Origin of the sequence: Caldovatus aquaticus (assembly GCF_019458025.1) — a bacterium.
Lineage (GTDB): Bacteria > Pseudomonadota > Alphaproteobacteria > Acetobacterales > Acetobacteraceae > Caldovatus > Caldovatus aquaticus.
Window position 1 is genome coordinate 1 of record NZ_JAHZUY010000017.1, and the last position, 53181, is coordinate 53181.

47 protein-coding genes and 1 pseudogene are annotated in these 53181 nt (G+C 75.3%); 31 read left to right on the forward strand and 17 right to left on the reverse strand.

The window, feature by feature from the left end:
• Window positions 1-110 (forward strand): annotated as a pseudogene (locus K1J50_RS08580) (IS5/IS1182 family transposase); the annotation flags it as partial.
• Between the two features lie 232 nt (window positions 111-342).
• Here K1J50_RS08580 and K1J50_RS08585 read toward each other — a convergent pair.
• Window positions 343-1473: a site-2 protease family protein gene (locus K1J50_RS08585; protein ID WP_220117300.1), complete on the reverse strand. Its 1131-nt coding sequence runs from the start codon at window positions 1471-1473 to the stop codon at window positions 343-345.
• Between the two features lie 170 nt (window positions 1474-1643).
• Between K1J50_RS08585 and cydD the strand changes: the two genes are divergently transcribed.
• The 6 genes from cydD to K1J50_RS08615 all read left to right on the forward strand — a co-directional run bounded on the left by cydD (window position 1644) and on the right by K1J50_RS08615 (window position 9686).
• Window positions 1644-3395 carry a thiol reductant ABC exporter subunit CydD gene (cydD, locus tag K1J50_RS08590; protein WP_220117301.1) on the forward strand — a complete coding sequence of 584 codons (1752 nt, stop codon included), beginning with the start codon at window positions 1644-1646 and terminating at the stop codon, window positions 3393-3395.
• 5 nt (window positions 3396-3400) lie between these two features.
• A complete protein-coding gene (cydC, locus tag K1J50_RS08595; protein WP_255575099.1) occupies window positions 3401-5092 on the forward strand; it encodes a thiol reductant ABC exporter subunit CydC in 1692 nt (563 codons plus the stop codon).
• A gap of 229 nt (window positions 5093-5321) precedes the next feature.
• Window positions 5322-6296 carry a radical SAM protein gene (locus K1J50_RS08600; protein WP_369413559.1) on the forward strand — a complete coding sequence of 325 codons (975 nt, stop codon included), beginning with the start codon at window positions 5322-5324 and terminating at the stop codon, window positions 6294-6296.
• 79 nt (window positions 6297-6375) lie between these two features.
• Window positions 6376-7362 carry a lysozyme inhibitor LprI family protein gene (locus tag K1J50_RS08605; RefSeq protein WP_220117302.1) on the forward strand — a complete coding sequence of 329 codons (987 nt, stop codon included), beginning with the start codon at window positions 6376-6378 and terminating at the stop codon, window positions 7360-7362.
• A 114-nt stretch (window positions 7363-7476) separates the two neighbouring features.
• Entirely contained in the window at window positions 7477-9372 is a 1896-nt protein-coding gene (gene recQ / locus K1J50_RS08610) for a DNA helicase RecQ (RefSeq protein ID WP_220117303.1), read from the forward strand.
• Between the two features lie 104 nt (window positions 9373-9476).
• Complete coding sequence (locus K1J50_RS08615) at window positions 9477-9686, forward strand: hypothetical protein (protein WP_220117304.1); 210 nt, start codon at window positions 9477-9479, stop codon at window positions 9684-9686.
• Between the two features lie 590 nt (window positions 9687-10276).
• Here the strand turns inward: K1J50_RS08615 and K1J50_RS08620 are convergent.
• From K1J50_RS08620 to K1J50_RS08630, 3 genes are all read right to left on the reverse strand, one after another.
• Window positions 10277-10459 carry a DUF1499 domain-containing protein gene (locus tag K1J50_RS08620; RefSeq protein WP_220117305.1) on the reverse strand — a complete coding sequence of 61 codons (183 nt, stop codon included), beginning with the start codon at window positions 10457-10459 and terminating at the stop codon, window positions 10277-10279.
• Window positions 10460-10738: 279 nt separating this feature from the next.
• Entirely contained in the window at window positions 10739-10975 is a 237-nt protein-coding gene (locus K1J50_RS08625) for a DUF3253 domain-containing protein (RefSeq protein WP_220117306.1), read from the reverse strand.
• A gap of 6 nt (window positions 10976-10981) precedes the next feature.
• On the reverse strand, window positions 10982-12205 hold the full coding sequence (locus tag K1J50_RS08630; RefSeq protein ID WP_220117307.1) for a methyltransferase domain-containing protein: 1224 nt from the start codon (window positions 12203-12205) through the stop codon (window positions 10982-10984).
• Window positions 12206-12350: 145 nt separating this feature from the next.
• On the opposite strand from K1J50_RS08630, the gene K1J50_RS08635 reads away from it, so the two are divergent.
• The 3 genes from K1J50_RS08635 (at window position 12351) to K1J50_RS08645 (ending at window position 14766) form a co-directional block, all read left to right on the forward strand.
• Complete coding sequence (locus K1J50_RS08635; protein ID WP_220117308.1) at window positions 12351-13568, forward strand: OpgC family protein; 1218 nt, start codon at window positions 12351-12353, stop codon at window positions 13566-13568.
• Between the two features lie 5 nt (window positions 13569-13573).
• Window positions 13574-14356 carry a GDSL-type esterase/lipase family protein gene (locus K1J50_RS08640; RefSeq protein ID WP_220117309.1) on the forward strand — a complete coding sequence of 261 codons (783 nt, stop codon included), beginning with the start codon at window positions 13574-13576 and terminating at the stop codon, window positions 14354-14356.
• A 164-nt stretch (window positions 14357-14520) separates the two neighbouring features.
• Window positions 14521-14766, forward strand: a complete 246-nt coding sequence (locus K1J50_RS08645) for a hypothetical protein (protein ID WP_220117310.1) — start codon at window positions 14521-14523, stop codon at window positions 14764-14766.
• A 19-nt stretch (window positions 14767-14785) separates the two neighbouring features.
• Here the strand turns inward: K1J50_RS08645 and K1J50_RS08650 are convergent, their stop codons facing one another.
• The 3 genes from K1J50_RS08650 to K1J50_RS08660 form a co-directional block, all read right to left on the reverse strand.
• Complete coding sequence (locus tag K1J50_RS08650; protein ID WP_220117311.1) at window positions 14786-16456, reverse strand: formate--tetrahydrofolate ligase; 1671 nt, start codon at window positions 16454-16456, stop codon at window positions 14786-14788.
• A gap of 88 nt (window positions 16457-16544) precedes the next feature.
• Window positions 16545-16814 (reverse strand): hypothetical protein, encoded by a 270-nt coding sequence (locus K1J50_RS08655; RefSeq protein ID WP_220117312.1) that lies wholly within the window; start codon window positions 16812-16814, stop codon window positions 16545-16547.
• Between the two features lie 831 nt (window positions 16815-17645).
• Entirely contained in the window at window positions 17646-19001 is a 1356-nt protein-coding gene (locus tag K1J50_RS08660) for a tetratricopeptide repeat protein (RefSeq protein WP_220117313.1), read from the reverse strand.
• Between the two features lie 252 nt (window positions 19002-19253).
• Between K1J50_RS08660 and K1J50_RS08665 the strand changes: the two genes are divergently transcribed.
• A complete protein-coding gene (locus K1J50_RS08665) occupies window positions 19254-19619 on the forward strand; it encodes a hypothetical protein (protein ID WP_220117314.1) in 366 nt (121 codons plus the stop codon).
• A gap of 37 nt (window positions 19620-19656) precedes the next feature.
• On the opposite strand, the gene dut is transcribed toward K1J50_RS08665, so the two are convergent.
• From dut to K1J50_RS08680, 3 genes are read right to left on the reverse strand one after another with little or no spacing between them, the layout of a single operon-like run.
• Window positions 19657-20112, reverse strand: a complete 456-nt coding sequence (gene dut, locus K1J50_RS08670) for a dUTP diphosphatase (RefSeq protein ID WP_220117345.1) — start codon at window positions 20110-20112, stop codon at window positions 19657-19659.
• A gap of 5 nt (window positions 20113-20117) precedes the next feature.
• Entirely contained in the window at window positions 20118-21317 is a 1200-nt protein-coding gene (coaBC, locus tag K1J50_RS08675) for a bifunctional phosphopantothenoylcysteine decarboxylase/phosphopantothenate--cysteine ligase CoaBC (RefSeq protein ID WP_220117315.1), read from the reverse strand.
• A 54-nt stretch (window positions 21318-21371) separates the two neighbouring features.
• Window positions 21372-22127 carry a class I SAM-dependent methyltransferase gene (locus tag K1J50_RS08680; protein WP_255575100.1) on the reverse strand — a complete coding sequence of 252 codons (756 nt, stop codon included), beginning with the start codon at window positions 22125-22127 and terminating at the stop codon, window positions 21372-21374.
• Between the two features lie 40 nt (window positions 22128-22167).
• On the opposite strand from K1J50_RS08680, the gene mutM reads away from it, so the two are divergent.
• The 14 genes from mutM (at window position 22168) to fahA (ending at window position 39319) form a co-directional block, all read left to right on the forward strand.
• Window positions 22168-23016, forward strand: a complete 849-nt coding sequence (gene mutM, locus K1J50_RS08685) for a bifunctional DNA-formamidopyrimidine glycosylase/DNA-(apurinic or apyrimidinic site) lyase (RefSeq protein WP_220117316.1) — start codon at window positions 22168-22170, stop codon at window positions 23014-23016.
• A gap of 58 nt (window positions 23017-23074) precedes the next feature.
• Entirely contained in the window at window positions 23075-23854 is a 780-nt protein-coding gene (locus tag K1J50_RS08690) for an enoyl-CoA hydratase (protein ID WP_220117317.1), read from the forward strand.
• 149 nt (window positions 23855-24003) lie between these two features.
• The gene (rpsT, locus tag K1J50_RS08695) at window positions 24004-24294 is read left to right on the forward strand and encodes a 30S ribosomal protein S20 (protein ID WP_220117318.1); all 291 of its coding nucleotides are present in this window, start codon (window positions 24004-24006) and stop codon (window positions 24292-24294) included.
• A 391-nt stretch (window positions 24295-24685) separates the two neighbouring features.
• Window positions 24686-26161: a chromosomal replication initiator protein DnaA gene (dnaA, locus tag K1J50_RS08700; RefSeq protein ID WP_255575102.1), complete on the forward strand. Its 1476-nt coding sequence runs from the start codon at window positions 24686-24688 to the stop codon at window positions 26159-26161.
• Window positions 26162-26398: 237 nt separating this feature from the next.
• On the forward strand, window positions 26399-27529 hold the full coding sequence (dnaN, locus tag K1J50_RS08705) for a DNA polymerase III subunit beta (RefSeq protein WP_220117320.1): 1131 nt from the start codon (window positions 26399-26401) through the stop codon (window positions 27527-27529).
• Window positions 27530-27645: 116 nt separating this feature from the next.
• Window positions 27646-28830, forward strand: coding sequence for a DNA replication/repair protein RecF (gene recF / locus K1J50_RS08710; protein WP_220117321.1), 1185 nt, complete (start codon window positions 27646-27648; stop codon window positions 28828-28830).
• A gap of 55 nt (window positions 28831-28885) precedes the next feature.
• Window positions 28886-31342, forward strand: a complete 2457-nt coding sequence (gyrB, locus tag K1J50_RS08715; protein ID WP_220117322.1) for a DNA topoisomerase (ATP-hydrolyzing) subunit B — start codon at window positions 28886-28888, stop codon at window positions 31340-31342.
• Window positions 31343-31442: 100 nt separating this feature from the next.
• Window positions 31443-31898 (forward strand): MaoC family dehydratase, encoded by a 456-nt coding sequence (locus K1J50_RS08720; protein WP_220117323.1) that lies wholly within the window; start codon window positions 31443-31445, stop codon window positions 31896-31898.
• 32 nt (window positions 31899-31930) lie between these two features.
• Entirely contained in the window at window positions 31931-33619 is a 1689-nt protein-coding gene (locus K1J50_RS08725) for a thiamine pyrophosphate-binding protein (RefSeq protein ID WP_220117324.1), read from the forward strand.
• A gap of 142 nt (window positions 33620-33761) precedes the next feature.
• Complete coding sequence (locus K1J50_RS08730) at window positions 33762-35432, forward strand: FAD-dependent oxidoreductase (RefSeq protein WP_220117325.1); 1671 nt, start codon at window positions 33762-33764, stop codon at window positions 35430-35432.
• 10 nt (window positions 35433-35442) lie between these two features.
• Entirely contained in the window at window positions 35443-35646 is a 204-nt protein-coding gene (locus K1J50_RS08735; protein ID WP_220117326.1) for a DUF2783 domain-containing protein, read from the forward strand.
• A 20-nt stretch (window positions 35647-35666) separates the two neighbouring features.
• Entirely contained in the window at window positions 35667-36644 is a 978-nt protein-coding gene (locus K1J50_RS08740) for an MBL fold metallo-hydrolase (protein WP_220117327.1), read from the forward strand.
• Window positions 36645-36657: 13 nt separating this feature from the next.
• Window positions 36658-37998 carry a homogentisate 1,2-dioxygenase gene (gene hmgA, locus K1J50_RS08745; RefSeq protein WP_220117328.1) on the forward strand — a complete coding sequence of 447 codons (1341 nt, stop codon included), beginning with the start codon at window positions 36658-36660 and terminating at the stop codon, window positions 37996-37998.
• Window positions 37999-38008: 10 nt separating this feature from the next.
• The gene (gene fahA, locus K1J50_RS08750) at window positions 38009-39319 is read left to right on the forward strand and encodes a fumarylacetoacetase (RefSeq protein ID WP_220117329.1); all 1311 of its coding nucleotides are present in this window, start codon (window positions 38009-38011) and stop codon (window positions 39317-39319) included.
• Between the two features lie 84 nt (window positions 39320-39403).
• Here fahA and K1J50_RS08755 read toward each other — a convergent pair whose 3' ends face one another.
• The 5 genes from K1J50_RS08755 to K1J50_RS08775 all read right to left on the reverse strand — a co-directional run bounded on the left by K1J50_RS08755 (window position 39404) and on the right by K1J50_RS08775 (window position 44560).
• Complete coding sequence (locus K1J50_RS08755; RefSeq protein ID WP_220117330.1) at window positions 39404-40456, reverse strand: ABC transporter ATP-binding protein; 1053 nt, start codon at window positions 40454-40456, stop codon at window positions 39404-39406.
• The gene (locus tag K1J50_RS08760) at window positions 40449-41432 is read right to left on the reverse strand and encodes an ABC transporter ATP-binding protein (RefSeq protein ID WP_220117331.1); all 984 of its coding nucleotides are present in this window, start codon (window positions 41430-41432) and stop codon (window positions 40449-40451) included. The genes K1J50_RS08755 and K1J50_RS08760 overlap by 8 nt, the downstream gene beginning before the upstream one ends.
• A complete protein-coding gene (locus K1J50_RS08765; protein ID WP_220117332.1) occupies window positions 41432-42364 on the reverse strand; it encodes an ABC transporter permease in 933 nt (310 codons plus the stop codon). Before K1J50_RS08765 ends, K1J50_RS08760 begins: the two co-directional genes overlap by 1 nt.
• Window position 42365: 1 nt before the next feature.
• On the reverse strand, window positions 42366-43358 hold the full coding sequence (locus tag K1J50_RS08770) for an ABC transporter permease (RefSeq protein WP_220117333.1): 993 nt from the start codon (window positions 43356-43358) through the stop codon (window positions 42366-42368).
• Window positions 43359-43462: 104 nt separating this feature from the next.
• The gene (locus K1J50_RS08775; protein WP_220117334.1) at window positions 43463-44560 is read right to left on the reverse strand and encodes an AI-2E family transporter; all 1098 of its coding nucleotides are present in this window, start codon (window positions 44558-44560) and stop codon (window positions 43463-43465) included.
• A 223-nt stretch (window positions 44561-44783) separates the two neighbouring features.
• Here K1J50_RS08775 and otnI point away from each other — a divergent pair, with 223 nt between their 5' ends.
• From otnI to K1J50_RS08790, 3 genes are all read left to right on the forward strand, one after another.
• Window positions 44784-45569: a 2-oxo-tetronate isomerase gene (otnI, locus tag K1J50_RS08780; RefSeq protein WP_220117335.1), complete on the forward strand. Its 786-nt coding sequence runs from the start codon at window positions 44784-44786 to the stop codon at window positions 45567-45569.
• Window positions 45570-45596: 27 nt separating this feature from the next.
• On the forward strand, window positions 45597-46487 hold the full coding sequence (locus tag K1J50_RS08785; RefSeq protein WP_220117336.1) for a 2-hydroxy-3-oxopropionate reductase: 891 nt from the start codon (window positions 45597-45599) through the stop codon (window positions 46485-46487).
• A 210-nt stretch (window positions 46488-46697) separates the two neighbouring features.
• Window positions 46698-47585, forward strand: a complete 888-nt coding sequence (locus tag K1J50_RS08790) for a helix-turn-helix domain-containing protein (protein WP_220117337.1) — start codon at window positions 46698-46700, stop codon at window positions 47583-47585.
• A gap of 139 nt (window positions 47586-47724) precedes the next feature.
• On the opposite strand, the gene K1J50_RS08795 is transcribed toward K1J50_RS08790, so the two are convergent.
• Window positions 47725-48756 carry a histone deacetylase family protein gene (locus K1J50_RS08795; RefSeq protein ID WP_220117338.1) on the reverse strand — a complete coding sequence of 344 codons (1032 nt, stop codon included), beginning with the start codon at window positions 48754-48756 and terminating at the stop codon, window positions 47725-47727.
• Between the two features lie 125 nt (window positions 48757-48881).
• Between K1J50_RS08795 and K1J50_RS08800 the strand changes: the two genes are divergently transcribed.
• The 3 genes from K1J50_RS08800 to K1J50_RS08810 are packed head-to-tail and all read left to right on the forward strand — an operon-like array spanning window position 48882 to window position 52917.
• Window positions 48882-50177 (forward strand): ArgE/DapE family deacylase, encoded by a 1296-nt coding sequence (locus tag K1J50_RS08800; protein ID WP_220117339.1) that lies wholly within the window; start codon window positions 48882-48884, stop codon window positions 50175-50177.
• Complete coding sequence (locus K1J50_RS08805; RefSeq protein ID WP_220117340.1) at window positions 50174-51415, forward strand: Zn-dependent hydrolase; 1242 nt, start codon at window positions 50174-50176, stop codon at window positions 51413-51415. Before K1J50_RS08800 ends, K1J50_RS08805 begins: the two co-directional genes overlap by 4 nt.
• An 8-nt stretch (window positions 51416-51423) precedes the next feature.
• Complete coding sequence (locus tag K1J50_RS08810; protein WP_220117341.1) at window positions 51424-52917, forward strand: M81 family metallopeptidase; 1494 nt, start codon at window positions 51424-51426, stop codon at window positions 52915-52917.
• Window positions 52918-52953: 36 nt separating this feature from the next.
• Here K1J50_RS08810 and K1J50_RS08815 read toward each other — a convergent pair.
• Window positions 52954-53181 (reverse strand): hypothetical protein (locus tag K1J50_RS08815; RefSeq protein ID WP_220117342.1); only part of this gene is annotated, 228 nt, incomplete at its 5' end.

The window sequence follows — 53181 nt, forward strand, 5'->3', positions numbered from 1 at the left end:
GCAACCGCCGCCTCGCCAAGGATTTCGAGGCCACCATCGCCTCCGCCAACGCCTTCCTCTACGCCGCCTCCGTCATCGTCCTGCTGCGTCGCGTCGCTCGTTCCGTATGAGATTCGAGACAGACTCTAAGGATCGTTTGTGCGCCCGCGCCGCGACGGCTTTGCGCCCGCTCTCCGTCCGTCAGGTCCGACAGGTAGCGCCTCGTCTTTCGGCCATCCGGCCTCGGGTCTCTCGGATCCACATCTCGAGCTTCAATCAGCCGCGCCGCTCCAAGCCATTCTCAAACGGTCACTCGGCCGGTCACTCGGCGAAGGACCGGGACAAGCCGCATCGGCGCTGTCGTCACCCTCCCCCGCTCCCCCCCGGCGCCCACGGATTCGGCCGCAGCCCCCGCCGCTGCGGCCGGGCCGCCTGCACCAGCAGCATCTCGCCGATCGTCTCGGGGGTCACGTAGCCCACCAGCCGCCCCGCCCCGTCCACCACACCCACCGCCGGCGCGCCCGCGCCCTCGGAGAGCAGCCGCAGCGCCTCGGCCAGCGGCTGGCGGTAGTGCACCACCGGGATTTCGCCGTGCATCACCTCCAGCACCGGCGTGTCGGGCCCCTCCGTGCGCAGCGCCCGCACCATGGCCTCGCGGGTGAGCACGCCGCGCAGCCGGCCCGCCCCGTCCACCACGGGGAATTCGTGCTGCGTCGTCCGGATCAGGCACTCGGCCGCATCCGCCACGGTGGCACTGGGCGGAAGCGACTCGAAGCGCGTCACCATCGCGTCCGCCACGATCACCCCGCGCGAGACGTCGCGCAGCTGCGCCGCATGCGCCTCCCCGGCCGCGCCGAACCAGACGAAGAGGGCGATGAAGACCAGGATCGGGTTGCCGAACAGGCCGAGAATGCCGAGGCCGACGGCAAGTGCCTGGCCGACCGAGGCGGCGATCTGCGTCGCCCGCCCGTAGCCCATGCGATAGGCGAGCAGCGCCCGCAGCACCCGCCCGCCGTCCATCGGGAAGGCCGGGATCAGGTTGAAGGCCGCCAGGAAGGCGTTCACCAGGGCGAGGCGCGCCAGCAGGTCCACGCCCGGCCGCTGCACCTCGACGCTCCCCTCCGGCACGAAGCCGCCCAGAACGAGCCAGAGCGCCAGCGCGATCGCCAGGCTCACCGCCGGGCCGGCGAGGGCCACCACCAGCTCCTGCCCCGGCTGCTCCGGAATTCGCTCGAGCCGCGCCACGCCGCCGATCGGCAGCAGGATGATCTCGGGCGTCTGCACCCCGTAGCGGCGGGCGGCGAAGATGTGGCCGAACTCGTGCAGCGCCACGCAGACGAACAGCAGCGCCATGAACACCACCCCCTCGAGGGCGGCGCCCCACCCCCCTTCGGCGTAATGGGCGGCGCCGATCCAGAGCAGGAAGAGGAGGAAGGTGAGGTGCAGGCGAATCACCGTGCCCTTCACCGTGCCGATGGGGATGGACCAGCTCATGGAACCCTATTTCGGCATGCGGGCGCCGGGCGCAATGACCCCGCCGCCCGGGCACCGCGCCGGGGAAGGCCGGCGCACCGCGGGCGAACGGCGCCCTCCTTCTCCCGGCTCCGGCGAGTGTCGCCGCCCCGCGTGACGCGGCACGGCGCGGCCCCTAGAAGAAGGGCCGCATGGCCCCACCGGACGCCGCCGCCGACCACACCGCCGACACCGCGGCCCGCCGCCTGCTCGCCCGTGCGGCCCGTGCCAGCCGCGGGCGGCTGGCGCTGCCGGTCGCGCTCGGCCTCGCCGCGACGCTCGCGGCCATCGCCCAGGCCTGGCTGATCGCCCGCCTGCTCGCCGCGCTGCTCGGCCTCGGCCCTGCCGGCTGGGCGGAACTGGCCGGCGCCGCCGCCCTCGCCCTGCTCTCCCTCGGCCTCGGCCTTGCGCAGGAGCGGGCGCAGCAGGCGGCCGGCGAGGCCGCCAAGGCCCGGCTGCGGGCGGATGCCTTCGCCCGGCTCCTCGCCGCCGGGCCGCTCGACCCGCGCCCGGTCGGCGAGCGCACCGCCCTCGTCGTGGACCGCATCGAGGCGCTGGAGGGGTATTTCGCGCGCTGGCTGCCCGCCGCCCTCCTCGCCCTGCTCGCCCCCGCCCTGGTCGCCGGCGCCGCCGCGCTGGCCGAGCCGGCGAGCGGCCTCACGCTGCTCGGCGCCGGGCTGCTGGTGCCCCTCGTGCAGGCGGCGAGCGGCATCGGCGCGGCCCAGGCGGCGCGCCGGCAGTTCGATGCGCTGCAACGCCTCTCGGGGCGCTTCCTCGACCGCATGCGCGGCCTGCCGACCCTGGTGCTGTTCAACCGCCAGGAGGCGGAGGCCGCATCCCTCGGCGCGGCGGCGCACGAGCTGCGCCGGCGCACGATGCGGGTGCTGCGGGTGGCCTTCCTCTCCTCCGCGGGGATGGAGCTGATCGCCGCCGGCGCGCTGGCCCTGCTCGCCCTGCGCCACGGCGCGGCGCTCGCCGCCGCCGCTTCGGCAGCCACCGCCGGCCCGGCCGACGCGGACCAGGCGGCGGCGACCGCACGGGCGCTGTTCGTGCTGCTGCTGGTGCCCGCCTTCTTCGCGCCGCTGCGCGGCTTCGCCGCCGCCTATCACGAGCGGCTCGCGGCCCGCGGCGCCGCCGCCGCCCTGGCGCCGCTGCTCGACGAGGCGGGGCCGGCGGCCGGGCCGCAGGGCCTGCTGCTCGCCGAGGTGCCGCCGAAGGTGACCGTCACCTTCCAGGATGTGCGCCTCACCTACGACCCGGCCCGCCCGCCCGCGCTCGACGGGCTCAGCTTCCGCGTCCTGCCCGGGGAGACGCTGGTGCTGACCGGCCCCTCGGGCGCCGGCAAGACCTCGGTGCTGCGCCTGCTGATGGGCTTCGTGCGGCCGGATGAGGGCCGCATCGCGATCAACGGCCGCGACATCACGCTGCTGCACCCGGCGGAGCTGCGCCGGCTCTCCGCCTATGTCGGCCAGCGCGCGCACCTGTTCCGCGCCACCCTGCGCGAGAACATCCGCCTCGCCCGCCCCGGCGCGACCGATGCCGCGGTCGAGGCCGCCGCCCGCGCCGCCGGCGTCCTGCAGTTCGCCGCCGCCCTGCCGCAGGGGCTCGACACCCTGGTCGGCGAGGGCGGCTTCGGCCTCTCCGGCGGCCAGGCGCAGCGCGTGGCGGTGGCGCGCGCCTTCCTGCGCGACGCGCCGCTGGTGCTGCTCGACGAGCCGACGGCGCATCTCGATCCGGGGACCGAGGCGGAGCTGTGGGAGAGCCTGCGCCGGCTCTGCGTCGGCCGCACCGCGATCATCGCGAGCCACGCGCGCGCGGCGCGCACGGGCGCGCTGCCCGGGGCGCGGGTGCTGGAGATCGCGGGCGGGCGCGCCCTCGGCGCGGCGCGGATCGCCGGGACCTGACCGCGATGCGGCGCGACCTCACGCGCGTGCTCGCCGAGCTGTGGCGCGGCCATGCGCTCCGGCTCGGCGCCGGCGCCGCGGCGGCGGCGGCCGTAGCGCTGCTCGGCCTGGCGCTGCTCGCCCTGGCGGGGCTCGGCGTGGCCGGCACGGCGCGTGCGGGCGGCGCTGCCGCGCCGGCCGGCCTGGCGGCGGCGGGCCTCGTCTCCGGCCTCGCCGCCCTGGCGCTGCTGCGGCCGCTGGTGCTGCTGCGGCCGCTGGCCCGCTACGCGGAGCGGCTGGTGTCGCATGCGGCGACCTTCCGTGCCCTCGCCGACACGCGGCTCTGGTTCTTCCGCCGCCTGGCGGAGCGGCTGCCGGCCGGGCTCGGCCTGCGCCGCGCCGGGGACCTGCTCGGCCGCCTGGTCGCCGATGTCGAGGCGCTGGACGGGCTCTACCTGCGCGCGCTGGTGCCGGGGGCGGCGGCGCTCGCGGCGGTGCTGGCGATCGGGCTCCTGCTCGGCGCCGTCGCGCCGGGGCTCGCGGCCTGGGTCGCCCTGCCGCTGGCGTTCGCGCTGCTCGCGCCGCTCGCGCTCGCGCCCGGCGCGGCCAGGGCAGCGGAGGCCGCCGCGGCGGCGCAGGGCGGGCTGCGCGCCGCGGTGGTGGACCCGCTGACCGGGCTCGAGGACACGCTCGCCGCCAATGCCGAGGAGCGCGCCGCCCGGCGGGTGGCGGAGGCCGGCGCCGAGCTCGCCGCCGCCCAGCGCCGGCTGGCCGCGCGCGGCGCCTGGGGCGGTGCGCTGGGCGGGCTGCTGACGCAGGCGGCGATGCTCGGCGCGCTCGCCTGGGGCCTCGCGGCGGGGCCGGCGGGTGTCGCGCCGGCCCTGCTCGGCCTGTTCCTCGCCGTCGCGGCGGCCGAAACGCTCGGCCTGATGCCACGGGCGGGCGCGGCGCTCGCCGCCGCCGCCGCCGCCGCACGCCGCCTCTTCCAGGCGGCCGACCAGCCGCCGCCGGTGGCCGAGCCCGCGGCCCCGCCCGCCCTCCTGCCGCGCGGCCACGCGATCCGCATCCGCGGCCTGCGCTTCGCCTGGACGCCGGACCGGCCGCCGGTCTTCGACGGGCTCGACCTCGACGTGCCGGAGGGCGCGCGGGTGGCGATCCTCGGCCCGTCGGGCAGCGGCAAGTCCACCCTCGCCGCGCTGCTGCTCAAGCTCGCCGCGCCCCAGGCGGGCAGCATCGCCCTCGGCGGCGCGGCTCTCGACACCCTGCCCGCGGCCCTGGTGCGCAGCCGCATCGCCTGCCTCACCCAGGACGCGCGGCTGTTCGACGACACCATCGCGGCCAATCTGCGCCTCGCCGCGCCGGAGGCCGACGATGCGGCGCTGTGGCGGGCGCTCGAGGCGGCGCGCATCGCCGAGCTGGTCCGCGCGCTGCCCAAGGGGCTGGCGACGCGGTGCGGCGAGGCGGGGGCGCGCTTCTCCGGCGGCCAGGCGCGCCGCCTGGCGCTGGCGCGCGCGCTCCTCTCGCCCGCGCCGGTGCTGATCCTCGACGAGCCCGCGGCGGGGCTCGACGCGGCCACCGAGCGCGACTTCCTCGCCACGCTCGATTCCGCGACGGCGGGGCGCAGCGTGATCCTGATCGTCCACCGCCTGATCGGGGTCGAGCGTCCGACGCGCATCCTGCGCCTGATCGGCGGGCGGGCGATCCCGGCCACCGGATAGCCGCGCCCGCCCCGCGGCGGCGCCGTTCCGCGGCCGGGCGGAGAGGCGGCGGGCGCCCGCGGGGAGCCGGGCGCCGCCCTGCGGACGCGGCCCGTGCCCGGCCCGGAGAATCGTGACAGCATCCCGTCGCTCTCCCCTCCGGCGGCGGCGCCGGCGCCGATGGTGCCCGCGCGGCGGCGCCGCCGGAGCCACAGGCAGGGAGCGCGGCCCCGAGGCAAGGAGCACAGGCGTGGCGTCCCCCGCAGCGATTCCCCCGCATCGCCCGCTCGATCCCGCGAAGTTCCGCGACCCTCGCCTGACGGCGCGGGGGGAGCCGCGCGCCGTCGTGGCGCCGCTCGCGCTGCGCACGCTCTGGTTCAACACCGGCACCCTCTGCAACATCACCTGCCGCGGCTGCTACATCGAGAGCAGCCCGCGCAACGACACGCTCAGCTACCTCACCCTCGCCGAGGTCGAAGCCTTCCTCGACGAGGCGCAGGCGCTGCCCGGGACGCCGCTGCGCGAGGTCGGCTTCACCGGCGGCGAGCCCTTCCTCAACCGCGACCTGCCGGCGATGCTGCGCGCCGTCCTCGCGCGCCCCGGCGGGCTGCGCGCGCTGGTGCTGACCAACGCCATGCGGCCGATGCGCCGGCGCGAGCGCGAGCTCAGGGCGCTGCGCGACGAGTTCGGCGCCGCGCGCCTGGTGCTGCGCGTCAGCCTCGACCACTACGACGCCGCCCTGCACGACCTCGAGCGCGGCGCGGGCAGCTTCGCCCGCGCGCTCGACGGCCTGCTCTGGCTGGCGCGCGAGGGCTTCACCGTGCACGTCGCCGGCCGCGCCGGCTTCGGCGGAGAAGGCGAGGCCGCGCTGCGCGCGGGCTACGCGCGGCTGTTCGCGGCGCATGGCATTCCGCTCGATGCCGCCGACCCGGTGGCGCTGACGCTGTTCCCCGAGATGGACGCGACCGCCGACGTGCCGGAGATCACCACCGCCTGCTGGGGCCTCCTCGGCAGGCGGCCGGACAGCGCGATGTGCGCGACCGCGCGCATGGTGGTCAAGCGCAAGGGCGCGCCGCGGCCCGTTGTGGTGGCCTGCACGCTGCTGCCCCACGATCCGCAGTTCGAACTCGGCGCCACGCTCGCCGCCGCGCTGCGTCCGGTGTCGCTGAACCATCCGCATTGCGCGCGCTTCTGCGTGCTCGGCGGCGCCGCCTGCTCGCGCTGAGGGCGCCGCGCCGGCCCGCCCGCCGGCCGGCGAGCCCCGGCGATTGACGGGCCTTCACCGCCGGCGTGCAATCGGGGGCATGGCGAAGCTCCTCGGCGTGCTCCTGGCGGGCGGCGCGCTGGCCGTCGCGGGCGCGGCGGCGCCCGCACGGGCCGCCTCCTTCGACTGCGCCCGCGCGCGCAGCCCGGCCGAGCGGCTGGTCTGCGCCGATCCCGCGCTCTCGTCGCTCGACGAGCGGCTCGCCGCGGCCTATCGCGCGGCGCTGGCCGCGGTGCCGTGGCAGCGGCGGCTGCGCGGCGACCAGGCCGCCTGGCTGCGCGCGACGCGCGACCGCGCCGCCGGCGACCCGGCGACGCTGGCCGCGGCCTACCGCGCGCGGATCGCCGCGCTGGAGGCGGAGACGAGACGCGCGGCCGATCCCGCGCTGACGGCGCTTTCCGAGTCGCAGATCGCCGGGTCCTGCGTGCCGCTGCCGCCAGCCGCCGAGGAGGAGGCCGCGCCCCCACCCTGCGCGGTGCGCGAATCCGGGCCGCTCGGGACGCTGGACGGACGCCGGCTCCATTATGCGATCTACGGCTACCCGGACCCCGACTCGCCGGACCGCGAGACGCTGGCGAAGGTCGCGACGGTGGTCTTCGCCGAGACCGCGCCGGGACGCTTCGCCGCGCGCTACGCGGACGGGCCCGACGACGTGCGCTGCGGCGCGCCGCGGCTGCTGCGCGCGCAGCGGGGGCCGCTGCTGCACATCCCCTGCTCCCGCGACGGCACCGGCATGTTCAACGCCGAATCGGTCCTCGCCCCGGGCGAGGGCGGCCGGTGGCGGCTGCTCGACACCGGGTCCTGGACCCGCGACCTCGGCCGGCGCCTGCCGCGCGGCTACGGCGCGTGGAAGGGCATCTACCCGGACTACGAGGCGCTCGCCGCCGTGACGCCGCTGTGGCGCGACGGCGACGCCAACTGCTGCCCGACCGGGGGCCGGGCGGAGATCCGCCTCGGCTGGGAGGGCGACCGGCTGGTGCTGCGCGACCTGCGGCTCCGCCTCGGCGCGCAGGAGGTGCCGCGCTGACCGGCGGCGCGCAGCGCGCGCGGCGCTGCCGGCCCTGCCGGGCTGCGAAACGACCGCAAGGCGCCGCGCCCGCCGCACCCTGACACGGCGCCCGCGGCGTGGCAGAGAGCCGCCATGCCCGACGCCATCGGCGCCCTTCCTCCCGACCCGGCCGAGGTGCTGCGCCGCGTCTTCGGCCACACCGGCTTCCGCGGCCAGCAGGAGGCGGTGATCCGCCACGTCGCCTCCGGCGGCTCGGGCCTCGTGCTGATGCCGACCGGCGGCGGCAAGAGCCTCTGCTACCAGGTGCCGGCGCTGTGCCGGCCCGGCCTCGGCGTCGTCGTCTCGCCGCTGATCGCGCTGATGGAGGACCAGGTCGCGGCGCTGCGCCAGCAGGGCGTGGCGGCGGGCGCGCTGCATTCCGAGCTGCCGGAGGAGGAGCGCCGCGCCGTCCGCCGCGCGCTGCGCCAGGGCGAGCTCAAGCTGCTCTACGTCTCGCCGGAGCGGCTGACGCTGAACGGCACGCTCGACGACCTCGCGCGGCAGGAGATCGCCCTCTTCGCGGTGGACGAGGCGCATTGCGTCAGCCAGTGGGGCCACCACTTCCGGCCGGAATACCGCGACCTCGGCGTCCTCGCGGAGCGCTTTCCGCGCGTGCCGCGCCTCGCCCTGACCGCGACCGCCGATCCGCGCACGGTGGAGGACATCCGCCGCCAGCTCGGCCTCGCGGACGATCCGGTGTTCCGCGCCTCCTTCGACCGGCCGAACATCCGCATCGCGGCGCAGGCGAAGGAGCAGGAGCGCGCGCAGCTCCGCGCCTTCATCGCCGCCGCCTCGGACGGATCGGGCGCGGGCATCGTCTATTGCGGCACCCGCGCCAGGACCGAACAGACGGCCGCATGGCTGCGGGCGGAGGGGTACGACGCCCTCGCCTTCCACGCCGGCCTCTCGCCGGAGGCGAAGCGCGAGGCGCACCGCCGCTTCGCGCGCGGCGACGCGGTGGTAATGGCCGCGACCATCGCCTTCGGCATGGGCATCGACCGGCCCGACGTGCGCTGGGTCGCCCACACCGACCTGCCGCGCAGCCCGGAGAGCTGGTATCAGGAGATCGGCCGCGCCGGCCGCGACGGCCTGCCGGCGCACGCCCTGCTGCTCTACGGCGCGCAGGACATCGTCCGCGCCCGGCACTGGATCGAGCGGAGCGCCGCCCCGCCCGAGCAGAAGCGGATCGAGCGCGCGCGGCTCGAGGCCATGGTGGCGATCGCCGAGGCCGCGGCGTGCCGGCGGAAACTGCTGCTGCGCTGCTTCGGCGAGGACCAGCCGGCGGAGAATTGCGGCAATTGCGACGTCTGCCTCGCCCCGCCGCGGGTCTTCGACGGCACGGTGGCGGCGCAGAAGCTGCTCTCCGCCGTGCTGCGGACGGGGCGCCGCTTCGGCCTCGGCCACATCGTGGACGTGCTGCGCGGGCGCCTGACCGACAAGGTGGCGCAGCTCGGCCACGACACGCTGCCCACCTTCGGCGTCGGCAAGGACCTCTCCGACGCCGCCTGGCGCGGCGTGGCCCGCCAGCTCGTCGCCCGCGGTGCCCTCGACCTCGACGAGCACGGGGGCCTGGTGCCGACCGAGGCGGCGCGCCCGATCCTGCGCGGGGAGGCGACGGTGACGCTGCGCGAGGACGTGCTCGCGCCGCGGGCGCCGGCGCGCCTGGCGCGGCCCGTGCGGGAGGCGCCGGACGCGGCCGCGCTCCTGACGCCCGGCGCGGGCGCCCCGCTCTATGCCGCGCTGCGCGCGTGGCGGCGCAGCGAGGCGCAGGCTCAGGGCGTGCCCGCCTACGTGGTAGCGCTCGACCGGACGCTGGCCGAGATCGCCGCGCGCCGGCCGCGCACCCTGGACGAGCTGGCCGAGGTGCCCGGCATCGGGCGCAGCCGGGTGGAACGCTACGGCAAGGCGATCCTCGCGATCCTGGAAGGGGCCGATCCTCCGGAGGAGGCGGGCCGCCGGGTGCCGGACGCGCCGCCGCTGCCGCGATAAGCCGCGGCGCCCAGGCCAAACGCCGCGGCGCCACCGGCGCCGGGCGCTTCCACCGCCACCCGCGCGGGCGCCGGCCGGGGGGCGGCGATGGCGGAGAGGGCCCGGTGCGCGCGTTCGACGACGCGCGGCGCGCCGCGGCCCCTGCCGCCGCAATCGCGGCGCACGCGCCCGGCGCCCCGCCGTTCGGGACGCTGCGCGCCTGGCGCCGCGCCGTCGCCGCGGGGCCCGGCGTCGGTCCGGCCAAGGCCGGGCACCACGGCACGGCGCCGCTCGCCCTGCTCGCCGCCTGCGCGGGGCGGGCGGTCTCCGGGTAGAGCGGATCGCGGACGGCGGGAAACAGCCGGGAGCGTGAATCCGCTCGACCGGCAACGGGCGGGAGGCGCTGCCGCGCGCACCGCCGGGCGGAAACGGCTCCAGTGGCGCCGTGCCTGTCCGGCCGCGCGCCTGGGCGCGGGCGATCCGACGCGGCGCGCTGCCGCTCCGGCTCGCCGCTTGCGATTCGCGCGTGCCGCCGGTGGCGAAGCCGCCGGCCGGAGCGATCGCGTCCTGGCCTTTCCGCCGCCCGATCCGATCCCGGACGCGGTCCCGCTGCCCGGACTGCTCGACGAGGCGATCCTGCTGCCCCTGCCGGTGCTGCCGACGCTGCGGCTGGTCCCGCCGGCCCTGCGCGAGGAGCTGCGCGCGGGCGGCGGAGCAGCCGGTGAGCCGCGCCGGCGCGGCCGCGGCGGTGGTGCTGCGGGGCGCGGCAGCCGTCTGGGCGTGTGGTGGCTGTCCGAGCGGGCGCGCGGCGGCCGGTCAGGACGACATTCGCCCCCGGGCACGCGCGCAAGGGCGGCGGCGACACCGGGCGGCGGCCTGGCGAGAGGCCCACGACCGGGCGGTGCCGCGGGACGGGCGCGCGCCCTCAGCGCGGGGCGAGAGCGGCGTCGAGCGCGGCGAGCCAGGCCTCGCCGCGGCGCCGGTTCACGCCGAGGTCGGAACGGCCGAACAGGCTGCGCGAGTAGAGCCACACCGCGCTCCGGCCGTCCGCCAGCGCATCCGCCTGGGCGTTGACGAGATCGGGGAAGTTCAGCAGCGGCGTGCGCACCAGCCTGGCGCAGCTCCGGCCATTCCGCGCGCCGCCAGGTGCGCGGGAAGTCGGCGGCGAGGCCGCGCAGCGCGCGCCACACGCGCTCCGCCGGCAGGTCGAGCGGCGGCAGCGCCCGGTGCTTCGGCCCAGGATGCGGCGCGGGCGCGGCGAGGAAGGCGTTGGGCGTCGCCGGCAGGACGAGGCGCGGGAAGTCGATCGGCGCCGGCGGCGGCAGCCCGCCGCCCGGCCCGCGCGCGAGGAGCGCCCCGATCCCCGGCCGGCGGCTCCCGCTTCCGCTCATGCGCCGGCGATCCGCAGGCGGATCACGCCGCGCGCCTCGGCGGGGCTCGCCACGAGCCTGCCCTGGCGCAGGACTGCGGTGCGGCCCGTCTCGGCCAGCCGCAGCGCGGCGCCGTGCAGCGCGCGGGCGCGGGCAACGTCGTCGGGGGCGAGCGCGCGGCCGCGCCCGGCGGCCGCGGCCCGGCGCAGGATGTCCACCGCGATCGCCGCCGCGTCGGTGCGCCGCCACGCCATCCGCGTTCAGCCTCCGCCGCCAAGGCGCAGCACGAACAGCACGCCCGCTACCGGCGCGCCGCGCTCCCTGCGCAGGATCGCCGCCTCGCGCGCCAGTTCGGAGAAGCCGGCCGCGCGCGCCAGGGCCGCCACATGCACCGGATCGTGGCGGTAGCGCATGCCCTCGCCCAGCGTGTAGGGCGCGCCGGCCGGGCCCGCCTCGACCGAGAACGCCGCGACGCCGCCAGGCACGAGGGCGGCGCCGATCGCCGCCAGCGCCGGCGCCAGGTCGCCGAGATAGTTCAGCACGTCGGCCGCGGCGACGAGATCGAAGGCACGCGGATGCCGCGGCAGCCAGTCCAGCAGATCGGCCTCGTGCAGCGCCGCGTAGAGGCCGCGCCTCCGCGCTTCCGCCAGCATCCGGGGCGACAGGTCGAGCCCCTCCAGCCGCGCCGCGAAGGGCGCCAGCGCCGCGCCGGAGAGCCCGGTGCCGCAGCCGAGGTCGAGCACGCGCAGCCCCCCCTCCGCCGCCACCCCGGCGCGGCGCAGCAGCGCTGCCAGCGCCTCCGGCGTGCGGTAGCCGAGGCGGCCGGTCAGCTCCGCCTCGAAGCGCGGCGCGTACTGGTCGAACAGGTCGCGCACATAGGAGGACGGCGCGCGCTCGGGCGGCGCGCAGCGTCCCAGCGCGGCGAGCAGGAAGCGCGCCTGCGCGGCGAGGGCGGCGTCGCCCCGCGCCCGCACCAGGGCCGCTTCCGCGGCCGCCGCCGCGCCCGCGCCGTCGCCCGCCTCGCGCCGGGCATGGGCCAGCGCCAGCATCGGCTCGGCGGCGTCGGGCTGCAGCGCCGCGGCGCGCTCGAGCGGGGCGAGCGCGGCGCGCGGATCGCCCATCGCGCACAGCGCCTGGCCGAGATTGCGCAGGACGACGGGATCGTCCGGCCGCGCGGCGAGGGCCGCGCGCAGCGTCCCGACCGCCTCCTCGAGCCGCCCGGCCTCGGCGAGGGCCGCGCCGTGATTGGCGAGAAAGGCGCCGACGCCGGGGCGGAGCGCCACCGCGCGCGCGCCCCATTCCAGCGCCGCCGCCAGGTCGCCGCGCTGGCGCGCCGCGACGCCGAGCAGGTTGGCCGCGTTGGCGTCGTCCGGCCGGACCTGCAGGACCTTGCGATACAGCGTCTCGGCCGCGGCGATCTCGCCGCGCGCGTGCCGCGCCACGCCCTCGCGCAGCCAGCGGTCGGCATCCTCCGCTTGCGCCATGCCCCGGGTTCCGCAACTCATGGCCGTGGCGGCCGGCCTTGACCGGCACGGCCTGCCTGCCCTCATCCCTCGGCGCGGGGCGGCGGGCAAGGGCGCAGGCGCTCCCTCCGTCGCACTCGCCGCCGCGGCATCTCGGAAGGTGGGCATGTTCGCGCTGATTCGCCAGGACCGCGACCTCCGGGTGGACTTCTTCCGCGGCCTCTCGCTGTGGATCATCTTCGTCAACCACATCCCGGGCAACTGGCTCGGCCTGGTCACGCCGCGCAACTACATGCTGGCGGACGCGACCGAGACCTTCGTGCTGCTCGCGGGCTACGCGGCGGGGCTCGCCTACGGGATCGTGATGGACCGCCAGGGCTGGCTCTTCGCCGCCTCGCGGGTGATGGGGCGGGTGTTCACGCTCTACGTCGCGCACATCTTCCTGCTGGTCGTCTTCACGGCGCAGGTCGGCTACTCGGCGGAGCGGCTGGACGCCCAGGCCTATCTCGACGAGCTGCAGCTCGACCCCTTCGCGCGCGAGCCCTACCGCGCGCTGCTCGAGGCGCTGCTGCTGCGCTACCAGCCCTCCTTCCTGAACATCCTGCCGCTCTACATCGTGCTGCTGGCGATGTTCGCGGTGGCGATGCCGCTGCTGCGGCGGCCCTGGCTGCTGCTCGGCGCCTCGGCCGCGCTCTACGTCGCGACGCGGACCTTCGACTGGGACCTGCCTTCCTGGAGCGGCGAGGGCTGGTTCTTCAACCCGCTCGGATGGCAGTTCCTGTTCTTCATCGGCTGCGCGCTCGGCTACCGGCCGCCCGGGGGCGCCCCGTTCACGGTGCCCTACCGGCGCTGGCTGGTCGCGCTCTCGCTCGCCCTGCTCGCGCTCGGCGTGGTGGCGACGCAGCTCCTCTATTTCCGCTGGGACATCGCGGAACAGCGCCTCCCGGCGGTGCTGGCGCGCTTCCTCGCCGGGATAGACAAGGCCGCGATGCACCCGATGCGGCTCGCCACGATGCTGGCGCTCGCCTACCTCGCGGCGCACTTCATCCCGCGCACGGCGGCCTGGCTGCGCGGCTGGGCCGCGGCGCCCTTCGTGCTGATGGGCCAGCAGGCGCTGCCGGTGTTCTGCGCCGGCATCGCCCTCTCCTTCCTCGGCCGGGTGGCGCTCGAGATCTCCGACCAGTGGCCGATGCAGCTCCTGGTCAACCTGGCCGGGCCGGCGGCCCTGACGCTGATCGCCGCGCTGACCGCCTGGTATGGCACGGAGAAGCGCGCGGCGCGGCGCGGGGCGGCGCCGGCCGCGGCCGCCGCCGGCGCGCCGGCCGGCGCCGCCCCGGTCGTTGCAAATCCCTTGCCCGCCGCTTCCGGCAGAGATAGCGGGTAGGGACCATGCGCCGCCCCCCCACCGTCCTGGCCGCGGTCGGCTGCGCCCTGCTCGCCCTGGCGCAGCCGGCCGGCCCCGGCCGCGCCGCGGCGGCGCCCTCGCCGCAGAACGAGCCGGCCTGCGGCGCGCCGGCCGATCTGCTGCGCGCCGGCCAGCCGCTGGGCGGGGTGGCCTCCGCCATCGCGACGGGCCGGCTGCGGATTCTGGCCGTGGGCTCCGCTTCGGTGCTCGGCCCCGGCGCGAGCGACACCGCCGCATCCTGGCCGCGGCGCCTGGAAGCGCTGCTGCGCGAGCGCCTGCCGCATGTCGAGGTGGTGGTCGAGGTGCGCGGCGGCCGCGGCCTCACGGCGACCGATCAGTGGGCCCTGATCGCCGAGGCGCTGCGGCACGGGCCGCGGCCCGACCTCGTCATCTGGCAGGCCGGGGCGACCGAGGCGGCGCGAGGCTTGCCGGTGGACAGCCTCACCGAGGGGCTCCTGCCCGGGCTGGACAGGCTGCGCACCCTGGGCGTGGACACGGTGGTGATGGACCTGCAATTCAGCCGGTTCCTCCGCGCCCACGCAGACGTGAACGCCTATCGCGAGGCGCTGGCGATGGCCGCGGCCGGCGCCGAGGCCGCCCTGTTCCCGCGCTACGAGCTGATGCGGGCCTGGGCCGAGGCGGAACGGGTGGACGTCGAGCGCGCGCCGCGCGACCGGCGCGTCGCCATGGTGGACGCGCTGAACGACTGCATCGCCCGGGCGCTCGCCGAATTCCTGCTCGACGGGGTGCGCGAGGCGCGCCGCTGAAGGGGGACGCACGCCCCGGCCGTACCGGTGCCGGAGGCCCCGGCGGCCGGCCGCCGGCGCGCCGCCGCCGCGGACTGCGGAGTCCGCGCCACGCCCGCGCGCCATTGCCGGCATCCCGTCGCCGGCCGCGGAACCGTCCCGGGCCTCGTGCCTTTACCGCCACGATGGACACGACCCTTTCCCGGCCGAGGCCGCAACCGGACGACGGGCGCGACGCGCCGGCCCGGTCCGCGCCGGCCGCGCCCGCGCCGCGCCAGGCCACGCCGCGATCCGGCACGCCGGCGGCCGCCTTCGACCGCTGGTTGCGGCGCGAACTGGCGCGCCTCTACGGCGCGGCACTGCACGAGCCGGTGCCGGACAGCCTGTTGCGCATGATCACCGAGGCATTGCCGCCCCGCCGCAAGCGCTGACGCGGTGCGCCCCGCCGGCTCAGAACAGCCCGACGATCCGCCCTGCCGCGTCGAGGCCGATCCGCTCGGCCGCCGGATGCTTCGGCAGGCCGGGCATGGTCATGATGTCCCCGCAGATCGCGACGACGAATCCGGCCCCGGCGCTGAGCCGCACCTCGCGCACCGGCAGCACGTGGCCCTCCGGCGCGCCGAGCAGGCCGGGATCGGCGGAGAAGCTGAACTGCGTCTTGGCGACGCAGACCGGCAGGCGGCCGAAGCCCTGCTCCTCCCACCGCGCGAGGCGGGCGGCGACCGGCGGCGGGATCTGCACCTCCGCGGCGCGGTAGATCTCGCGCGCGATGGTGCGGAGCTTCCCGGCGAGCGGCATCGCCTCCGGATAGAGGGGGGTGAAGCGGGCGGTGCGCGCGGCGATCGCGGCCTGCACCGCGCGCGCGAGGTCGCGCGCCCCCGCCGCGCCGTCCGCCCAGTGGGTGCAGAGGACGGCCTCGACGCCGAGGCGCGCCATCGCCGCGCGCACCGCCGCGATCTCGGCCTCGGTGTCGGAGGTGAAGCGGTTGAGCGCGACGATCACCGGCAGGCCGAACTTGCCCATGTTCTCGACGTGACGCGCGAGGTTCGCCATGCCGCGCGCGAGCGCGCCGAGGTCCTCGCGCGCGAGCTCGGCCTTCGCCGCGCCGCCGTGCAGCTTCAGCGCCCGCACAGTGGCGACGATGACGCAGGCGGCGGGCGCGAGGCCGGCGGCGCGGCACTTGATGTGGAGGAACTTCTCGGCGCCGAGGTCGGCGCCGAACCCGGCCTCGGTCACCACCACCTCGGCAAGGCGCAGGCCGAGCCGCGTGGCGATCACGCTGTTGCAGCCGTGCGCGATGTTGGCGAAGGGCCCGCCGTGCACCAGCGCCGGCGATCCCTCCAGCGTCTGCACCAGGTTGGGCGCGAGGGCGTCGCGCAGCAGCGCCGCCATCGCGCCGTCCGCCTTGAGGTCGCGCGCGGTCACCGCGCTGCCGTCGCGGCGCTCGCCGACGATGATGCGGCCGAGCCGCGCCTGCAGGTCGGCGAGGTCGCGGGCGAGGCAGAGGATCGCCATCACCTCCGAGGCGGCGGTGATGTCGAAGCCGTCCTCGCGCGGCACGCCGTGGGCGGCGCCGCCGAGGCCGACGACCGTGTTCCGCAGGCTGCGGTCGTTCATGTCCATCGCCCGGCGCCAGCCGACGCGGCGCGGATCGAGGCCGAGGCCGTTGCCCCAGTGGAGATGGTTGTCCACCATCGCCGCGAGCAGGTTGTTGGCGCTGGTGACGGCGTGGAAGTCGCCGGTGAAGTGGAGGTTGATCTCCTCCATCGGCGCGACCTGGGCGCGACCGCCGCCCGTGGCGCCGCCCTTGGTGCCGAAGCAGGGGCCGAGCGACGGCGCGCGCAGGCAGATCATCGCGCGCGTGCCGAGCGCGTTCAGCGCGTCGCCGAGGCCGATGGTGGTGGTGGTCTTGCCCTCGCCCGCGGCGGTCGGGTTGATGCCGGTGACAAGCACCAGCGCACCTTCGGGCCGCGCCTCGGCGGCGCGGACGAAATCGAGGTCGATCTTCGCCTTGTACCGGCCGTAGGGGATCAGCGCGGCATCGGGGATGCCGGCGCGCGCGGCGATCTCCGCGATGGGGCGCAGCGGCGTGGCGCGCGCGATTTCGAGGTCCGTCGCCATGCGGCATCTCCCTGTCTCACCCGGCGCGGCCGGCACCACACCGCGCTTATCGCCGCCGGCGCCGCAGGACAAGGCGCAGCGCGGCCCGTCAGTGCCGGGTGGCCGGCGGACCGGCAAGCGCCTCGACAGCGGCGTGCAGCCCGTCGATGAAGAACGCGATCCAGGCGCGCACCGTATCGGGCGTCACGCCTTCCCGCATGGTCGCGAAGTGCGAGAGGAGGAGCAGATCCTCGCCGATCCGCTCGACGCGAATCCAGCGCGTCGCCGCCGTGATGGCGGCCAGCGCGCCATCCACCGGCCCTCGGGTGATGCTGAAGCCGACATTCAGTACCAGGTCGTGATGGAAGCCGGGCTCCACGTCGGGGTTCGGCGCCTCGAGATCGGCGCGGAAGCCCAGTCCGCCCCCCTAGCGACACATGCCAGATCGGCGATCCGTCATCCGGACGCTCGGCAGCCAGACCCATGCTCCGCAACAGGATGCCGAGGCGCTCGGGCGTCAGGCCGCACCAGACCTCCGCCGGAAGGAGGCGCGTTGCCGCGCAGGTCTCGAGCTCGAGCGCAAGGCTCCCGTTGTGGCCGAAGGCCTCGGCGAGCGTCCCGAGCATCTCGCGGGCCGGGGCGACGCAGGACTCCCTGTCCGGGACCTGGATCTCGCGGCGCCAGTTGACACGGCCGCGCGGCGGCAGCGCGAAGCCCCGGCGGCGCAGCACCGCGGCACGACGCCGAGCGCCGACCCCGAGATCGGCGGTCGGGCCGAAGCGATCGGAAGCGGCCTCAAGGATCACCGGCGAACAGGGCTCCGACCAGACCTGAACGAACGGCGCCCGGTCCGGACCGGGCAAGCACGGCATGAGAACCAGAAAACGGTAGTCACCGACGGCCCAGCGGCGGTTCTGCTCCTCCGGCAGCCACAAGCATGTCTCGGCCAAGGCCCTGGCGAGACGGCGCTGCGGGCCGGCTGCCAAGGGCGAAGTTCCAGCCCTCGCGAGAATCCTGCGGCCGGCGCCGGGACGCGGAAACGGGGCGTGCATGGCCTACATTGTTCAATGCCTGATCGCGACGGCAAGGGCGGCGGGCGGCGCCGGCGCGGCTGGGACACGGCCACGTCGCGGGACCCGCGGCCCGGTCGGCGAGCGCGTCCGGTCCCGCCGCGGCGCGGCCTCGGCACACGCCCGAGGCGCGCCAGCGCTCAGTGGGCGACGTTCCGCGCCGCCTCGGCGTAGCCGACGCGACGCTCCGGCGGCACGGGATGGCGGCCCGCCACGCGCTCGAGCAGCATCCGCGCATCGGCGGGCGAGCCGGCCTTCACCGCGGCGTCCAGGAAGAGCTGCTCCAGCACGTCCTGCTGCGCGTGGCTGCCGCCCATGCGGTGCATGATGCCAAGCACCGGGCGCATCGCCGCGAGCGCGCCGGCGTGGTCGCCGCGCCGGTGCGCGAGCACCGCCTCGCAGACCGGGATCGCCGCCTCGCGCACCACCGCCGCCACGGTGCCGTCGCGGGTCGCCGCGAATTCGCGCATCGCCTCCAGCATCCGCGCCGCCGCCTGGAAGCGCCCGGTGGCCGCGAGCGCCATCATCCAGTGCGGCAGGGTGAAGGCGGAGAGGCAGTCGCCGATCCGCGCCTCCGCCTTGTCGGCGAGCTCCACCCAGCGATCGCCGACAGGCACGCCGCGCAATTCCAGCCGGAACAGCATCGAGGCGGCGTTCTGCACGTCGATGTAGAGGTCGGGCTGCATCTGCGTGACCGGCGAGGCGAGGTCGCGGAACCGGCGGTCGTAGAGGTCGAGCACCGCATCCCACTCGCGCCGCTCCAGGTGATACAGGGCGCGGTGCCACCAGAGGTGATGCTTGAGGTTGTTGGCCCCCTCCCAGTGCGGCTCGAGCCGCTCGATCCAGGCGATGCCCTCGCCGCGCCGGCCCTGCATCTCGAAGGTGTGCGCCACCGCGTGCGCCGCCCAGAGGTCGCCGCGGTCGAGCTCGATCGCGGCGCGGCCGGCGGCCTCGGCGATCAGGTAGTTGCCGCATTCCTCGTTGGCGAAGGAGCGGCAGGCGAGGACCGCGCCATAGCCCGGCAGCGTCGCCGACCAGCGCGGCAGCACGCGCTCCGCCGCGGCCAGCATCCGCTCCGGCGCGCCGAGCCAGAAGGCGTTGAAGTGGTGCAGGCGGAAGGCGAGGATGTCGTGCGGGTGCTCGGCCAGGATCTCCTCCCAGGTCGCGAGCGCGCGGTCGAGCGCGCCGGCGACCCAGTGGCCGAGCGCCGTGGCGTGCATGCGCTCGCGCGGGGTGGCGCGCTCGGTGGCGGCGAGCGCGCGCGCCTGCGCCGCCCGTGCCCGGTCGAGCTGGGCGCTGTTGTAGGCGAGCATGGCGAAGCTGCCGGCCAGAACCTGCGCCATGCCGCATTCCGGATCGGCGGCGAGCAACGCCTTGAGATGGGTCGAGGCGTCCAGGCGGTAGCGCAGATAAGCGGCGACGGTGGCGTCGAAGGCGGCGACGGCCTCCGCCGAGGCGGCGGTGAGCACCAGACCCTGGGCGTCGCGCAGCGTCATCCCGGTTCCCTCCCCGGCGGCGGACCGCCGGACGGCCGGCCGCAGCGCCGCCATCATGCCGCCGGATGGCGGCCGACGGGAAGGCGCCCCGCGCCGCCGCGTCCCCCGCCGCCCGGCCGCAACGCACGATACCCGCGGCGCAACCCGCGAAACCCGATTCCGGGCGCCGCGGCATCATCCGGAAACGCGCCCCCCTTACCTCTTTCCGCGTCGGCCGGACAGGCCGCGACCTGAAGAGGAAGGACAGCGACCATGACCACCCTCCGCAACGCCGCGCTGGCGTCCCTGCTGGCGCTCGGCACGACCCTCGGCGCCGCGCACGCCCAGGGCATCAGCGAGGCGGACCTCGGCACCTACGTTCCCCGCAGCGCCGGCAACGTCGTCGGCGGCGGCAGCGCGGCGCTGGTCGGCGGCGGCGACAACGCCGTGCTGCAGCACAGCGGCCAGGGGCCCGTGCAGTCCGGACGCCGCGCCCGCGCCTTCGGCAACGGCGGCGGCGTCGAGATCGAGTATCTCGATCCCGCGCCGTCCGGCCAGGGCCGCCCGGCCGCGCTGACGGGCGGCGGCGACGACAACTCCGTCGTGTACTTCGACGTGATCCGCCCCGGCCGCGGCTGAGGCCGCACGGCGGGCAGGGCGGCGCGGCCGGCGCCGCTCAGCCCGTCCCGGTGCTGCCGAAGCCGCCCGCGCCGCGCGCCGTCTCCGGCAGCGCCGCCACCTCGCGCCAGGCGGCGCGCGTCACGGGCGCGAGCACGGCCTGGGCGATGCGCATGCCGCGTTCGATCGTGAAGGGCTCGGCGCCGGCGTTCAGCACGATCACCTGCACCTCGCCGCGATAGTCCTCGTCCACCGTGCCCGGGCTGTTGGGCAGCACGATGCCGTGGCGCAGCGCGAGGCCGGAACGCGGGCGGATCTGCAGCTCGTGGCCGGGCGGCAGCGCGACGCAGAGGCCGGTCGGGATCAGCGCCCGCCCGCCCGGCGGGACGGTGACCGGCTCCGTCACCGCGGCGAGCAGGTCCATCCCCGCCGCGCCGGGCGTCGCGTAGGCGGGCAGCGGCAGGCCCTCGGCGTGCGGCAGGCGGAGGACGGCGATCTCGGCCGAGGGCGCCATGCCGCTCATGCCAGCGCCGCGGCGATGCGCTCGGCGAGGCGCCGCGCCACCTCCTCCTTCGGCAGGCGGGGCCAGTGCTCCACGCCCTGCGCCGTCACCAGGTGCACCGCGTTCTCCCTCCCGCCCATCACGTCGCCGGAGACGTCGTTGGCGACGATCCAGTCGCAGCCCTTCCTGGCGCGCTTGGCAATGGCGTTCGCCACCACCTCCTCGGTCTCCGCCGCGAAGCCGACGACGAGGCGCGGCCGCCGCGGGTGCGCCGAGAGCGTCGCCAGGATGTCCGGGTTGAGCGCGAGGGCGAGCGGCGGCGGCGCCTGCCCCGGCACCTTCTTGAGCTTCTGTCCCGCGGCCGCAGCCACGCGCCAGTCCGCCACCGCCGCGGCGCAGACCGCGACGTCGGCGGGCAGCGCCGCCTCGCAGGCGGCGAGCATCTCGCGCGCGCTCTCGACCCGCCGCACCGCGACACCGGGCGGGTCGGGCAGCGCGACCGGGCCGGAGACGAGCGTGACACGCGCGCCGAGTGCGGCGAGCGCGGCGGCGATCGCGTGCCCCTGCCGGCCGGAGGAGCGGTTGGCGATGTAGCGCACCGGGTCGATCGCCTCGTGCGTCGGGCCGGAGGTGACGATGGCGTGCCGCCCGGCGAGCGGCCCGGCGCCGGGCGCGAGCAGCGCCTCGACGGCGGCGAGGATCTCGGCCGGCTCGGCGAGGCGGCCGGGGCCGCTCTCCGGCTCGGCCATCGGTCCCTCGTTGGGGCCGACGCAATGCACGCCGCGCCCGCGCAGGGTGGCGAGGTTCGCCTGCGTCGCCGGGTGGGTCCACATGCTCGGGTTCATCGCCGGGGCGATCAGGACCGGCCGGTCGGTCGCGAGCAGCACCGTGCTGGCGAGGTCGTCGGCGAGGCCGAGCGCCATCTTCGCCATCAGGTCGGCGGAGGCCGGCGCCACCACGACGAGGTCGGGCTGGCGGGCGAGGCGGATGTGGCCGACCTCCGCCTCCTCGGCGAGCGACCAGAGGTCCTGGTGCACCGCCTCGCCGGTGATCGCCTGCAGGGCGTGCGGGGTGACGAAGCGGGCGCCGGCCGCGGTCAGCAGGCCGGTGACCGCGGCGCCCGCCTTGCGCAGCAGGCGGGCGAGCTCGAGCGCCTTGTAGGCGGCGACGCTGCCCGAGACGATCAGCAGCACGCGCTTGCCGGAAAGCGGGGTCATGGCGCGGCCGAGCCTAGCGCAGCCGGCCGGCCGCGGCCACACGGGCGGCCGCCGTCACAGCCGCCAGCCGGTGTGGATCGCGACGATACCGCCCGAGAGGTTGCGCCAGGCCACCCGCTCGAGCCCCGCCCGCCGCATCATCGCGGCGAGCGTCTCCTGGTCGGGGAAGGTGCGGATGCTCTCGGCGAGGTATTCGTACGCGCCGCGGTCCCCGGCCACGCGCGCGCCGAGCGCCGGCAGCACGCGGAACGACCAGAGATCGTAGAGCGGCACCAGGGGCGCGACCTCGAGGCGCGAGAACTCCAGGCAGTGGAAGCGCCCGCCCGGGCGCAGCACGCGCCGCGCCTCGGCGAGCACGGCGTCCTTGTCGGTGCAGTTGCGCAGGCCGAAGGCGATCGAGACCTTCTCCACCGAGCGGTCGGGCAGCGGCAGGCGCTCGGCGTCGGCGCAGAGGAAGGAGAGGCCGGCGGCGAGGCCGCGATCGAGCGCCCGGTTCTGCGCCACGGCGAGCATCGCCGGGTTGACGTCGGAGAGGATGACGCGCCCGGCGCCGCCCTCGAGCGCGGCAAAGGCGATGTCGCCGGTGCCGCCGGCGAGGTCGAGCAGCGTCTCCCGCGGGCTCGCCCCGATCGCGGCGACGAAGGCGCGCTTCCACAGCCGGTGCAGGCCGAGCGACATCAGGTCGTTCATCAGGTCGTAGCGCGGCGCCACGCTTTCGAACACCTGGCGCACCAGGCCGGCCTTGGCGGCGCGCGGCACCTCGCGGAAGCCGAAATCGGTGCTATCGGAGGGGTCGCGATCGGCGATCATGCGCCGGACCATAGCGCCGCCGGGTGGAAGGGGAAGCCTCATGCCGGAACTGCCGGAGGTCGAGACGGTGATGCGCGGGCTCGCCGCGGTGCTGACCGGGCGCCGCATCGTCCGCGTCGAGGTGCGCCGCGAAGGCATGCGCTTTCCCTTCCCGCCCGGGCTCAAGGAGCGGCTCGAGGGCCGGCGCGTGCTCGGCTTCCGCCGGCGCGGCAAGTACCTGCTGATGCGCCTCGAGGGCGGGGAGAGCCTGCTGATCCACCTCGGCATGTCGGGGCGGATGGTGGTGCGGCCGCGCGGCGCGGCGCCGGCGCCGCAGCCCGCGCCGCACGAGCACCTGACGCTCGAGACCGAGGACGGCCAGCGCGTCGGCTTCGTGGACCCGCGTCGCTTCGGCTGCGTGGACCTGGTGCCGACCGCGGAGGAGGACCGCCACCGGCTGCTGCGCGACCTCGGGCCGGAGCCGCTCGATCCCTCCTTCACGCCCGAGGTCCTGGCCGCCGCCCTCGCCGGGAAGCGCACCTCGATCAAGGCGGCGCTGATGGACCAGCGGGTGGTCGCGGGGATCGGCAACATCTACGCCTGCGAGGTGCTGTTCCGCGCCGGCCTCTCGCCCCGCCGCGCCGCCTGCACGGTGCAGGGCGAGCGCGCCGCCCGGCTGGTCGCGGCGATCAAGGAGGTGCTCGGCGAGGCGATCGCCGCCGGCGGCTCCTCGCTGCGCGACTACGTGCGGGCGGACGGCGAGCTCGGCCTGTTCCAGCATCGCTTCAAGGTGTACGACCGCGAGGGCCAGCTCTGCGAGCGCTGCCCCGGCCCGCCCGCCTGCCACGGCATCCGCCGCGTCGTCCAGGGCGGCCGGTCCACCTTCTACTGCCCGCGCACCCAGCGTTGAGCCGCCCGCCCCTCCTGCGCTAGACGGGCGGCGCCCGCAACCGGAGGAGCGACGCGCCATGGCCGAATACGGCATGATCCTGGTCGAGACCAAGGGCCCGGTCGGCGTGATCCGCCTGAACCGCCCGCAGGCGCTGAACGCGCTCTGCGACCAGCTGATGGACGAGCTCGGCCAGGCGCTGCTCGCCTTCGACGCCGACGACGCGATCGCCGCCATCGTGCTGACCGGCAACGAGAAGGCCTTCGCCGCCGGGGCCGACATCAAGGAGATGCGCGACCGCACCTTTCCGGCCGTCTATCGCGACGACTGGATCGGCCAGAAGTGGGAGACGGTGCTCAGGGTGCGGAAGCCCGTGATCGCCGCGGTCGCCGGCTACGCCCTGGGCGGCGGCTGCGAGCTGGCGATGATGTGCGACATCATCCTCGCGGCCGAGAACGCGAAGTTCGGCCAGCCGGAGATCAATCTCGGCGTCATCCCCGGCGCGGGGGGCACGCAGCGCCTGACCCGCGCGGTCGGCAAGGCCAAGGCGATGGAGATGATCCTCACCGGCCGCATGATGGACGCCGCCGAGGCGGAGCGGTCGAACCTGGTCGCGCGCGTGGTCCCGACCGACCAGCTCCTCCCCGAGGCGCTGAAGCTCGGCGAGAAGATCGCCGCCCTCTCCGCCCCCTCGGTCGCGATGGCGAAGGAGGCGGTGAACGTCGCCTACGAGACGACGCTGCGCGAGGGCGTGCGCTTCGAGCGGCGGCTGTTCCTCTCGCTGTTCGCGACCGAGGACCAAAAGGAGGGGATGGCGGCCTTCATCGAGAAGCGCAAGCCGGCCTTCCGCAACGCCTGACGCCCCCTCCTCCGCGCGGGCGGCTGCCGCGCGCCTTGACGGGGCGGGGGGCGGCGTCTAGAATGCGCGCCTTCGCCGCGGACGGGGCCGCCTCCGGCCCCGCCGCGGGCCCATTCCTCGAACGACGACCGGTCCGAAACCACCCAGCCATGGCGAACACGGCTTCCGCGCGCAAGCGCATCCGGCAGACGGAGAAGCGCACCGCCCGCAACAAGGCGCGCCGCTCGCGCGTGCGCACCTTCCTCCGCAAGGTCGAGCAGGCGATCGCCGGCGGCGACAAGACGGCGGCGCAGGCGGCGTTCCGCGCCGCGCAGCCGGAGCTGCACCGCGCCGCGACCAAGGGCGTGCTCCACCGCAACACGGTCGCGCGCAAGCTGTCCCGTCTCGCGGCGCGCATCAAGGCGATCGGCGAGGGCGGCGAGGCCGGCGCGCCGGCCTGACACCGTCCGCGGCGGCGGGACGGGCGCGATCCGGCGCCCGTCGGCGCGTCGCCCTTCGTCGCGCGCGGATACCGGGAACCAGAGCCATCAGGAAGCAGGGCACCGCCCGGCGGCCCTGAGGGCGGGGTTCTTCGCCTCGCCCGGACCTGATGCATTCCGATCGCAGTTTGACGTTGGCGGGCCTTTCCTCCCGCGATATCGTCCGCCACCGCTCAGCGCGTATCCGTACCGATCATTGCGCCTTGGTGTCTCGGGCTAGGCGCGGGCGCGCGATCGGGACGGACCGTGGCGCAGGCGGAATCACGTCGGTCGAGGGTGGCCTGGACGTCGCATGGAGAAGCAATCTGGCACGACCTCACCCGCCAGCCTCGCGGCGTCTGCCGCCGCCGTGATGCCAGCCGAACGCCATTTGACGGAGGCCTGGGCCCGCATCCGCGGTCGCCTGCGTGAAGAGGTCGGCGAGGTCGAGTATCGTGCCTGGCTGCGCCAGATGACGCTCGCCGGCGTCGAGGGCGACGAGGCGGTGGTGCTGCTGCCGACCCGCTTCCTGCGCGACTGGGTGCGCAGCCACTACGGCGATCGGCTGCGCGCGCTGTGGCAACAGGAATTCCCCGGCGTGCGGCGCGTGGAGATCCGTGTCGCGCGCAGCGGGGCCGAGACCGGCGTGGCCGCCGCCAAGGCGCCCGCAGGGCCGGCGGCCGCCGCGCCCCGGCCGGCGCAGGGCAGCGCCGACGGGACCGCCACCGCCGCCCGCGGCGGAACCGCCGGCGGCCTGGCCGAGGCGCTCGCGGCCGGGCCTGGCGACGCCGCGCGCCACGCGGCCGACGCGCGCACCATGGAGTGGGCGGCACCGCTCGACCCGCGCTTCACCTTCGACAGCTTCATCGTCGGCAGGCCGAACGAGTTCGCCCACGCCTGCGCGCGGCGCGTGGCCGAGCGGCCGGCGAGCCCGGGCTTCAACCCGCTCTTCCTCTACGGCGGCGTCGGCCTCGGCAAGACGCACCTGATGCACGCCATCGCCTGGGCGATCCGCGAGATGCACCCGGCGAAGAGCGTCGCCTACATGAGCGCCGAGAAGTTCATGTACCGCTTCATCGCCGCGCTGCGCAGCCAGAACACCATGGAGTTCAAGGAATCGCTCCGCTCCGTGGACGTGCTGATGATCGACGACCTGCAGTTCCTCATCGGCAAGGACAACACGCAGGAGGAGTTCTTCCACACCTTCAACGCGCTGGTGGACGCCGGCAAGCAGATCGTCGTCAGCGCCGACAAGTCGCCCTCCGACCTCTCGGGCCTCGAGGACCGGCTGCGCACGCGCCTCGGCTGCGGCATGGTGGCCGACATCCACGCCACCACCTACGAGCTGCGCCTCTCGATCCTGCAGGCCAAGGCCGCGGCGGCGGGCGTGCCGGTGCCGGCCAAGGTGATGGAGTTCCTCGCCCACAAGATCACCTCGAACGTGCGCGAGCTGGAGGGCGCGCTGAACCGGCTGATCGCGCACGCCAACCTGTTCGGCCGCCCGATCACGCTGGAGGGCGCGCAGGAGGTGCTGCACGACATCCTGCGCGCGCACGACCGGCGCGTGACCATCGAGGAGATCCAGCGCCGCGTCGCCGAGCACTACAACATCCGGCTGACCGACATGAGCAGCGCGCGGCGCGCGCGCAACGTCGCCCGCCCGCGCCAGGTGGCGATGTACCTCGCCAAGCAGCTCACCTCGCGCAGCCTGCCCGAGATCGGCCGTCGCTTCGGCAACCGCGACCACACCACGGTGATGCACGCGGTGAGCCGCGTGGCCGAGCTGATGCAGCAGGACGCCGCCTTCGCCGAGGACGTCGAGCTGCTGCGGCGGATGCTGGAGACCTGACGGCGCCGGCCGCGCCCGGCCCGTCCGCGGCGCCCCGGCCCGGCCCGCCGCCCGCGAATCGCGCCGCGCGGGCGGCTTCTCGCCTCCTGCGGCCGCTGCTAGAGTGCGATCCCCGCCGCGCCGGCCGGGACGGGCGCTCCCGCTGGGACGCGCCGAGGCCAGCGCGATGGGAGCGGGGAAGCGAGTGGGGCCCGGGGCGGAATCCCGGGCCGGCGGCGTCGGGAAGATTCGGGTGCCATGAAGTTCACGGTGGACCGGGCGGTGCTGCTCAAGGCCCTGGCGCACGTCCAGAGCGTAGTCGAGCGCCGCAACACCATCCCCATCCTGGCGAACGTCCTGCTCGAGGCGACCAAGGACGGCACGCTGCGCCTCACCGCGACCGACATGGAGATCGCCATCGTCGAGGAGGTCGTCGGCGCCGCCGTCGCCCAGCCCGGCAAGACCACCGCGCCGGCCGCGACCCTCTACGAGATCGTCCGCAAGCTGCCCGAGGCCGCGAAGGTCGAGCTGCAGCACCCTGGCGGCGACGCCCCGCTCGCGCTCCGTGCCGGCCGGTTCGCCACCTCGCTGGTGGTCCTCCCGGTCGAGGACTTCCCCTCCATGACCGAGGGCAAGCTGCCGACCGTCTTCTCGCTCAAGGCCGGCACGCTGCGCGCGCTGATCGACCGCACGCGCTTCGCCATCAGCACCGAGGAGACGCGCTACTACCTCAACGGCATCTACCTGCACGCGGGCGAATCGGACGGCACGCCGGTGCTGCGCGCCGTCGCCACCGACGGCCACCGCCTCGCCCGCGTCGAGGAGCCGCTGCCGGACGGTGCCAAGGGCATGCCGGGCGTGATCGTGCCGCGCAAGACGGTCGCCGAGCTGCGCAAGCTCGCGGACGAGGCGCAGGACGAGATCGAGATCCGCCTCTCCGACACCAAGATCCAGTTCCGCTTCGGCGCCGTCGCCCTGACCTCGAAGCTGATAGACGGCACCTTCCCCGAGTACGAGCGCGTGATCCCGCGCGGCAACGACAAGGTGCTGCGGGTGGACAAGAAGGCGTTCGAGGATGCGGTGAACCGCGTCGCGGCGATCAGCACCGAACGCTCGCGCCCGGTGAAGCTCTCGCTCGACCGCAACCACCTGCTGCTCTCGGCGGCGAGCCCGGACCAGGGCCAGGCGCAGGAGGAGCTCGACGGCGAGGTGGTGCGCTACGAGAACGGCCCGCTCGAGATCGGCTTCCAGGCGCGCTACCTCACCGACATCACCGGCCTGATCGAGGGCGAGGTCGAGTTCCGCTTCGCCGACGGCTCCGCCCCGACCCTGGTGCAGGACGTGGCGAAGACCGACGCGCTCTACGTGCTGATGCCGATGCGGGTGTGAGCGGCCGGCCGCTTCCCCCAGGCCTCGCCTCCCGCCCTCGGCGCCGCGCCGGCCGGCTCGATCGGCCGCCGTCCCGGCGCATTCCCGTCCGCCGGCGCGGCTGCTAAGCAGCGGCGGTGCCGCCCAACGCCCCGCCCGGACTGCGCCTCACCCGGCTGACGCTGCGCGACTTCCGCAGCTACCCGGCGCTGGAGACGGGCTTCCGCGGCCGCATCGTCGTCGTCACCGGCGAGAACGGCGCGGGCAAGACGAACCTGCTGGAGGCGATCTCGCTGCTCGGCCCCGGCCGCGGCCTGCGCGGGGCGCGCATGGGCGAGCTCGGCCGGCGCGCGCCCGCGGGGCCGCTCCCCTGGGCCGCCGCCGGGCGCTTCGAGAACGCCTACGGCCGCTTCGACATCGGCACCGGCACGACGCCGGCGGCGGAGGGCTGCGGCAGCGCCGAGCGGCGCGCCTGGCGGCTCGACAACATCCCCCTCCGCTCCGCGGGGGAGCTCGCCGAGCGCGTCGCCGCGGTATGGCTCACGCCGCAGATGGACCGTCTGTTCCAGGAGGGCGCCTCGGGCCGCCGCCGCTTCCTCGACCGCCTGGTCTGGGCGCTGGAACCCGCCCACGCGCGGGAGGTCGCCGCCTACGAGAACGCGATGGCCCAGCGCAACCGCCTGCTCGCCGAGGACAGCCGCGACACGGCCTGGCTCGCCGCGCTGGAGGACGCGATGGCGCGCCACGGCGTCGCCGTCGCCGCGGCGCGGCGCGGCCTCGCGGCGCGCCTCAACGCCGTGCTCGCCGCGGGCGTGACCGGCGCCTTCCCCGCCGCCCGGCTCGACCTGCTCTGCCCCCTGTGCGAGGCGCTGGGCCGCGACCCGGCGCTCGCGGTGGAGGAGCGGCTGCGCACCGCGCTCGCCGCCAACCGGGCGCGCGACGCGGCGGCGGGGGCGGCGGCGGCGGGCGCGCACCGCGCCGACATGGCGCTCTGGCACCTGCCCAAGCGCCTGCCGGCGGAGCTGTGCTCGACCGGCGAGCAGAAGGCGCTGCTCGTCGCGGTGGTGCTGGCCCACGCCGCGCTGATCGCCGAGGCGCGCGGCTTCGCCCCCCTGCTCCTGCTCGACGAGGTGGCGGCGCATCTCGACGCGCCGCGGCGCCAGGCGCTGTTCGCCGCCCTCGCCGCCCTGCCCGCCCAGGCCTTCCTGACCGGCACCGACCCGGCCCTCTTCGCCCCCCTCTCCGGCCTCGCCGAGGGGTTCCGCGCGCGGCCCGGGATTCTCGTTCCGGATGAGGAATTTCCGCTGCCGGAATGCGCGTGAATCCCTATATTTGCCGTGCCAATTCGCCCGCATCGCAGAGGAGTTCGCCGCCGGCATGAGCGACGCCGCGCGCGCCCCCCTCCCGCCTCCCTCCGAGGCGGCGGGGGAGGACTACACCAGCGCCTCCATCACCGTCCTGCGCGGCCTCGAGGCCGTGCGCAAGCGCCCCGGCATGTACATCGGCGACACCGATGACGGCTCGGGCCTCCACCACATGGCCTTCGAGATCATCGACAACGCGGTGGACGAGGCGCAGGCCGGGTTCGCCACGCGCTGCGAGGTGGTGCTGAACGGCGACGGCTCCGTCACCGTGCGCGACGACGGCCGCGGCATCCCGGTGGACATCCATCCGGAGGAAGGCGTCTCCGCGGCCGAGGTGGTGCTGACGCGCCTGCACGCGGGGGGCAAGTTCAACCAGAACAGCTACAAGGTCTCGGGCGGCCTGCACGGCGTCGGCGCGGCGGTGGTCAACGCGCTCTCCGAGTGGATGGAGGTGCGCATCTGGCGCCAGGGGCACGAGCACCTGATCCGCTTCGCGCACGGCGAGACGGTGCAGCCGCTCACGGTGATCGGCCCCTCCGACCACCCGACCGGGACCGAGGTGACCTTCAAGCCCTCGCCGCTCACCTTCTCGCGCACCGAGTTCGACTTCGCGGTGCTCGAGCGGAGGCTGCGCGAGCTCGCCTTCCTCAACTCCGGCCTCCGCATCACGCTCCGCGACGAGCGCCACGCGCCGCCGCAGGAGGTCGAGTTCCGCTACGACGGCGGCCTGGTCGCCTTCGTCGAGTGGCTGGACAAGGGCAAGACCCCGCTCTTCCCGCGGCCGATCTCCGTCGTCTCGAAGGAGCAGGACGGCATCCGCGTCGAGCTGGCGATGCGCTGGAACGACAGCTACCACGAGACGATGCTGTGCTTCACCAACAACATCCCGCAGCGCGACGGCGGCACGCACCTCGCGGGCTTCCGCCAGGCGCTGACGCGGGTGGTGGCGAGGTACGCGGAAGGGATCGCGAAGAGGGACAAGGTCGCGCTCACCGGCGAGGACATGCGCGAGGGGCTGACCGCGGTGCTCTCGGTCAAGGTCCCCGACCCGAAGTTCAGCAGCCAGACCAAGGACAAGCTGGTCTCGTCCGAGGTGCAGCCGGCAGTCCAGGCCGCCGTCGCCGATGCGCTCGCGCACTGGTTCGAGACGCACCCGAAGGAGGCGAAGGACGTCGTCGGCAAGATCCTCGACGCCGCCGCGGCGCGCGAGGCGGCGCGCAAGGCGCGCGAGCTCACCCGCCGCAAGGGCGTGCTCGACGTCTCCACCCTGCCCGGCAAGCTCGCCGACTGCCAGGAGCGCGACCCGGCGAAGAGCGAGCTCTTCATCGTCGAGGGCGACAGCGCGGGCGGAAGCGCCAAGCAGGGGCGCAACCGCGCCTTCCAGGCGATCCTCCCGCTCAAGGGCAAGATCCTCAACGTCGAGCGCGCGCGCTTCGACAAGATGCTGTCCTCGGCGGAGATCGGCACGCTGATCACCGCGCTCGGCACCGGCATCGGGCGCGACGAGGCGGAGAAGGGCGGCTTCGACATCAACAAGTTGCGCTACCACCGCATCATCATCATGACCGACGCGGACGTGGACGGCAGCCACATCCGCACCCTGCTGCTGACCTTCTTCTTCCGCCAGATGCCGCAGATCATCGAGCGTGGCCATCTCTACATCGCCCAGCCGCCGCTCTACCGGGCGAAGCGCGGCAACGACGAGCGCTACCTGAAGGACGACCGCGCGCTCGAGGATTTCCTGCTCGAGAAGGCGCTCGCCGCCGCGCGCCTGCGCCTCGCCGACGGCACCGAGCTCGCGGGCGACGACCTGCGCGCCGAGGTCGAGGCGCTGCGCCAGGCCGCCGCGCGCATCCGCCGCCTCGCCGCGGTGGTGCCGGCGGAGATCGTCGAGCAGGCGGCGGTCGCCGGCGCGCTCACCCTCGATCCGGCGCGCGCGACCGCCGCCGCGGCGGCGCTGGTCGAGCGGCTGAACGCGCTCGCCCCCGAGGGCGAACGCCACTGGCACGCGCTCGCCGACGCCGAGGGCCTCCGGCTCTGGCGCACCCTGCGCGGCGTCACCGAGCGCCACGCGCTGGACGCCGCCGCGCTGAAGAGCGCCGAGGCGCGCTGGCTCGACGAGCGGCGCGGGCGCCTCGCGCGCGCGTTCGGCGGCGGCGCCGCCTCGGCGGCGCTGACGCTGGACGGCGCGGAGCATGCGGTGCCCGGCCCGCTGACGGGCTTCGAGCGCATCCTCCAGCACGGCCGCAAGGGCGTCACCATCTCGCGCTTCAAGGGCCTCGGCGAGATGAACCCGGAGCAGCTCTGGAAGACCACCCTCGATCCCGCCTCCCGCGTCCTGCTCAAGGTGCGGATCGAGGACGTGGAGGACGCCGAGCAGATCTTCTCCACCCTGATGGGCGACCTCGTGGACCCGCGGCGCGACTTCATCGTGCGCAACGCGCTGAAGGTGGCGAACCTCGACGTCTGAGCGCGCGCCGCGCCCTCTCGACGGCGCGCGCCGGCCGCCGCAGACTCGCGCCGCGGCGCGGCGCCCGCCGGCGCGCCGCAGGGGACCGGAGGGGGAGCGCATGCTCGAGGTGGAGAGGCCGGCCGACATGGCCGCCCATGTCGGCCGGAAGCTCGGCGTCAGCGACTGGTTCACGGTGGACCAGAAGACCATCGACCTGTTCGCCGAGGCGACCGGCGACCATCAGTGGATCCATGTGGACGTGGAACGGGCACGGCGCGAGCTGCCGGGCGGCAGGACCATCGCGCACGGCTACCTCACCCTCTCGCTGCTGCCGCGCCTCGCGCCGACCATCTACCGGATCAGGAACCGCTCGCGCGGGATCAACTACGGCTCGAACAAGGTGCGCTTCACCGCGCCGGTCCCGGCCGGCTCGCGCATCCGCCTCCACCTGACGCTGAAGGCGTGCGAGCCGATCCCGGGCGGCCAGCGCCTGACCTTCGAGAACGTCATGGAGATCGAGGGCAGCGACCGTCCGGTGCTGGTCGCCGAGACGCTGTCCCAGGTGTACGACTGACCCCGCCATCGCGGAACGCAGGAGCGGAGGGGATGGACCAGCAGCCCGCCACGACCATGACCGGCGCGGAGTTCCTCGCGCGCAGCATCGCCGCCTCCGGCCAGACGCACGTGTTCTTCGTGGACGCGGTGCTGCGCCGTACGCTGCTGCTGCTGAACGATCTCGGCGTGCAGACGGTGCTCGCCCACACCGAGAAGGCGGCGGCCTACATGGCCGACGGCTACGCCCGCCTCTCCGGCCGCCCGGGCATCGTCGCGGCGCAGTCGGTGGGCGCGGCGAACCTCGCGGCCGGGCTGCAGGACGCCTGGCTCGCCCGCGCCCCGATCCTGGCGCTGACGGGCCGGAAGGTGCCGGCGCACCAGCACCGCAACGCCTACCAGGAGATCGCGCACGCGCCGCTGTTCGCGCCGGTCACCACCTTCTCCGCCGACGTCGCCGACGCCGCCGACCTGCCGCGCGTGCTGCGCCAGGCCTGGGCGGCCTCGGTCGCGGTGCCGCCGCGCCCGGTGCATCTCGACCTGTTCGGCCTGCAGGCGGAGGTGGTCGAGACCGGGACCGTCACCGCCCGCCCGCTCGATCTCTCCGCCCTGCGCGCGCCCGCCTATCGCGCCGGACCCGACCCGGCGGCGGTGAGCGCCGCCGCCGCCACGCTCCGCGCCACGCCGCGCGTCGCGATCGTCGCCGGCGACGGCGCCGCGCTGTCGCGCTGCGGGCCCGAGCTGCTCGCCCTGGCCGAGGCGCTGGCGGCGCCGCTCGCCACCTCGCTCGGCGCGCGCGGCCTCGTGCCGACGCGCCATCCCCTCCACATCGGCGTCGTCGGCAGCTATTCCGCGCCGCCGGCCAACCACATCCTCGACGGGGCGGAGCTGGTCCTGTTCGTCGGCGCCGACACCGGCGACATGCTCACCAACTACTGGCGGGTGCCGCGGCCCGGCACGCGCGTGATCCAGATCGACGCCGACCCGCTGGAGTTCGAACGCAGCTACGCCACCGAGCTCGCGCTGATCGGCGATCCGCGCGCCGTGCTGCGCGCGCTCGCGGCGGAGATCGGCCGCCCGGCGCGCGACCGCTCCTACCTCGCCGAGGCCGAGGCGCGGCTTGCCGCCTGGCGCGCGGCGATCGCCCCGCGTCTCGCCAGCGATGCCGCGCCGATCGATCCCGCGCGCCTCTGCGCCGAGATCACCGCGGCGCTGCCGGAGGACGGGATCCTGGTCGCCGACACCGGCTATTCCGGCATCTGGACCGGCACGCTGGTGGAGCTGAACGGCGCGGGCCAGACCTATCTGCGCGCCGCCGGCTCGCTCGGCTGGTCCTTCCCCGCCGCGCTCGGCGCCAAATGCGCCGCCCCGCACCGCAAGGTCGTGTGCTGGAGCGGCGACGGCGCCTTCTACTACCATCTCGCCGAGCTGGAGACGGCCCGCCGCCGCGGCATCGCCGTGACGGTGGTGATCAACAACAATTCCGGCTTCGGCCAGGGCTGGCCCAACCTGCGCCGCCTCGCCGGCAACCGCCCGGGGGCGGCGGAGACGCTGCTGCGCTTCGGCCCCACCGACTTCACCGCGGTCGCGCGCAGCTTCGGCCTGCGCGGCATCCGGGTCGAGCGGCCGGAGCAGATCGCGCCGGCGCTGCGCGAGGCGATCGCCGCCGACGAGACCGTGGTGGTGGATGTCGTCACCGACATCGAGGCCCGCGCGCCCGAGGCCTGGGCGCCGCCCGCGTAACCGCCGCCGGGGGCGCCCGGCGCTGCCGCCTGGGCCCGCGTCGGCCGGCCGCCCGCTCCCGCCGGCGAAGACCGCTGACGCGCCGGACGGCGGGGTGCTAAACCCGCTGCCGCGCCGGACGGACGGCGCCACGGGGTGCGCGATGGCCGATCCCGACTACCAGGCCCTGGTCTTTCCCTATGTGCGCTCGCCGGACCAGGACGCGCCGGCGCCGGTGCGCCATCCGGCGGTGGTGGTCGGCGCGGGGCCGGTCGGCCTCGCCGCCGCCGTGGACCTGGCGCGGCACGGCGTCCCCGTGCTGCTGCTCGACGAGGACGAGCGGCTCTCCGCCGGCTCGCGCGCCATCTGCTTCGCCAAGCGCACGCTCGAGATCTTCGACCGGCTCGGCTGCGGCGACCGCATGGTGGCGAAGGGGGTGGGGTGGAAGACCGGCAAGGTCTTCTTCCGCGATGCCCCGGTCTATGCCTTCGACCTGCTGCCGGAGACCGGCCACGAGCGCCCCGCCTTCATCAACCTGCAGCAGTACTACGTCGAGGGCTACCTGCTCGACCGCGCGCGCGAGCTGGCGAATCTCGAGATCCGCTGGCGGAACCGCGTCATCGGCATCGCCCCGGACGCAGACGGCGTGACGCTGACGGTGACGACGGCCGAGGGCGACTACCGCCTGCGCGCCGACTGGGTGATCGCCGCCGACGGCGCGCGCAGCACGCTGCGCGCGCTGCTGGGGCTGGAGAGCAGGGGCCGCGTCTTCCGCGACCGCTTCCTGATCGCCGACGTGCGGATGTCCGCCCCCTTCCCGGCCGAGCGCTGGTTCTGGTTCGACCCGCCCTTCCACCCCGGCCAGTCGGTGCTGCTGCACCGCCAGCCGGACGACGTCTGGCGGGTGGACTTCCAGCTCGGCTGGGACGCCGACCCCGTCGAGGAGCGCAAGCCCGAGCGCGTGATCCCCCGCATCCGCGCCCTGCTCGGCGAGGGTGTGGACTTCGCGCTGCTCTGGGTCAGCGTCTACACCTTCGCCTGCCTGCGCATCGAGCGCTTCCGCCACGGCCGCGTGCTGTTCGCGGGCGATGCCGCGCACGGCGTCTCCCCCTTCGGCGCCCGCGGCGCCAACTCCGGCATCCAGGACGCGGAAAACCTGGCCTGGAAGCTCGCCCTCGTGCTCCGGGGGAAGGCGCCCGAGCACCTCCTCGACAGCTACGACGCCGAGCGGGTGCCGGCGGCGGACGAGAACATCCTGAACTCGACGCGCAGCACCGACTTCATCACGCCGAAGAGCGAGGTCAGCCGCACCTTCCGCGACGCGGTGCTGCGGCTTGCCCGCGACTGTCCCTTCGCGCGGCGGCTGGTGAACAGCGGACGGCTCTCGGTGCCGGCGACGCTGCGCGACTCGCCGCTCAACACGCCGGACGAGGAGCCCTTCGCCGGCGCCATGGTGCCGGGCGCGCCGGCGACCGACGCGCCGGTCCGCGCCGGCGGGCGGCCGTCCTGGTTCCTGCGGCACGTCGGCGACACCTTCTCGCTGGTGCACTTCCTCGGCGCGGCGGAGGCGCCGCCCGCGGCCCTGCGCGGCCTCGCCGCGGAGGCCGCCGTCCCGCTGCGCGCCCTCGCCGTCGCCCTGCCCGGCGCGGATCCGCCGGCGCCCGGCGATCCCGCCGTGATCGAGGACGCGGAGGGGCTGCTCGCGGCGCGCTTCGACGCGTGCCCCGGCACCACCTACCTGCTGCGGCCGGACCAGCATGTCTGCGCGCGCTGGCGCCGCCTCGATCCGCCCCGGGTGCGCGCCGCCCTGGCGCGCGCCACGGGCCATGCGTAGGAATGCCGCCATGGCGACCCTGAACCTGGAGTCCAACCTCGCCGATCCGGACGCCTTCTACGAGGCGCTGATCGAGATGCACCGCGACCTCACGCCGGAGCAGAGCGCGGCGGCGAACGCGGCCCTGATCCTGCTGCTCGCCAACCAGGTCGGCGACCTCGCCGTGCTGCGCGCGGCAATGGCCCGGGCACGCGCCACCGTCACCACCGACTGACCCGCAGGGGAGAGACGTCCATGGCAGGCTTCGCCAGCACCAACGACCTCGCCGAGAAGACCGCCTCCTTCGACGAGCTCGGCCCCGGCCTCTACGGCTACACGGCGGAGGGCGACCCGAACTCCGGCGTCGTGATCGGAGACGACTCCGTGCTGGTGGTGGACGCGCAGGCGACGCCGGCCCTGGCGCAGCAGGTGATCGCGCGCATCCGGAGCGTCACCGACAAGCCGATCCGCCACGTCGTGCTGACGCACTACCACGCCGTGCGCGTGCTCGGCGCCTCGGCCTACGCGGGGGCGGAGATCATCGCCTCCGACGTCACGCGCGCGCTGATCGCCGAGCGCGGCCGGCAGGACATGGAGAGCGAGATCGGCCGCTTCCCCCGCCTGTTCCGCGGCAAGGAGGGCATTCCCGGCCTCACCTGGCCGCACCTGACGTTCCACAGGCGGATGACGCTGTGGCTGGGCCGGCGCGAAGTGCAGATCATCCACATCGGCCGCAGCCACACCGCCGGCGACACGGTCGTCTGGCTGCCGCAGGAGCGCGTGCTGTTCGCCGGCGACACGGTCGAGTACGGCGCTACCCCCTACTGCGGCGACGCGCACTTCGCCGACTGGCCGACCACCCTCGCCGCGGTGCGGGCGCTCGGCGCCGAGCGCATGGTGCCGGGCCGCGGCCGCAGCCTGATGAGCCGCGCGGAGGTGGAGGAGGCGATCGCCGGCACCGACGCCTACACCTCCGATCTGTTCGCGATCGCACGGCGCGGCGTCGCGCGCGGCGCCTCGCTCAAGGAGGTGTATGACGAGGCGATGACGGCGCTGCGCCCGAAATACGGCCACTGGGTGATCTTCGACCACTGCATGCCCTTCAATGTCAGCCGCGCCTACGACGAGGCGAAGGGCCTCGACCACCCGCGCATCTGGACCGCCGAGCGCGACCTCGAGATGTGGCGCGCCCTGGAGCGGGGCGAGGCGGCGAAGCCCGGCGAGACGCGCTGAGGGGAGGCGAGCGATGAGCGCCCTCGGCCAGACCGCGCCGGCGCGCGCCGGCACCGCCGAGCCGGGCTACATGTCCGGCTTCGGCAACAGCTTCGAGAGCGAGGCGCTGCCCGGCGCGCTGCCCGTCGGGCGCAACTCGCCGCAGAAGTGCCCCTACGGCCTCTACGCGGAGCAGCTCAGCGGCTCGCCCTTCACCGCGCCGCGGGCGGCGAACGAGCGCTCCTGGCTCTACCGCATCCGCCCGACCGTGCGGCACATCGGCCGCTTCGCGAGGATGGAGGCGCGCCTCTGGCGCACCGCGCCCTGCGCCGAGGCCGACCTGCCGATCCAGCCGCTGCGCTGGGGCCCGGTCCCGATCCCGGAGGAGAAGCTCTCCTTCCTCGAGGGCATGCGCACCGTCACCACCGCGGGCGACGCCGCCGCGCAGGAGGGCATGGCCGCGCACGTCTATCTCGCCACCCGCTCGATGCAGGACGAGTACTTCTGGAACGCCGACGGCGAGATGCTGATCGTCCCGCAGCAGGGCCGGCTGCGCCTGCGCACCGAGTTCGGCGTGATCGACATCGCGCCGGGCGAGATCGCCGTCATCCCCCGCGGCGTGAAGTTCTGCGCCGAGCTGCGCGGCGAGCCCGCGCGCGGCTACGTGTGCGAGAACTACGGCGGCAGCTTCACCCTGCCGGAGCGCGGCCCGATCGGCGCCAACTGCCTCGCCAACCAGCGCGACTTCCTCACCCCCGTCGCCGCCTACGAGGACAAGGAGACGCCCTCCCGGCTGATGGTGAAGTGGGGCGGCGCGCTGTGGGCGTGCGAGATCGGCCACTCGCCGCTCGACGTCGTCGCCTGGCACGGCAACTACGCGCCCTACAAGTACGACCTCCGCCGCTTCTCGCCGGTCGGCCCGATCCTGTTCGACCACGCCGACCCGTCCATCTTCACCGTGCTGACCTCGCCCTCCGGCACGCCGGGCACGGCGAACGTGGACTTGGTGATCTTCCCGGAGCGCTGGATGGTGGCCGAGGACACCTTCCGCCCGCCCTGGTACCACATGAACGTCATGAGCGAGTTCATGGGCCTGATCTACGGCCAGTACGACGCCAGGCCGCAGGGCTTCGTCCCCGGCGGCTTCAGCCTGCACAACTGCATGCTGCCGCACGGGCCCGACGCCGAGGCCTTCGAGGCCGCGAGCACCGCGGAGCTCCGGCCGCACAAGCTGGTCAACACCCTCGCCTTCATGTTCGAGACCCGGCTGCCGCAGCGCCTGACGCGCTATGCGGCGGAGCTGGAGACGCGCCAGGCCGACTATCTCGACTGCTGGAAGGGCCTGAGGAAGCACTTCGACCCGACCAAGCCGTAGGGCCGCCGTGATGCCGAAGACCGACGCCACCCACGACGCCCGGCGCCGCTCCTGGGTGGATTCCGCCAACGGCCATCCGGAATTCCCGATCCAGAACCTGCCGCTCGGCGTGTTCGTCCCGCCCGAGGGCGGCGCGCCGCGCGGCGGCGTCGCGATCGGCGACTTCATCCTCGACCTCGGCGCGGCGCACGCCGCCGGCCTGTTCGCCGGCGCGGCGGCGCGTGCCGCCGAGGCCGCCTCCGGCCCCGCCCTCAACGACCTGTTCGCGCTCGGCGCCGGCCCGCGCGCCGCGCTGCGCGCGCGCCTCTCCGAGCTGCTCGCCCTCGGCAGCCCCGAACGCCCGCGCGTCGAGCCCTGCCTGCACCGCGCCGCCGACTGCACGCTGCAGCTTCCGGCGCGCATCGGCGACTACACCGACTTCTACGCCGGCATCCATCACGCGACCAACACCGGCCGCCAGCTGCGGCCCGACAATCCGCTGCTGCCGAACTACAAGCACGTCCCCGTCGGCTATCACGGCCGCGCCTCCTCGGTCGTGCCCTCGGGAGCCCCCGTGCGGCGCCCGAACGGGCAGCGCAAGCCGGCGGGCGAGGCGGCGCCGAGCTTCGGCCCCTCGCGCAACCTCGACTACGAGCTCGAGCTCGGCATCTGGATGGGCCCCGGCAACCCGCTCGGCGAGCCGATCCCGATCGCCGAGGCGGGCGCGCGGATCGCCGGCTTCTGCCTGCTCAACGACTGGTCGGCGCGCGACATCCAGGCGTGGGAGTACCAGCCGCTCGGCCCGTTCCTCGCCAAGAGCTTCTGCACCACGGTCAGCCCCTGGGTGGTCACGCCGGAGGCGCTCGCGCCCTTCCGCATCGCGCAGCCGCCGCGCCCGGAGGGCGACCCGGCGCCGCTTCCCTACCTGCTCGACGCCGCGGACCAGCGCGAAGGCGCGCTCGCGGTGGAGCTGGAGGTGCTGCTGCTCACGCCCGGGCTGCGCGAGAAGGGCCTGCCGCCGCAGCGCGTCGCGCTCTCGCACACGCGGCACCTCTATTGGACCCCGGCGCAGCTCGTCGCGCATCACGCCTGCGGCGGCTGCAACCTCCGCCCCGGCGACCTGTTCGGCAGCGGCACCGTCTCCGGCCCCGAGGAGGGCAGCTTCGGCAGCCTGCTGGAGGCGACGCGGGGCGGCCGCAAGCCGCTGCGTCTTCCCTCCGGCGAGATCCGGCGCTTCCTCGAGGACGGCGACGAGGTCATCTTCCGCGCCCATGCGCGGCGAGAAGGCTTCGCGAGCATCGGCTTCGGCGAGTGCCGCGGCACCATCCGGCCCGCGCCCTAGCGCGGAGCGCGGCCGGCTGCCCCAGGGCCGCCGCAGTGGGCACAGCCGAGGGCAACGGCTCCAGAGCCGCCGGCCGGATCGCTTCTACGCGGCGTCCGGCGCCAGCGCGCCCGCGGGCTCCCGCCGCGCGGCGCCGTCGCGCCCCTCCTCCACCGCGTGGCAGGCGACCACCGCCTCCCCGGCCGGCAGCAGCGCCGGCCGCTCCGCACGGCAGCGCGCATCGGCCAGCGGACAGCGCGGGTGGAAGGCGCAGCCCGGTGGCGGCGCGATCGGGCTCGGCACCTCGCCGCCGACCGGTACGCGCTGCCGGCCCGTCATCCCGAGGTCCGGCACCGCATCCAGGAGCGCCCGCGTGTAGGGATGGCGCGGCGCCGTGAACAGCGTCTCCGCCGGCGCCAGCTCGACCAGGCGGCCGAGATACATCACGCCGACCCGGTCGCTGACCTGGCGCACCACCGCCAGGTTGTGGCTGATGAACAGGTAGGTCAGCCCCAGCTCGCGCTGCAGCGCCTTCATCAGGTTCAGGATCTGCGCCTGCACCGAGACGTCGAGCGCGCTCGTCGGCTCGTCGCAGACCAGGAACTCCGGGCTGGAGGAGAGGGCGCGGGCGATCGAGATGCGCTGGCGCTGCCCGCCGCTGAACTCGTGCGGGTACTTCTCGCCGTCGAGCGGCGAGAGGCCGACATGGGTCAGCAGCTCCGCCACGCGCTCGCGCTCGGCCGCGCGGCCCTTGACGAGGCCGAAGGCGCGGATCGGCTCGGCGATGATGTCGCGCACGCGCCAGCGCGGGTTGAGCGAGGCGTAGGGGTCCTGGAAGATCATCTGCATCCGCCGGCGCTGCGCCGCGTCCGCGCGCGCCTCGTGCAGATCGTGCCCGGCGAAGCGCACGCGGCCCCGTGTCGGCGTGTAGAGGCCGACGACGAGCCGCGCCACGGTGGACTTGCCGCACCCGGATTCGCCGACAAGGGAAAGCGTCGTGCCCTTCGGGATCGCGAAGGAGACGCCGTCCACCGCGCGCAGGATGCGCCGGCCCTCGCCGGAGAGGAGGCGATGAAGAAGCGGGCGCGAGACGTCGAAGTGCTTCGCGAGGTCCTCCACCTCGAGCATCGGCGCGGCGGGATCGGCCCCGTCACGCATGGCGCCCGGCCCGGTCGAGGTGAAGCCAGCACGCCGCGCGCGTCCCGCCCGCGTCCAGCAGTCCGGGCCGCTCGCGGCGGCAGCGGTCGAACGCCTGCGGGCAGCGGGGATGGAAGGCGCAGCCCGGCGGAATCTCCGAGAGGCGCGGCATCGCGCCCTCGATCTGCGCCAGGCGCTCCACGCGCCGGTCGAGCGGCGGGATCGAGGCCATCAGCCCCGCCGTGTAGGGGTGCCGCGGATGCTTCACCACCTCGCGCACCGGCCCGATCTCCGCGATGCGGCCGGCATACATCACCGCGACGCGGTCCGCCGTCTCGGCGATCACGCCCATGTCGTGCGTGATCAGCATCACCGCGGTGCCCCGCTCGCGCGTCAGGCCCTTGAGCAGCGCGATGATCTGCGCCTGGATCGAGACGTCGAGGGCGGTGGTGGGCTCGTCGGCGATGACGAGCTTCGGCTCGGCGCAGAGCGCGAGCGCGATCACCACGCGCTGGCGCATGCCGCCCGAGAATTCGTGCGGGTAGCTGCCGATGCGCTGCGCCGCGGCCGGGATGCCGACGCGCTCGAGCCACCCGACGGCGCGCCGGCGCGCCTCCTCCCGCCCGATCGGGAGGTGGGTGAGCATGGTCTCCTCGAGCTGCTCGCCCACGGTGTAGAGCGGGTTCAGCGTGGTCAGCGGGTCCTGGAAGATCGCGCCGATCTCGCGGCCGCGGATGCGGCGCAGCCGCTCGTAGGGCAGGTCGTCTATGCGCCGTCCCTCGAGCAGGATCTGCCCGCCGGCGATGCGCCCGGGCGGCTCGATCAGCCCGATGATCGCCGCCCCGGTCATGGACTTGCCCGCGCCCGATTCGCCGACCACGCCGAGCACCTCGCCGGCCTCGATCGCGAAGGATACGCCGTCGAGCGCGGTCAGCACGCCGCGCCGCGTCGGGAATTCCACGCGCAGGTCGCGGACCTCGAGCAGCGGCGGCGCCATCAGCGGAGCTTCGGGTTGAGGGCGTCGCGCAGCCAGTCGCCCAGCAGGTTGACCGAGAGCACCATCGCCACCAGCGCCGCGCCCGGGAAGATCGTGATCCACCACTCGCCGCTGAAGAGGAAGTCGTTGCCGATGCGGATCAGGGTGCCGAGCGAGGGCTGGGTCGGCGGCACGCCGACGCCGAGGAAGGAGAGCGTCGCCTCGGCGAGGATCGCGAGCCCCAGGTTGAGCGTCGCGATCACCAGCACCGGCCCGAGCACGTTCGGCAGCACGTGGGTCAGCATGATCCGCGCGCGGCCGAGGCCGATCACGCGCGCCGCCAGCACGTATTCCTTGTTCCGCTCGACCAGGGTGGAGCCGCGCACGGTGCGGGCGAATTTCGGCCACTCGCTGATGCCGATCGCAAAGATCACCACGTATAGCGCCAGAGCGCCGTGCAGCTCCCGCGGCAGCGAGGCCTGGACGACGCCGTTCACCAGCAGCGCGACCAGGATCGAGGGGAAGGTGAGCTGCACGTCCGCGATGCGCATCAGCACCGCGTCCGCCGTCCCCCCGGCATAGCCCGCGACCAGCCCGAGCAGAACGCCGAGCAGCGTCGCGAAGGCGGTCGCGCTCAGGCCGACGAGCAGCGAGATGCGTGCCCCGTACAGGATCGCGGACAGCACGTCGCGCCCCTGGCCGTCGGTGCCGAGCGGGAAGGCGGGATCGCCCTCCGCGTCCCAGGCCGGCGGCTTGAAGGCGTTGGAGAGGTCGAGGCCCGCCAGGTCGAACGGGTCGTGCGGCGCGATCCAGGGCGCGAGCAGCGCGCCCCCGATGCAGAGGAGCGCCACCAGCGCCGCCCCCACCGCCACCGGCGAGCGGCGGAACGACCACCACAGGTCGCTCTCGCGCCAGCGGGCGAGCAGCGCGGCCGCCGCGCCGGGGAGCGCCATCTCAGCGCCCCCCGGCGCCCGCGGCGCCGCGGTCCGCGCGCAACCGCGGATCCACCGCATAGTAGAGCAGGTCCACGACCAGGTTGATGGTGACGAACACCGCCGCGATCAGCAGCAGATAGGCCGCCATCACCGGGATGTCGGCCGCGCCGACGCTCTGGATGAACAGGAGGCCCATGCCCGGCCACTGGAACACCGTCTCGGTCACGATCGCGAAGGCGATGATCGCGCCGAGCTGCAGCCCCGCGATGGTGATCACCGGCACCAGCGTGTTCCTCAGCGCATGGCCGAAGTGCACGGCGCGGTTGGAGAGGCCGCGGGCGCGGGCGAACCTGATGTAGTCGGTGCGCAGCACCTCCAGCATCTCCGCCCGCACCAGGCGCATGATCAGGGTGAGCTGGAACAGCCCGAGCGTGATCGCGGGCAGGATCAGCGCCTTGATCCCGGACCAGGTGAGGAAGCCGGTCGTCCACCAGCCGATCTGCACCGTCTCGCCGCGCCCGAAGCTCGGCAGCCAGCCGAGCCAGACGGAGAAGACGAGGATCAGCAGGATGCCGATCAGGAACGTCGGCAGCGAGACGCCGATCAGGCTGAAGGTGAGGAAGAGGCGGCTGATCCAGGAGTTGCGGTAGAGCCCGGTGTAGACCCCCATCGGCACGCCGACCAGAAGCGCCAGGGCGGCGGCGGTGAAGGCGAGCTCGAGCGTCGCCGGCGCGCGCTCCGCGATCAGCTCCGCGACCGGGCGCGAGAGCCGGTAGGAGAGGCCGAAATCCCCGGCGATCGCATTGCCGAGGAAGCGCCAGTACTGCACCAGCACCGGCTGGTCGAGCCCGAGGTCGCGCACCAGCGCCTCGCGCTGCTCCGGCGTGTGGTCCTGGCCGAGCATGATCGCCACCGGGTCGCCGACATGGGCGAACATCAGGAAGCTCACCAGCGACACGACCAGCATCACCGGGATCGCCTGGAGAATGCGCAAGAGGATGAAGGCCGTCACGCCGCGCCCGCCCTGCCGTCAGCCGCCGCGGCGCCGCGCCATCGCCCCGCGCGCACCGCGGCGCCAGCTATACGGCCGCTCCCGCCCTCGGGAAAGGCTCGCCCTCACGCCCCTTCCCCGCTCGCCCCGGTCTCGCGCGGGGCATCCTCCGCCCTCTCCTCGGCCGAGAATTCCAGCAGCAGCGCGTAGCCGACCGCGAGCAGCACCGGCCCCAGGAACAGGCCGAGGAAGCCGAAGGCGAGCACGCCCCCGAGCGCCCCGAGCAGGGTAAGGAGCAGCGGCAGGTCGGCGCCGCGGCTGATCAGCACCGGCCGGATCACGTTGTCGACCGAGGAGATGCCGAGGGCGCCGTAGAGCCCCATGAAGATGCCCCAGCCGACCTCGCCCTCCACGAACAGCCAGATGGTCGCGGGGATCCAGACCAGCGGCGCGCCGACCGGCAGGATCGAGAGCGCGCCCGCCACCACGCCGAGCAGCACCGGCTGCGGCACCCCCGCGATCCAGAGGCCGAAGGCGGTCAGGATTCCCTGCACCACGGCGGTCCCGATCAGCCCGAAGACGACGCTGCGGGTGACGTTGCCGGTCAGCGCCAGCAGGCGCTGCGCCCGCGCCCCGCCGATGCGCACGACCAGCCGCGCCGCCCGGCCCGCCATCGCCTCGCCGTCGCGATAGAAGAAGAAGGCGAGCACGATCGCGAGCAGGAGCTCCGCCACCCCCGACAGCACGGCGAGCAGCGCCGCGAGCGCGGCCGAGGCGATGGTGCCGGCGTATGGCCTGAGCAGGCTGCCCAGGCCGGACAGGTCGAAGGCGAGCCCGCCCAGCCGGTCGCGCAGGAAGCCCCCGACATAGGGCAGACCCAGCAGCCAGTCGCCGAGGCCGGGAATGCCGACCGTGAGCAGCCTCTCGAGCTGGGCGCGCAGCGCCTCCACCTCCTCCCGGCTGGTCGGTGCGGCGAAGACGATCGGCAGGCCGACCAGCAGCATCTCCGCCGCCACCATCAGCCCGGCCGCGAAACCCGAGGAGAGGCGCAGCCGGTCGCGCACCACGCGGTAGGCCGGCCAGGTGGAGTAGGCGAGGATCGCGGCCCAGAGCAGCGCCGAGAGGAAGGGCCGCAGCACCATCAGGCAGCCGATGCCGAGCGCGAGCAGCGCCACCAGGCCGATCAGGCGGGCAGCAGGGGCCGGCTCCTCGGATGGAGGCATGGGATCGCGTCTCTCCCTCGCGCGCGCCGCGCTCGCCGGGCATCGCCCGGCCGGGCCAGACGCGCAAGGCGATTCGCGCACCAGCGTGCCAGAGGGCGCGCCCTTGCGCATCCGCGCCCGGCCCGCCGGCCGGCCCCGGCGAGCCCTGGCGCGCCGGCCGCGGCGCGGCTAGCGTGCGCCCTCCCGCCCAGGGGCGCGCCGCCAGCAGGGAGGACCGCCGGACATGCCGCGCTTCGCCGCCAACCTCTCCATGATGTTCACCGAGGTGCCGTTCCTCGACCGCTTCGCCCGCGCCGCGGAGGCCGGATTCAAGGCGGTGGAGTTCCTCTTCCCGTACGAGCACCCGGCGCCCGAGATCGCGCGGCGCCTCGCCGACAACGGTCTCGCCCTGGTGCTGTTCAACCTGCCCCCGGGCGACTGGGCCCGGGGCGAACGCGGCCTCGCCGCGCTGCCCGATCGCCGGCAGGAGTTCCGCGACGCCCTCGCGCGGGCGCTCGAGTACGCCGCCGCCCTCTCCTGCCCGCGGCTGCACGTGATGGCAGGGCTGAAGCCCGCGGGCGTGCCCGAGGCGACGCTGCTCGCGACCTTCGCCGCCAATCTCGACCGGGCGGCGGAGGAATGCGCGAAGGCCGGCGTCAAGCCGGTGATCGAGCCGATCAACCACCGCGACATCCCGGGCTACGTCCTCAACACCACCGACCAGGCGGCGGCGATCATCCACGCGCTCGGGCCGGAGCGGATCGGGATGCAGTTCGACCTCTACCACTGCCAGGTCACCGAGGGCGACCTCGTCAAGCGCATCGAGAAGCACCTGCCGCTGATCGCACACATGCAGGTCGCCGATCCCCCCGGCCGCAACGAGCCCGGCACCGGCGAGGTGAACTGGCCCTTCGTCTTCCGCCGCATCGACGAGCTCGGCTATCGTGGCTGGATCGGCTGCGAATACCGCCCGGCGGGCGAGACCACGGCCGGCCTCGGCTGGTTCGCGCCCTACCGGGACCGGAGCTGATATCCGCCAGAGGGAACCGCGCACGCCATGAAGATCGGATTCATCGGCCTCGGCATCATGGGCAAGCCGATGGCGCTGCACCTGAAGAACGCCGGCCATACGCTCTACGTGCCCGAGCGCAAGAGCCTGACCGAGGAGATCCGCGCCGCCGCCACCGTGCTGCCGGACGCGACCGCGGTCGCGCGCGAGGCCGAGGCGATCATCCTCATGGTCCCCGACACCCCCGACGTCGAGGCGGTGCTGTTCGGCCCGGGCGGCGTCGAGGCCGGCCTCTCGCCCGGCAAGCTGGTGATCGACATGTCCTCGATCAGCCCGACGGCGACCAGGGAATTCGCCAGGCGCATCAACGCCAAGGGCTGCGACTACCTCGACGCCCCCGTCTCCGGCGGCGAGGTCGGGGCCAAGCAGGCCACGCTCACCATCATGGTCGGCGGCCCGCGACGGGCGTTCGAGCGCGCGAAGCCGCTGTTCGAGGCGATGGGCAAGAACATCACCCTGGTCGGCGAGGAGAACGGCGCCGGCCAGACCTGCAAGGTCGCCAACCAGATCGTCGTCGCCCTCACCATCGAGGCGGTGGCGGAGGCCCTGACCTTCGCCGCCAAGGCCGGCGCCGATCCGGCCAAGGTGCGCCAGGCGCTGATGGGCGGCCTCGCCACCTCCCGCATCCTCGAGCTGCACGGGGAGCGGATGATCACGCGCAGCTTCGCCCCCGGCTTCCGCATCCGGCTGCACCAGAAGGACCTGAACCTCGCCCTCTCCGCGGCGCGCGACCTCGGCGTGGCCCTGCCGAACACCGCCTCGACGCAGCAGCTCTTCTCGGCGGTGGTGGCGGCGGGCGGGGCGGATCTCGATCACTCGGGCCTGGTCAAGGCGCTCGAGACCCTGGCGAACCACAAGGTGGCGCCCGATCCGGCCTGACGCCGGGCGCACGCGGAACCCGCCGGCGCCCGGGCGGCGCCGGCACCGCCCCCCGGCCGCCGACCGGATCCGGCGCGGGCCGGGGAGGAGCGGGGCCACGCCTGTTGCATGCCGTTGGCATTCACCGCAAATTCATCACTGCAGTCCGGGGACGGATCGAGTCTCGGTCCAGCGGGTAGTGTCTGAATTTCCTTACCGGCGAGGGGTTGCATGCGATTTGCGGACATCGGGCAGCAGTTGCGGGCCTACCGCCTCGAATCCGGTTTGCGTGCAGAGGAGATCGCAGCCCGCCTCGGCGTCTCCCGCGCCGCCCTCTACCGCTACGAGAAGGGCGAGGTCATCAAGCTCGACACCATCCGGCGCCTTGCCGAGCTGCTGAAGATCTCGCCGCTGTCGCTGCTCGGCATCGGCGTGGACTATTTCGCCCGCCCGACCGCCTTCCAGGAGCGGCTGCGCCAGGTGGAGGAGGCGGCGGACCAGGTCCTGATCGTGGGCGGCGCGCTCGTCTATCAGATCACCAGCGACGCCTTCGACGGCGCGCTCGCCGAGGCGCTGGCCGAGGCCGCCGACTTGCTGCCCGGCGCCGAGCGCGCGACGGCGCGCGCCGCGGCCGACCAGATGATGGGCCTGCTCGCCAGCCGCAAGAAGCTGCACCAGCAGCGCCGCCCGACCATCATCGGCATCCTCGCCGAGGGCGCGCTGCGCCGCATGCTGATCGAGGGCATCGCGCCCGGGCTCGCGATCTCCGAGCGCACCCGCCGGCGCTGCCGCGACGCGGCGCGGGCCGAGGCGGAGGCGATCGCCGTGCTGATGGAGACGGTGCCGATCGGCGTGCAGCTCGGCCTGTTCCCGGGCGCCGATCCGGTCGGCAGCTTCCAAGTGCTGCGCGGACGGGACCGCGCGCACGTGGTGGGCAACCCCTTCGCTCCGGACGCCTCGCCCAGCGCCGCGATCGGGGTGGCGATGGTCACCTCGGCCGAGGAGGCGGTGTCGGTGCACCAGCGCGTCGCCGAGACCGCCTGGCGCGAGGCGCTGAAGGGCGCGGCCGCGGCCGAGCGCGTGCGCGCCCTGCTGCGCGAGACGGCGAGCGGCGGCTGACCCCGCCGCCTCTGCCCGGGACCAGCCCCCGCCGGCCACGCGCCGCTTGCGCTCGGCGGTGCGCGCGGCGAGAGCTCCGGCGCGCCGTCTGCCGGGCGCAGTCACGCGCGCGGCTGTTCCCGGCCGTCCGCGATCCGCTCTAGGCGCCGCCCCAGCCCGTCAGGAACCGCTCGAGCAGCGCGCCGATCCGCCCGACGTTGTAGCCGCCCTCCTGCACGATCGCCGCGGGCAGGCCGAGGGCGCGGATCGCCGCCCCGGCGCGCGCGAACCCGTCCGCGGTGACGCGCAGCGCGGCGAGCGGCTCGTGCTCGGAGGCGTCGAAGCCGAGCGAGACCACCAGCGCCTCGGCGCGGAAGGCGCGGATCGCGGCGAGGCCCTGCGCGATCGCGGCGAGCCAGCCGGCATCGCCCGTGCCGAGCGGGAGCGGCAGGTTCAGGTTGCACCCCGCCCCCGCGCCGGCGCCGCGCTCCTCCGCGTGGCCGACGAACCAGGGGTAGTAGTGGTCCGGGTCGGCATGGACCGAGACGGTCAGCACGTCGCCGCGCTCCCAGAAGATGCCCTGGGTGCCGTTGCCGTGGTGGCTGTCCAGGTCGAGCGTCGCCACCCGCGCGGCGCCGGCGCGACGCAGCGCCTCCACCGCCAGCGCGGCGTTGTTCAGGTAGCAGTGCCCGCCGGCGCGCGCCGCATAGGCGTGGTGCCCCGGCGGGCGGCAGAGCGCATAGGCGCTGCGCCCCGCCGCCGCCTCCGCCGCCGCCAGCGCGCATCCCGCGGCGGCGCGCGCCGCCGCGAAGGTGCCGGGGCCGACCGGGCAGGCGGCATCGGCCATGTGCCAGCCGGCGCGGCCGACCACCCCCTGCGGCGCCCGCCCGCCCTGGGCGAGCATCTCCGGCGTCGGGTGGACGTTCGCCACCACCTCCGGCCCGTGCTCCGGCAAGGCGTCCCATGCCGCGGCGGCGCCGGCGAGGAAGTCCAGGTAGTCCGGCGCGTGCACCGTCTCCAGCGCGGCGCGCGGCGCCGGCGGCGGCTCGGCCGGAGGCAGCCCGAGCCGGTGCAGCGCCGCGAGCAGCGCGCCCGCCCGCTCCGGCACCTCGTAGTTCGGCCGCACCGCGCCGCGCATGAGGAAGAAGCGCGGCGCGTGCCGCATCTGGTCCGGATGGAAGAAGGTCCTCATGGCGCGGCACGCTAGGCCCCGCCCGCCGCCCCTGTCCACGCCCGCGCCGCGGCGGCTGGACAGACCGCCCCGCGCAGGCTGGATTGCCCCTCCGCCATGTCCGCACCCAGCCCGAAGGAGGGACGATGAGCCTCGACCCCGGCGCGCGGCGCGCCATCCTCGACGCCGTGGACGCGCTGCGCGAGGAGAGCGTGGAGACGCTGCAGCGCCTGGTCCGCTGCCCCTCGACGCTGGGCAACGAGGCCCCGGCGCTCGAGGAGATGGCGCGCCTCTACGCGAGCCTCGGGCTCGCCCCGCGCCGCATCCCGACCGACCCGGCCGCCCTCGCCGCCCATCCCGGCTTCTCGCCGCCGCTGATCGGCTATGAGGGCCGCGACAACGTCGTCGCCGTGCATGCGCCGCGCGGGGCGCGCAAGGGCCGCAGCCTCGTCCTGCAGGGCCATGTGGACGTGGTGCCGGAGGGCGCGGCCGAGATGTGGACCACGCCGCCCTTCGCGCCCGCGATCCGCGACGGCCGCATGTACGGCCGCGGCGCCGGCGACATGAAGGCCGGCCTCGTCTCCGCCTGCATGGCCTTCAAGGCGCTCCGCCTCGCCGGCCTGCAGCCCGCCGCCGAGGTGCAGATGCACGCCGTGGTCGAGGAGGAGTGCACCGGCAACGGCGCCCTCGCCTGCATGCTCGCCCTGCCGAAGGCCGACGCGGTGATCATCCCGGAGCCCGGCCCCGGCGTGGACGGCCTCTACACCGCCGAGGTCGGCGTCGTCTGGGCCTGGGTCACGGTCAGCGGCCGCCCGGCCCATGTGCGCGACATGCAGGCCGGCATCAACGCGATCGAGGCCGCCACCTTCATCGCCGCCCGCTTCAAGGACTACGAGGCGGAGATGAACCGCGCCGAGCGCATCCACCCCGCCTTCCGCGGCGTCAACCACCCGGTCAACGTCAACCTCGGCACCATCGAGGGCGGGGAGTGGAACAGCTCCGTCCCGACGCGGGCGCGCATCGGCCTGCGCGTCGGCGTCATGATGGGCTACACCGCGGCGCAGGCGCGCGCCGACATCGAGCGCCTCGTCGCCGACGCATCCCGCGACGAGCGCCTGCGCGGCGCCCGGGTGAAGCTGGAGTTCAAGGGCTTCATGGCCGACCCCTGCCTCTTCGACACCGAGGCGGAGATCGTCCGCCTCGCCCGGCGCAGCTACGCCGAGGCCACCGGCGGCACGCTGCGCGACTACCCCGCGACCGGCCTCACCGACGGGAGGCACTTCGTCCTGCACCAGGGCACGCCGGTCGCCTGCTTCGGACCGGACGCGCAGGACATCCACGGCATAGACGAGAACGTCGGCCTGGAGAGCATGCACGGCATCACCCGGACCATCGCCCTGACCCTGGCCGAGTGGTGCGGCGTGGAGAGGAGCGAAGCATGAGCGCCGCGAGCAACCTGCCGCTCTCCGGAGCGCGGCTCTGGGACAGCCTGATGGAGATGGCGCGCATCGGCGCCACCCCGAAGGGCGGCTGCAACCGCCAGGCCCTCACCGACCTCGACGGCGAGGCCCGCCGCCTGCTGCAACGCTGGGCCGAGGCCTGCGGCCTGACCCTGAGCGTGGACCGCGTCGGCAACATGGTCTTCCGCCGCGAGGGCCGCGACCCGTCGCGCCCGCCCGTCGCCATCGGCAGCCATCTCGACACCCAGCCCACGGGCGGCAGGTTCGACGGCGTGCTTGGCGTGCTCGCCGGCCTCGAGGTCATGCGCGCGCTGCACGAGGCGGGCGCGGAGACCGAGGCGCCGCTCCTGCTGATCAACTGGACCAACGAGGAGGGCGCGCGCTTCTCGCCGCCGATGATGGGCAGCGGCGCGGCGATGGGCATCTTCCCCGAGGCCGAGGTCCTCGCCAGGACCGACGCCGCCGGCGCCGTCTTCGGCGAGGAGCTGCGCCGCATCGGCTGGCAGGGCAGCGCCGACCCGGCCGCGCTGCAACGCCTCGGCGCCTATTTCGAGCTGCACATCGAGCAGGGCCCGGTGCTGGAGCGCGAGGGCAAGGAGATCGGCGTCGTCACCCACGCTCTCGCCCAGACCTGGTACGAGGTCACGGTGGAGGGCGAGGAGGCGCATGGCGGCTCCGCCATGGCGCACCGCCGCGACGCGCTGATGGCCGCCGCGCCGCTGATCGCCGCCGTGGAGGAGATCGCCCTCGCCGCCGGCGGCGACGGCCGCGGCACGGTCGGCTGCGTCACCGTCCGGCCCGGCAGCCGCAACGTCGTCCCCTCCCGCGTCTGGTTCAGCGTGGACACGCGCCACGGCGACCCGGAGCGCCTCGCCTGGATGGGCGAGCGGCTGCGCGAGCGCGCGGCCGAGATCGCGCGCGCCCGCAACGTCGCCGTCCATGTGGAGGAGTTCTGGCACGCGCCGCCGACGCCCTTCGACCCCGCCCTCGTCGCGCGCCTGCGCGAGGCGGCGGAGGCGCGCGGCCTGCCGTGGCGCGACATGCCGACCGGCATCGGCCACGACGCCGTCTATTGCGCCCGGCGCGTGCCCTCCGCCCTGCTCTTCGTCCCCTGCGAGGGCGGCATCAGCCACAACGAGGCGGAGAGCATCACCCCCGCCTGGGCCGAGGCGGGCCTCAAGGTCCTCGCCGACGCCGTGATCGCCACCGCGAACGGATGACCCCGCCCATGCGCATCGCCCTCGGCGGCTTCCTGCACGAGAGCCACTCCTTCGCCCCGCTCCCCGCCGGCTGGCGGGAGTTCCAGAAGCCCGGCGGCTTCGCGCCGCTGCAGCGCCCGGCGACGCTGGTCGAGACGCTGCGCCCGACCAGCGTCGGCACCGCCGGCGCCATCGCCGTGGCCGAGGAGGAGCTCTCCGCCGACCTCGCCCCCCTCACCTGGTGCTTCGCCAACCCCTCCGGCCCGGTCACCGCCGAGGCCTTCGAGCGCATCGCGGCGCTGCTCGTCGCCGCCCTCTCCGACGCGCTGGAGGCCGGGCCGCTCGACGGCGTCTATCTCGACCTGCACGGCGCGATGGTCGCCGAGGGCTTCCCGGACGCGGAGGGCGAGGTGCTGCGCCGGGTGCGCGCCGCGGTCGGCCCGGACGTGCCGATCGCGGCGAGCCTCGACCCGCACGCCAACATGACGGCGCGGATGGTCGCGCTCGCCGACGTGCTGGTGCCCTACCGCACCTACCCGCATGTGGACATGCGCGAGACCGGCGCGCGGGCGATGCGCCTCCTCGGCGCGCGCATCCGGCGCGGCGCGCCCTGGGCCAGGGCGTTCCGCCAGGTGGACTTCCTCATCCCGCTCGGCACGCAATGCACGCTGGTCCCGCCGATGGCCGAGGTGATGGCGGAGCGCGCGCGGCTCGCCGAGGCGCACGGCCTCGCCGAGCTCGCCTTCTGCTTCGGCTTCCCCTACGCGGACTTCCCCGACTGCGGCCCCGCCGTCGCCGCCTTCGGGCCGGACCAGGCGGCGGCCGACGCCGCGGCCGAGGCGCTCGCCGCCCACCTGCACCGGCGCGAGCCCGACTTCGCCGGCGCCGTCGCCGACGCGGCGGAGGGCGTGGCGGAGGCGATCCGCCTCGCCGCCACCGCCGCGCGCCCCGTCGTGCTCGCCGACACCCAGGACAATCCCGGCGGCGGCGGCCACGGCGACACCACCGGCCTGCTCGCCGAGCTGATCCGCCAGGGGGCGCAGGGCGCCGTCCTCGGCCTGATCAACGACGCCGAGAGCGCCGCCGCCTGCCACGCGGCGGGCGAGGGCGCCACGCTCGCGCTCCGCCTCGGCGGCAGGAGCGACGGCGCCCCCCTCGACGTCACCGCCACGGTCGAGCGCCTGACCGACGGCCGCTTCACCTGCACCGGCCCGATGGCGCGCGGCAATTCCGCCGATCTCGGGCCCACCGCGCTGATCCGGGTCGCTCCCGGCGTGCGCGTCATCCTCGTCTCGCGCAAGATGCAGGCCTACGACCAGGCGCTGTTCCGCCATGTCGGCGTGGAGCCCGCCGCGCAGAAGATCCTGGCGCTGAAGTCGAGCGTGCATTTCCGCGCCGACTTCCAGCCGATCGCGGAGCGCGTGATCGTCGTCGCCGCGCCCGGGCCGGTGGTGGCGGACCCCTCCCTGCTGCCGTTCCGCAACCTGCGCCCCGGCCTGCGCCTGCGACCGAAGGCGAACTGACGCCTCCGCATCCGCGAGGGCGGCGCAAGCCGCCCGCTATCCCCGCCTCTCCTCGCCGCGGTGCAGCGCGCGCAGGCGGCGCAGCAGCTCCTCCGCCTCCGGGCTCGCCAGCAGCTCCTCCGCCTCCTCGACGTCGGCGCGCTGCACCGAGCACCAGGCGCGGCCGGCGCGAGAGGCTTCCTCCCGCGCCCGGCGCATGGCGACGGCGTGGTTGATCCGCGCCGTCCCCTCCGCTGGCGGCAGCGCGAGCAGCGCCGCCTCCAG

What these genes read in the sequence shown, in the direction of transcription:
- K1J50_RS08585 (WP_220117300.1), bottom strand. Translation starts at nt 1,473, where the DNA reads ATGAGCTGGTCCATCCCCATCGGCACGGTGAAGGGCACGGTGATTCGC.
- cydD (WP_220117301.1), top strand. Translation starts at nt 1,644, where the DNA reads ATGGCCCCACCGGACGCCGCCGCCGACCACACCGCCGACACCGCGGCC.
- cydC (WP_255575099.1), top strand. Translation starts at nt 3,401, where the DNA reads ATGCGGCGCGACCTCACGCGCGTGCTCGCCGAGCTGTGGCGCGGCCAT.
- K1J50_RS08605 (WP_220117302.1), top strand. Translation starts at nt 6,376, where the DNA reads ATGGCGAAGCTCCTCGGCGTGCTCCTGGCGGGCGGCGCGCTGGCCGTC.
- recQ (WP_220117303.1), top strand. Translation starts at nt 7,477, where the DNA reads ATGCCCGACGCCATCGGCGCCCTTCCTCCCGACCCGGCCGAGGTGCTG.
- K1J50_RS08625 (WP_220117306.1), bottom strand. Translation starts at nt 10,975, where the DNA reads ATGGCGTGGCGGCGCACCGACGCGGCGGCGATCGCGGTGGACATCCTG.
- K1J50_RS08630 (WP_220117307.1), bottom strand. Translation starts at nt 12,205, where the DNA reads ATGGCGCAAGCGGAGGATGCCGACCGCTGGCTGCGCGAGGGCGTGGCG.
- K1J50_RS08635 (WP_220117308.1), top strand. Translation starts at nt 12,351, where the DNA reads ATGTTCGCGCTGATTCGCCAGGACCGCGACCTCCGGGTGGACTTCTTC.
- K1J50_RS08640 (WP_220117309.1), top strand. Translation starts at nt 13,574, where the DNA reads ATGCGCCGCCCCCCCACCGTCCTGGCCGCGGTCGGCTGCGCCCTGCTC.
- K1J50_RS08645 (WP_220117310.1), top strand. Translation starts at nt 14,521, where the DNA reads ATGGACACGACCCTTTCCCGGCCGAGGCCGCAACCGGACGACGGGCGC.
- K1J50_RS08650 (WP_220117311.1), bottom strand. Translation starts at nt 16,456, where the DNA reads ATGGCGACGGACCTCGAAATCGCGCGCGCCACGCCGCTGCGCCCCATC.
- K1J50_RS08660 (WP_220117313.1), bottom strand. Translation starts at nt 19,001, where the DNA reads ATGACGCTGCGCGACGCCCAGGGTCTGGTGCTCACCGCCGCCTCGGCG.
- K1J50_RS08665 (WP_220117314.1), top strand. Translation starts at nt 19,254, where the DNA reads ATGACCACCCTCCGCAACGCCGCGCTGGCGTCCCTGCTGGCGCTCGGC.
- dut (WP_220117345.1), bottom strand. Translation starts at nt 20,112, where the DNA reads ATGGCGCCCTCGGCCGAGATCGCCGTCCTCCGCCTGCCGCACGCCGAG.
- coaBC (WP_220117315.1), bottom strand. Translation starts at nt 21,317, where the DNA reads ATGACCCCGCTTTCCGGCAAGCGCGTGCTGCTGATCGTCTCGGGCAGC.
- K1J50_RS08680 (WP_255575100.1), bottom strand. Translation starts at nt 22,127, where the DNA reads ATGATCGCCGATCGCGACCCCTCCGATAGCACCGATTTCGGCTTCCGC.
- mutM (WP_220117316.1), top strand. Translation starts at nt 22,168, where the DNA reads ATGCCGGAACTGCCGGAGGTCGAGACGGTGATGCGCGGGCTCGCCGCG.
- K1J50_RS08690 (WP_220117317.1), top strand. Translation starts at nt 23,075, where the DNA reads ATGGCCGAATACGGCATGATCCTGGTCGAGACCAAGGGCCCGGTCGGC.
- rpsT (WP_220117318.1), top strand. Translation starts at nt 24,004, where the DNA reads ATGGCGAACACGGCTTCCGCGCGCAAGCGCATCCGGCAGACGGAGAAG.
- dnaA (WP_255575102.1), top strand. Translation starts at nt 24,686, where the DNA reads ATGCCAGCCGAACGCCATTTGACGGAGGCCTGGGCCCGCATCCGCGGT.
- dnaN (WP_220117320.1), top strand. Translation starts at nt 26,399, where the DNA reads ATGAAGTTCACGGTGGACCGGGCGGTGCTGCTCAAGGCCCTGGCGCAC.
- gyrB (WP_220117322.1), top strand. Translation starts at nt 28,886, where the DNA reads ATGAGCGACGCCGCGCGCGCCCCCCTCCCGCCTCCCTCCGAGGCGGCG.
- K1J50_RS08720 (WP_220117323.1), top strand. Translation starts at nt 31,443, where the DNA reads ATGCTCGAGGTGGAGAGGCCGGCCGACATGGCCGCCCATGTCGGCCGG.
- K1J50_RS08725 (WP_220117324.1), top strand. Translation starts at nt 31,931, where the DNA reads ATGGACCAGCAGCCCGCCACGACCATGACCGGCGCGGAGTTCCTCGCG.
- K1J50_RS08730 (WP_220117325.1), top strand. Translation starts at nt 33,762, where the DNA reads ATGGCCGATCCCGACTACCAGGCCCTGGTCTTTCCCTATGTGCGCTCG.
- K1J50_RS08735 (WP_220117326.1), top strand. Translation starts at nt 35,443, where the DNA reads ATGGCGACCCTGAACCTGGAGTCCAACCTCGCCGATCCGGACGCCTTC.
- K1J50_RS08740 (WP_220117327.1), top strand. Translation starts at nt 35,667, where the DNA reads ATGGCAGGCTTCGCCAGCACCAACGACCTCGCCGAGAAGACCGCCTCC.
- hmgA (WP_220117328.1), top strand. Translation starts at nt 36,658, where the DNA reads ATGAGCGCCCTCGGCCAGACCGCGCCGGCGCGCGCCGGCACCGCCGAG.
- fahA (WP_220117329.1), top strand. Translation starts at nt 38,009, where the DNA reads ATGCCGAAGACCGACGCCACCCACGACGCCCGGCGCCGCTCCTGGGTG.
- K1J50_RS08755 (WP_220117330.1), bottom strand. Translation starts at nt 40,456, where the DNA reads ATGCGTGACGGGGCCGATCCCGCCGCGCCGATGCTCGAGGTGGAGGAC.
- K1J50_RS08760 (WP_220117331.1), bottom strand. Translation starts at nt 41,432, where the DNA reads ATGGCGCCGCCGCTGCTCGAGGTCCGCGACCTGCGCGTGGAATTCCCG.
- K1J50_RS08765 (WP_220117332.1), bottom strand. Translation starts at nt 42,364, where the DNA reads ATGGCGCTCCCCGGCGCGGCGGCCGCGCTGCTCGCCCGCTGGCGCGAG.
- K1J50_RS08775 (WP_220117334.1), bottom strand. Translation starts at nt 44,560, where the DNA reads ATGCCTCCATCCGAGGAGCCGGCCCCTGCTGCCCGCCTGATCGGCCTG.
- otnI (WP_220117335.1), top strand. Translation starts at nt 44,784, where the DNA reads ATGCCGCGCTTCGCCGCCAACCTCTCCATGATGTTCACCGAGGTGCCG.
- K1J50_RS08785 (WP_220117336.1), top strand. Translation starts at nt 45,597, where the DNA reads ATGAAGATCGGATTCATCGGCCTCGGCATCATGGGCAAGCCGATGGCG.
- K1J50_RS08790 (WP_220117337.1), top strand. Translation starts at nt 46,698, where the DNA reads ATGCGATTTGCGGACATCGGGCAGCAGTTGCGGGCCTACCGCCTCGAA.
- K1J50_RS08795 (WP_220117338.1), bottom strand. Translation starts at nt 48,756, where the DNA reads ATGAGGACCTTCTTCCATCCGGACCAGATGCGGCACGCGCCGCGCTTC.
- K1J50_RS08800 (WP_220117339.1), top strand. Translation starts at nt 48,882, where the DNA reads ATGAGCCTCGACCCCGGCGCGCGGCGCGCCATCCTCGACGCCGTGGAC.
- K1J50_RS08805 (WP_220117340.1), top strand. Translation starts at nt 50,174, where the DNA reads ATGAGCGCCGCGAGCAACCTGCCGCTCTCCGGAGCGCGGCTCTGGGAC.
- K1J50_RS08810 (WP_220117341.1), top strand. Translation starts at nt 51,424, where the DNA reads ATGCGCATCGCCCTCGGCGGCTTCCTGCACGAGAGCCACTCCTTCGCC.